We start from the raw sequence: 49,967 nt of genomic DNA, 5'->3' as shown, positions 1-49,967 counted from the left end.
CGTATATGATAGAGGATAAAGTATAAAAAAAGAGGGCATTTCAATAAAAAAATAGTTTAATAGCTGCTTTTTAATTGAAATGCCTGTATATTTTAAAAAAGCAAGTATTTAGTATTGACGAAAAAGAAAATTCTTGGTATATTAGAACACGTTGTTACAGAATGTAGCAATGATAAAAAAGAAATTCGAAAAAATGTTGACAAGTGTAATAAAGAAATGTTATTATACTGAAGTCATCAGAAATACATTGTAGCGGTTACATGAATAATTATACATTACAACAAATAATTATTTAAAAACTGTTGACAACTTATTTTGAAGGTGATATACTTCAGTAGTTGTCAGATGAACAGATTGACCTTTGAAAACTAAACAAAGTAAGACGAACCAAATGTGAGGGTGACTCAGCAGTGCTGAGTCAACAGTAACAAAATAGTGAATAATTATTCGCTAGCAATTCAATAATGAGCTTCAAGCATCATTTTATATGAGAGTTTGATCCTGGCTCAGGACGAACGCTGGCGGCATGCCTAATACATGCAAGTCGAACGCTTTAATTTCACCGGGTGCTTGCACCCATCGAAGTTAAGGAGTGGCGGACGGGTGAGTAACACGTGGGTAACCTGCCCATAAGAGGGGGATAACATTCGGAAACGGATGCTAATACCGCATATTTCTAATCGTCTCCTGACGAATGGAAGAAAGGTGGCTTCGGCTACCGCTTATGGATGGACCCGCGGCGTATTAGCTAGTTGGTGAGGTAATGGCTCACCAAGGCGATGATACGTAGCCGACCTGAGAGGGTGATCGGCCACACTGGGACTGAGACACGGCCCAGACTTCCTACGGGAGGCAGCAGTAGGGAATCTTCCGCAATGGACGAAAGTCTGACGGAGCAATGCCGCGTGAGTGAAGAAGGTTTTCGGATCGTAAAACTCTGTTGTTAGAGAAGAACAAGGATGAGAGTAACTGCTCATCCCCTGACGGTATCTAACCAGAAAGCCACGGCTAACTACGTGCCAGCAGCCGCGGTAATACGTAGGTGGCAAGCGTTGTCCGGATTTATTGGGCGTAAAGCGAGCGCAGGCGGTTCTTTAAGTCTGATGTGAAAGCCCCCGGCTCAACCGGGGAGGGTCATTGGAAACTGGAGAACTTGAGTGCAGAAGAGGAGAGTGGAATTCCACGTGTAGCGGTGAAATGCGTAGATATGTGGAGGAACACCAGTGGCGAAGGCGACTCTCTGGTCTGTAACTGACGCTGAGGCTCGAAAGCGTGGGGAGCAAACAGGATTAGATACCCTGGTAGTCCACGCCGTAAACGATGAGTGCTAAGTGTTGGAGGGTTTCCGCCCTTCAGTGCTGCAGCTAACGCATTAAGCACTCCGCCTGGGGAGTACGACCGCAAGGTTGAAACTCAAAGGAATTGACGGGGACCCGCACAAGCGGTGGAGCATGTGGTTTAATTCGAAGCAACGCGAAGAACCTTACCAGGTCTTGACATCCTTTGACAATCCTAGAGATAGGACTTTCCCTTCGGGGACAAAGTGACAGGTGGTGCATGGTTGTCGTCAGCTCGTGTCGTGAGATGTTGGGTTAAGTCCCGCAACGAGCGCAACCCCTATTATTAGTTGCCAGCATTCAGTTGGGCACTCTAGTGAGACTGCCGGTGATAAACCGGAGGAAGGTGGGGATGACGTCAAATCATCATGCCCCTTATGACCTGGGCTACACACGTGCTACAATGGATGGTACAACGAGTCGCAAGGTCGCGAGGCCAAGCTAATCTCTTAAAGCCATTCTCAGTTCGGATTGCAGGCTGCAACTCGCCTGCATGAAGCCGGAATCGCTAGTAATCGCGGATCAGCACGCCGCGGTGAATACGTTCCCGGGTCTTGTACACACCGCCCGTCACACCACGAGAGTTTGTAACACCCGAAGTCGGTGAGGTAACCCTTTTGGGAGCCAGCCGCCTAAGGTGGGACAGATAATTGGGGTGAAGTCGTAACAAGGTAGCCGTATCGGAAGGTGCGGCTGGATCACCTCCTTTCTAAGGAAACTAACGGAAACCCACACATTCGTACTTACTTTGTTTAGTTTTGAGAGGTCAATGATCTTTCTTCTATAATAATAATAAAATAAATGCTCTTGGGGCCTTAGCTCAGCTGGGAGAGCGCCTGCCTTGCACGCAGGAGGTCAGCGGTTCGATCCCGCTAGGCTCCATTGCAACTTTAGTTGCGAAAATTTAAGTTGTTCTTTGAAAACTGGATAAAGTTAAAAATTGTAATTCAAGTAAGAAACCAGAAACACACCGAAAATTTTTAAAAGTAAGTTTTTAAGGTTCTCATCGAAAGATGAGTATTGAAAATTAACGATTAACCATAGGTTAAGTTAATAAGGGCGCACGGTGAATGCCTTGGCACTAGGAGCCGATGAAGGACGGGACTAACGCCGATATGCTTTGGGGAGCTGTAAGTGAGCTTTGATCCAAAGATTTCCGAATGGGGGAACCCAGCATCTTTTATAGGATGTTACTGCTGACTGAATACATAGGTCAGTAGAGGTAGACGCAGAGAACTGAAACATCTAAGTACCTGCAGGAAGAGAAAGAAAAATCGATTCCCTGAGTAGCGGCGAGCGAAACGGGAATAGCCCAAACCAGAAAGCTTGCTTTCTGGGGTTGTAGGACTGAACACATAGAGTCATAAATGATTTTGGTAGGAGAAGCGACCTGGAAAGGTCTGCCGAAGAAGGTAAAAGCCATGTATCCGAAACCAAATTCACTCTGATCAGTATCCTGAGTACGGCGGAACACGAGAAATTCCGTCGGAATCCGGGAGGACCATCTCCCAAGGCTAAATACTCCCTAGTGACCGATAGTGAACCAGTACCGTGAGGGAAAGGTGAAAAGAACCTCGGAAGAGGAGTGAAATAGCCCCTGAAACCGTGTGCCTACAAATAGTTAAAGCCCGTTAATGGGTGATAGCGTGCCTTTTGTAGAATGAACCGGCGAGTTACGATCCCATGCGAGGTTAAGTTGATGAGACGGAGCCGCAGCGAAAGCGAGTCTGAATAGGGCGAATGAGTATGTGGTCGTAGACCCGAAACCAAGTGATCTACCCATGTCCAGGTTGAAGGTGCGGTAATACGCACTGGAGGACCGAACCCACGTATGTTGAAAAATGCGGGGATGAGGTGTGGGTAGCGGAGAAATTCCAATCGAACTTGGAGATAGCTGGTTCTCTCCGAAATAGCTTTAGGGCTAGCCTCGGAATTAGAATCATGGAGGTAGAGCAACTGTTTGGACTAGGGGCCCTTCTCGGGTTACCGAATTCAGATAAACTCCGAATGCCATTGATTTATATCCGGGAGTCAGACTGCGAGTGATAAGATCCGTAGTCGAAAGGGAAACAGCCCAGACCACCAGCTAAGGTCCCAAAGTTTATGTTAAGTGGAAAAGGATGTGGAGTTGCTTAGACAACTAGGATGTTGGCTCAGAAGCAGCCATCATTTAAAGAGTGCGTAATAGCTCACTAGTCGAGTGACCCTGCGCCGAAAATTTACCGGGGCTAAACATAACACCGAAGCTGTGGATAGAACCATTGGTTCTATGGTAGGAGAGCGTTCTAAGGGCGTTGAAGCTAGATCGTGAGGACTAGTGGAGCGCTTAGAAGTGAGAATGCCGGTATGAGTAGCGAAAGACGGGTGAGAATCCCGTCCACCGAATGACTAAGGTTTCCTGGGGAAGGCTCGTCCTCCCAGGGTTAGTCGGGACCTAAGTCGAGGCCGAATGGCGTAGACGATGGACAACAGGTTGAGATTCCTGTACCAGTTTGTTTTGTTTGAACAATGGAGGGACACAGTAGGCTAAGGAATACGCGCTGTTGGATATGCGCGTCCAAGCAACAAGTTTTGAAGTGAGTCAAATGCTTGCTTCTTTAAGAACAAGTTGTGATGGGGAGGGAAATTAAGTACCGAAGTTCCCGATGTCACACTGTCAAGAAAAGCTTCTAGTTAGAAACAAACTGCCCGTACCGCAAACCGACACAGGTAGTCGAGGAGAGAATCCTAAGGTGTGCGAGAGAACTCTCGTTAAGGAACTCGGCAAAATGACCCCGTAACTTCGGGAGAAGGGGTGCTGACCAATTGGTCAGCCGCAGTGAATAGGCCCAGGCGACTGTTTATCAAAAACACAGGTCTCTGCAAAATCGTAAGATGACGTATAGGGGCTGACGCCTGCCCGGTGCTGGAAGGTTAAGAGGATGGGTTAGCTCTCGGGCGAAGCTCAGAATTGAAGCCCCAGTAAACGGCGGCCGTAACTATAACGGTCCTAAGGTAGCGAAATTCCTTGTCGGGTAAGTTCCGACCCGCACGAAAGGCGTAACGATCTGGGCACTGTCTCAACGAGAGACTCGGTGAAATTATAGTACCTGTGAAGATGCAGGTTACCCGCGACAGGACGGAAAGACCCCATGGAGCTTTACTGCAGTTTGATATTGAGTGTTTGTACAGCTTGTACAGGATAGGTAGGAGCCAATGAAGCCAGGACGCCAGTCTTGGTGGAGGCGTTGGTGGGATACTACCCTTGCTGTATGACCACTCTAACCCACAGCCCTTATCGGGCTGGGAGACAGTGTCTGACGGGCAGTTTGACTGGGGCGGTCGCCTCCTAAAGTGTAACGGAGGCGCCCAAAGGTTCCCTCAGAATGGTTGGAAATCATTCGCAGAGTGTAAAGGCATAAGGGAGCTTGACTGCGAGACCTACAAGTCGAGCAGGGACGAAAGTCGGGCTTAGTGATCCGGTGGTTCCGCATGGAAGGGCCATCGCTCAACGGATAAAAGCTACCCTGGGGATAACAGGCTTATCTCCCCCAAGAGTCCACATCGACGGGGAGGTTTGGCACCTCGATGTCGGCTCATCGCATCCTGGGGCTGTAGTCGGTCCCAAGGGTTGGGCTGTTCGCCCATTAAAGCGGTACGCGAGCTGGGTTCAGAACGTCGTGAGACAGTTCGGTCCCTATCCGTCGCGGGCGTAGGAAATTTGAGAGGAGCTGTCCTTAGTACGAGAGGACCGGGATGGACACACCTCTGGTGTACCAGTTGTTCTGCCAAGGGCATTGCTGGGTAGCTATGTGTGGACGGGATAAACGCTGAAAGCATCTAAGCGTGAAGCCCCCCTCAAGATGAGATTTCCCATCACGTAAGTGAGTAAGACCCCTGAGAGATGATCAGGTAGATAGGTTGGAAGTGGAAGTCTAGCGATAGATGGAGCGGACCAATACTAATCGGTCGAGGACTTAACCAAATTTTTTAAACGGTGTAAGATGGTTTCAGAACGAAAAATGATTTTTAACTTATCCAGTTTTGAGAGAACAACGTTCTCTTGATTGAAATTGTGTGGTGATGATGGCAAGAAGGTCACACCTGTTCCCATGCCGAACACAGAAGTTAAGCTTCTTAGCGCCGATGGTAGTGAAGGGTTTCCCTTTGTGAGAGTAGGACGTTGCCACGCAGATTCAATTATTCCGCAATAGCTCAGTTGGTAGTAGCGCATGACTGTTAATCATGATGTCGTAGGTTCGAGTCCTACTTGCGGAGTCTTTTTTTTTTGCAAATAATTAATAGTATAATTGAGTAATGCCGCTTTAGCTCAGTTGGTAGAGCGCTTCCATGGTAAGGAAGAGGTCGCCGGTTCAAATCCGGCAAGTGGCTTACAGAAATAGAAAGAGACCTTGAAATTCTAAGGTCTTTTTTTTGTTTTCTAAATAAATTTTTCTGGAATATCTCAGGTTAGATTAATAATCATTATTAATTCTTTTATGATCAATTCTTTTTTTGATAATAAAGTGTAGGAAATCGCGCTCTTTGAGTCTAATGGAGAGTACTGATATACTTAACAGAATAGAAAAAAGTCAAAGAGAGGAAGATTGATGTGAAGGCTCTAATCCATGAAAAAACTCCAGGTATAAAAGGACTGAAACTAAAAAAAGTCGAAACTAAAGAAATAGGTAAGAAAGAAGTAAGGATCAAAGTGAAAACGATTGGATTAAATCATCGAGATTTGGCCACTGTTAATGGACGTAATAAGATGAGTAGACCTCTAATCGTTGGATCGGATTGTGCAGGTATTATAAGTGAAGTAGGATCAGAAGTAACCTTGTTTGATGTAGGTGATGAAGTGATTGTAAATCCTGGTATAGGCTGGTTAAATAAGACTGAGGCCCCACCAGAGAATTTCCAGATATTAGGAAATCCACTACAAGGAACATTTTCAGAAGAGTTTATTATTCATGAGAATTTTGTAGCACTGAAGCCTAGTTATTTAACATGGGAAGAATCAGGAGTTCTTTCATTAAGTGCTTTAACAGCGTATAGAGCACTTTTCACAAAAGGTGAGGTATCTAATCAGCAAACCATTTTAATCCCAGGGATAGGCGGAGGAGTAGCCACATACCTGCTTCAGTTTGCTAAGGCAGTTGGTGCGACAGTTTATGTAACGTCACGGTCTGATGAAAAATTGAAAAAGGCGCTAAAATTAGGAGCAGATAAAGGAATAAATAGTACAAAAGATTGGGCACCAGAACTTAATGATGAAAAAATGGATAGTGTAATAGAGTCAGTGGGAGCAGCAACCTTTAACCAATCGTTGAAACAATTAAAAAAAGGTGGGAAAATGGTTTTATTCGGATCTTCAACTGGTGATATTGTTGAATTAAATTTGCGCGAGTTTTTTTATGGCCAATACACTTTGCTAGGAACGACAATGGGGAGTAGAGAAGAATATATGGACATGCTCAAATTTATTGAAGGGTATTCTATTAAGCCTATTATAGATACAGTATTTGATTTTGAGGATTATGAAGCAGCCTTTAACCGATTGGAAGCAGCTGAACAAATGGGTAAGATAGTTCTTCGTGTAAGTAAATAAAAAAGCGAATCATTTTTTGTAAGGCTTTTCTTGGTATCTAATTCAAGAAGTGTTAAACTTAATGAAGTAAATTAAAAAGGAAGTGTTAGTATGGAATTTGAAAAAAATGGAAATCGTTTCTTCAAAAATGATGAGTCCGGAAAATTAATTGCAGAAGTAACGTATATTCCTTCAGGTGAAGATAAAGTAATTTTAGATCATACTTTTGTAGATCCTTCTTTAAGAGGTCAAGGTATTGCTGCGCAACTAGTAGATAGAGTTGTTGAAGAGATGGAAAGTGAAGGCAAAAAAATTGTTCCACTTTGTCCTTATGCAAAAGAACTATTTAATAGAAAACCTGAAAAATATAAAACTATAGAAGCTGAATAGTAATCGTCCTATTGAATAAAGAGTTCTTTTTTGTTAAAGTGATTATGGATAGGAATTATTCGTAATCACTTTTTTTGGTAAATAAAACTATTCAAGATTATAAAATGATTAAAAATGCAAATAAATGTAAGAATAGTCTTTACATTGTACTGGATTATTTATATAATATTCCTTGTGCTTGAATAATATTTACACGTATGGCCCGTTGGTCAAGCGGTTAAGACACCGCCCTTTCACGGCGGTATCACGGGTTCGATTCCCGTACGGGTCATTTTCTTTCTTATTAAATTTTTTGCCGGCTTAGCTCAGTTGGTAGAGCATCTGAATCGTAATCAGAGGGTCGAGGGTTCAACTCCTTTAGCCGGCATTCATTTAGATGATCATTTGATAGCAAAGATAATTTTATTATGGAGGGGTAGCGAAGTGGCTAAACGCGGCGGACTGTAAATCCGCTCCTTCGGGTTCGGCAGTTCGAATCTGCCCCCCTCCACCATTAATGGGCTATAGCCAAGCGGTAAGGCAAGGGACTTTGACTCCCTCACGCGTTGGTTCGAATCCAGCTAGCCCAGTTGCATGAATATGCAAGTATAATCCAAATGAATGTTGTGTGGTGATGATGGCAAGAAGGTCACACCTGTTCCCATGCCGAACACAGAAGTTAAGCTTCTTAGCGCCGATGGTAGTGAAGGGTTTCCCTTTGTGAGAGTAGGACGTTGCCACGCAGATTCATTTATGTTGAGTCATTAGCTCAGTTGGTAGAGCATCTGACTTTTAATCAGAGGGTCGCAGGTTCGAATCCTGCATGACTCATAATAAAAACTTGTAACAGTTACTGTTGCAAGTTTTTTTTGTATTTAAAATGAAACGATTATCATAAAATAACTGTTAGAAACCGAAATAGGTATCCAAGTTAATAATGATAAGAGGGTATCAATTAGGTGGAATAATGTTATTCATATGAGATATTATGGTATAATACACAATGGGTGACAATCAGAAACAGTATAGGAGGTGCGCGTATGTCTATAGATTGGTCACAGTTAATAACGTGGCGAAATTTTCTTAACGTAGTAGATATATTAGTGGTTACGTTTTTTATTTATCAACTTATTAAAATTTTGCGTGGTACAAGAGCTGTTCAATTATTAAAAGGAATTGCAGTCATCATGTTAATAAAAATCGTCAGTTTCTTCTTGGGGTTGCAAACATTGGATTGGATTGTTGATTTAGTAATTCAATGGAGTGTCCTTGCAATTATTATCATTTTCCAGCCAGAACTGCGAAGAGGCTTAGAGCATCTTGGTCGAGGATCCATATTCAACCGAGCAAAAAGAAAAATCAATCCTGGAGAAAATTTGGTTCAACAATTGGCAAAAGCTGTTCAGTATATGGCGAAAAGAAGAATTGGCGCATTGATTTCTATCCAGATGGATACAGAATTAGATGAGTTTATTGGGACAGGAATTGCTTTAGATGCAGATATATCTAGTGAATTATTGATTAATATTTTTATTCCTAATACGCCATTACATGATGGTGCTGTCATTATTAGAGACTATAAAATAGCATCGGCTGCTAGTTATTTGCCACTATCTGAGAGCACGTTGATTTCTAAAGAATTAGGAACACGTCATCGAGCTGCAATTGGTTTGAGTGAAGTAACAGATGCTGTAACAATCATTGTTTCTGAAGAAACTGGTGGAGTGAGCATTTCATATAAAGGCGAATTATTACGAGAATTATCTAAAGATGATTTTGAAAAATTCTTAAGAAAAAACTTAATTGTTGTTGAAAAAGAAGCGAAGAAAAATTCTTTTCAAGAACTAGTGGATAGTTTTAAAAAGGGGGCTTCTAAATAATGGAGAAGATTTACAATAATCCATGGTTTATGAAGGTCGTTGCACTCGTATTTGCTATTCTCCTCTTTGCGTATGTAAATAGCAGTAATAATAGAGGGCAAACTACTAGTAGTGTTGATGGACTAAGTGCGACTACAACGGATACGATACTTGATGTGCCAATAGTTGTTGAAATTGATCAAGATAACTATTATGTAACGGGGTTTCCAGAAACAGTATCTGTTGAAATATCAGGACCTTCCAGTATTGTATTAAATACTAAAACAACTAAAAATTTTGATATTGTAGCGACTGATTTAGATAGTTTAGGGGTTGGTACTCATACAATAGAATTAGTTGCAGAAGGCCTTTCGCCTCAATTGAAATATAAGATTTCGCCACAAGAGGTAACTATAACAATTGAAGAAAAAAAGGTAGAAACTTTTAGTGTAGATGTTGAATTTGATAAGTCATTAATTGCTAGTGGGTATGAGGCAGGTACACCAACTATTAATTACGAAACAGTAGAACTAACCGGTACTGCTTCTACAATTGACCAAGTATCTGCGGTTAAGGTAGTTGTGAATGAAGAAGAGGGTATTACAAAAGATATTGTTCAGACACTTCCTATTCTTGTTAGTGATGCTGATGGTAAACAATTAGACGTTGATCTTAATCCTAGTGAGGTAACGGTTAATATACCTGTTAATCCCACATCTAAGGAAATACCGTTAGTCTTAAATCAAACGGGTACTGCCAATGATGGTTTTACTTATGAACTAGGGCTTAATAATCAAACGGATACAGACGTTTCAGTTCAAGCAAATAATGAAGTGTTAAAGAACTTAAGTAGTTATCCAGTTGATGTTGATGTGACAGATATAACTAAAACAATCACTCAAACGATTGAGCTGCCTTTAATTGAAGGGGTAACACTGGTAGATCCAAAGGAAATTGAGGTAACCATTACCGTTACTAAAAAAAATCCAATAGAAAATGAACAAAGTCCGACTGACACAAGTAAGAAAAACTCAAGTTCAAGTGAATCTAGTTCATCAAGTGAGTCTAGTTCATCAAGTGCGTCTGTAAAAAATGAAAGTGAATCTTCTTCAAGTTCTTCAAAAGAACAATTAAATGATTCAGTAATTGAATCCAGTGAATAAGTAAGTGAATAAGATAGAGCAAATTATTTTTGAATAAGGCTCAAACTTTGAAAAGGGGTAAAGTAAAAATGGGAAAATATTTTGGAACAGATGGAGTAAGAGGGGTTGCTAACTCTGAGTTAACTCCAGAATTGGCTTTTAAGTTAGGAAGATATGGTGGGTTTGTTTTGACTCAACATGCTGAAGGAGAGAAACATCCACGTGTTTTAGTTGGAAGAGATACTCGTATTTCTGGTGAGATGTTAGAATCTGCCTTAATTGCTGGTCTTTTATCAGTCGGAATCGAAGTAATGAAACTAGGGATTATATCAACTCCTGGAGTTGCTTATTTAACACGTGTCCAAGGAGCTGCAGCAGGTGTAATGATATCAGCTTCTCACAATCCTGCTCCTGATAACGGTATTAAATTTTTTGGATCTGATGGATTCAAATTATCTGATGAAACTGAATTAGAAATTGAAGCACTATTGGATGAAGATAATGATAATTTGCCTCGTCCTAGTGCACAAGGTCTAGGTACTGTTGATGAATATCCTGAAGGTGCATTGAAATACACACAATTTTTACAACAAACTATTCCCAATGATTTAGCTGGCTTACAAGTTTGCTTAGATGGTGCTAATGGATCAACAAGTCCTCTTATTAACCGTTTATTTGCAGATTTAGAAACAGAATTTGACGTAATGGCAGCTACACCAAATGGACTGAATATTAATGATGGTGTTGGATCAACACATCCTGAAAATTTGGCTAAATTTGTAGTTGAAAAAGGAGCAGACGCTGGTTTAGCATTTGATGGTGATGGAGACCGAGTTATAGCAGTTGATGAGCTAGGGAACATTATTGACGGAGATAAAATCATGTTCATTTGCGGTAAGTATCTGCAAGAAAAAGGTCGTCTGAAAAAAGATACAATCGTTTCTACTGTTATGAGTAATTTAGGTTTCCATAAAGCCATTGAAGCAAATAATATGATTGCTCTTCAAACTAAAGTGGGAGACCGTTATGTAGTAGAGGAAATGCGTAAAAATGGGTATAACTTTGGTGGAGAACAGTCAGGACATATGGTGTTCTTGGATTACAATACGACTGGTGACGGAATGTTATCAGGAATTCAATTGTTGAATGTTATGAAAGAAACAGGCAAAAAATTGTCAGAACTAGCTGCAGAAGTTCAAACATATCCGCAAAAATTAGTGAATATTCGTGTCAGCGATAAAAATGGAGCAATGGATGTTCCAGCTATAAAAGCGATCATTGATGAAGTTGAAAGTGAAATGAACGGAGATGGACGTATTTTGGTTCGTCCTAGTGGAACAGAACCATTACTACGTGTTATGGCAGAAGCTCCTTCCCAAGAAAAAGTAAATCTTTATGTTGATCGAATTGCTTCTGTTGTAAAAGAAGAAATTGGATTGGCTGAATAAAAATCTTTTCTAGTCGCTTATTTTACGACAAAAAAAAGAGTTCTAAATCATTGATTTAGAACTCTTTTTTTGTTGTCGTTAGATTTAAGATCAAGTAGTAAATACAAAAATGAGTGTTGCTTAAAAGACGTATTGCAACTATACTTATTTTTAGTTAGTTGCAATGTTGAAAGGGGATATAAAGTGATATTATTTGGGGCACTTATTAATGGGGTAGCGGTTGTTCTCGGTGGTAGTATTGGATTGTTATTAAATAAAGGACTATCCAAACGGATAAGTGAAGCGATTATGAATGGTTTAGCTCTTTGCGTTTTGTACATAGGTTTTAGTGGTGCGATGGCTGGAGAAAATATTATCATTACGATAGGTTCAATGGTCATTGGTGTTATCATTGGCGAAGGATTGGATTTAGATAAGAAAGTAAATCAGTTAGGTCTGTTAATGGAAACTAAATTTCGTCCCAAAGAAGATACAGTATCAATTTCTAAAGGATTTATAACAGCTAGTTTATTAGTCTGTGTAGGGGCTATGTCAATCGTAGGAGCATTACAAAGTGGGTTAACGGGGAATCATGAAACGTTACTAGCTAAATCATTGATTGACGCCATAGCAGCTCTTGTATTAGCTTCAAGTTTAGGAGTGGGCGTTTTACTAGCAGGAGGATTAGTTCTCATTTATGAAGGGACTATTGCTTTGTTAGCAAGCATGTTGGCTCCGCTACTAACAGATACAGTCATTAATGAAATGACCTGTGTAGGGTCTCTTTTAATAATCGGTTTAGCTTTGAATATGCTTAAAATAACAGATTTAAAAATAATGAATTATGCACCTGCAGCTTTCATTCCAATTATTTTTGGATTGTTTTATTAGAGTACAAGAATCATCAATTAAAATAGCTTGGGTAGTTTTAGTTGCATAAGTATTGCTATTATAGTATATTTAAAAACGTAATTTAATAGAGAGATAGAGGCGCAATTTTTAAGAGTACAGTTATTATGAAGGCACAAGCTAATAACTGGAAAGGGAAAATTGCCGAAGTGTAAAGTATTGCCAAGTACTTTATGCTGGGGTTAAGCAGAATATGTTTAACACTGTCAAAAATTTTGTCACGAAATTTTTGGAGGACTATCAACAAAAGGGTTAAAGGGACATTACATATGGAACTATTCTAGCACCTTGAGTTGTATAGAACTCAAGGTGTTTTTTTGTGCGCACAAATAGAAAGGGAGTTTAGAATGAAGAAAAAAGTGGTTATTGGTTTATTTATTCTTGCGTTTATGTTGTTTTCAATTAATGGAGAGTTCAGAGATTCTGTTGGATCTACCGTAGACTTCGGCTGGTTTTCTTTAGTGCCACCGGTTGTATCTATAATTTTAGCGTTTATTTCAAAAGATGTTATTATTTCATTGTTCTTTGGTATTTTTGCAGGAGGTTTTGTCTTACATTTAGCAGACGGCTCTGTTTTTTATGCCTTCATGCAATCATTTTTGAGTATAGTTGATTACACGTTAAACTCATTAGCTGATCCGTGGAATGCAGGGATTATTTTGCAAGTTCTAACAATTGGAGGCTTAATTGCATTGATGACAAAAATGGGAGGAGCAAAGGCTGTTGCAAATGCATTATCTAAGAAAGCCAAAGGACCTATTAGCGCTCAAGTTATTACGTGGATTTTAGGTGTACTACTTTTCTTTGATGATTATGCAAATTCATTAATAGTTGGTCCAGTTATGCGACCGGTAACAGATGAAAAGAAAGTTTCGCGCGAAAAACTATCGTTTATCGTTGATGCTACAGCTGCTCCAATTGCTGGAATTGCATTGATTTCTACTTGGGTTGGTTATGAAGTAGGATTAATCAAAGATGGATATGAAGCAATTGGCCAAGAGGTAAATGCCTATAGTATTTTTGTTGAAACAATTCCTTATCGTTTTTATAATATTTTAATGCTTGTATTTGTACTATGTACTGCCGTTTTTTTAAAAGAATTTGGTCCTATGTTGACAGCAGAAAGAAGAGCAAGAAAATACGATCAAGAAAATAAAGATGAAATCAATCCAAGTGTTGTAAATGAAATTGATGAAATGGAACCAGCTGAAGGGGTTCACTTAAGTATTTGGAATGCCATTGTTCCTATTGGGACCTTAATTGTTGTTGCTATTGTCGGTTTTTATGCCAACGGTTATCATGCTATTTTAGCTGGAGAAAATAGCATGTTAATTGATTTGTTAAAAGAGAGTCCGTATTCGTTTACGGCCATTCAGGAAGCATTTGGAGCATCAGATGCAAGTATTGTATTGTTTCAAGCGGCTTTGTTGGCCAGCCTAGTTGCTATGGCTATGGGAGTGGCACAAAAAACTTTTACATGGGGTCAAGCAGTCGAAACTTGGATAAACGGAATGAAATCTCTTATTATTACTGGAGCTATTTTGTTATTGGCATGGTCATTGAGTGAAATTATTACAGATTTAGGAACAGCTCAATTCTTAGTTTCATTATTATCTGATTCCATGCCTGCATTTTTATTGCCTTCTGTTATTTTTATTCTAGGTTCTATTATTTCCTTTGCAACGGGCACATCTTATGGAACGATGGGGATTTTAATGCCATTGACGATACCGTTAGCAGCAGCTTTGTCACCTGATCCAGAGTTTATTGTTATTTCAGCAGGAGCTGTTTTAACTGGAGCTATTTTTGGAGATCATTGTTCACCCATTTCTGATACGACCATTCTTTCTTCTATGGGCGCAGGTGTAAATCATATGGAACATGTTCGAACACAATTGCCTTATGCCATTGTAGTAGGAATGATTACCGTATTATTTGGTTTTCTTCCAGTTGGATTAGGCCTGCCGATAGGACTTGTACTTCCAGTATCAATGATTGTTATTATTTTAGTTGTTTACTTCTTTGGTAAATCGGTTGAAGAAAAGAAATGAGTAAAACAAATTTTATGAAAATATAAGAGTATAAAACGAAGATTTACACCAGAAGGTTTTACTAAAAGAAATGATATAATAAAGTATAAAAGAAAGTAAGAGTTCTATTTTAACGTGTTTCTAAAGGTGAAATTAGAAATGAGGGAGCAATGATGAAAGCAAATCAAAAGAAAACTTTCATAGTAACAGTTAGTGTAGTTTTGTTGATTGCGTGGAATTTTCTTACAATCCCGTTATTTTTATATGGCTCATTTGGTAGTGATGCTATTTTAGATCTCAGTCCTATTGGGAAAATAGTAAACGTATTGCTTACTGCATGGATATTTTTATTGATACCAAACTTTCCTTTGATTGGCATACTCGTTTCTTTAATAAAAGAACAAATGAAAAGAGTCTATTATCATTTAGGTGCATTTATTGGTGTAGTGATAGGCAGCATCTTTTTCTTTCAAGACAACAGTATAGTCGCTTTAATTCTTACTGAAATAAGTGGGCTACTTTCACTTGTATTATTATTAACTCAATTGTTTTCAAAAAGAAATCAAAGACCTCATACTTTTAAATGAAAAATACGTTCAACTTAATAAAGAACCATAAAAAATAGAATCTTCGTCAAATAGTGTGGCTGCTTTTAAAAATTCTTTCGGAATAGACGGATTTGCTTGTAAGAGCCCTGGTACCATCTTAAGTCTAAAATCTTAAGAATTTTCAAGCCTCAAACACAGCTTAATCGCTAAAGCGACGTCATTCGCATTGAATACTTTACAGGGCTACAAGCAATCCAATTCCCCAGAAGTGTTAAGCATGAACTACATTCATCTATCCACACTAAAAAGTATAGAGCCAAAAAAGAGAATCCAAATTTGGATTCTCTTTTTATCTATATAAAATCATAATTTAATTATTTCTTCTGCCGCCAAATAGTAAAACTAATCTGAGGACTTGTAAGAAAGAAGCAATGGCTGCCGCAACATAAGTAAGAGCTGCAGCATCTAAGACTTTTTTAGCTTGCGGAACTTCAGTAGAATTTAAAATTTGTTGGTCTCTTAAAATAGCAATGGCTCGGTTAGAAGCATTAAATTCAACCGGTAACGTAACTACTTGGAAAATCAGTGCCACAGAGAAGAAAATGATTCCCAGATTGATCAAAGTCTGGTTGTATCCAAAAATAACACCTAATAAAATCATTGGAAAAGAAATTTTTTGGCCAAAGTTTGTAGCTGGAACCAAAGCGCTTCTTAGTTTTAATGGAATATAATTTTTTTGATCTTGGATAGCGTGTCCTACTTCATGAGCAGCGACACCAATAGCAGCAACTGAGCGTGAATGACGGGTGGCATCGGATAGACGTAAAATGTCTGCACTAGAATCATAATGGTCTGTTAAATCACCTCTGACAGCCTCAATCTTTACATGCTGCAATCCGGCATTATCTAAAATAAGACGCGAAACTTCAGTGGCAGTGTATCCTTTTGCATTCGTCACGTTACTATATTTTTCATACGTACTTTTGACGAATGAGCTTGCAATTCCAGATAATAGAACACCGATAATAATTAAAATATAAGTTTGATCAAAGAAAAACATCTCGATTTCCACCTTTCTACTTCCTTTTGATTAGTATAACACAAGCGATGAATGTCATATGTGAAGATTTTCGTAATATTAGCAATTCTTTGTTAAATAAAATATGTTGAAAAACTAAATATTGAAACTCATATACTTTGCTTAAAGAAATGTCAAAAGTTATAATCAAATTTATAAGGGAAAGATCATTTGTTTTTCTGTACTAACAACTTTTAAATTGGAGAGGATGTATGGGAAATGGAAAAAAAGCAGCAATTGAAAGAAACTTTTTTTGCACAAGATGAAGAAACATTTTTGAAAAAAATGGAAACGACCCAACAGGGACTTACATCAAGTGAAGCTGAAAAGCGGATCGCCGAATTTGGACCAAACGAACTGAATCAAGGCAAATCTAAGAGTATCGTGGTTAAATTTTTAGAACAATTTAAAGATTTTATGATTTTAGTCTTATTAGCAGCTGCTCTTATTTCAGCTATTTTCGGAGATGTTACAGATGCTATTATTATCTTAGTTGTTGTAGTTTTAAATGCTATATTAGGAGTGTATCAAGAAGCTAAAGCGGAAGAAGCAATTGATGCTTTGAAAAAGATGTCTTCTCCGGAAGCCAGAGTCAAACGAGATGGAAATGTTGTTTCTTTGAAAAGCGACCAATTAGTTCCTGGAGATATATTATTATTAGAAGCTGGAGATGTAGTAGCAGCTGATTTACGGTTAATTGAAATTGCTTCTCTTAAAATAGAAGAATCTGCTTTAACGGGAGAATCTGAAGCTGTATCAAAAGACATTACTGTAATTGAAGATGAAAAAGTAGGTATTGGCGACCGACTCAATATGGCATATATGAACAGCAATGTAACTTATGGTCGTGGAGAAGGGATTGTTGTTGGAACAGGTATGAACACAGAGGTAGGCAAAATTGCAGATATGCTGGCTACTTCTGAAGAAACAATGACACCTTTACAAGAAAACTTGAATCGGTTAGGAAAATACTTAACGATTGTAATTTTAGTCGTTGCTGTCGTGATGTTTGGGGTAGGGATGTTTAATGGCCGTGAATGGTTAGATATGCTGTTAACGTCGATTTCTTTAGCCGTTGCGGCCATACCTGAAGGACTTCCTGCGATTGTAACAATTATATTAGCTCTAGGAACGCAAAAAATGGCAAAACGAAAAGCATTGATCCGAAATTTACCAGCTGTTGAAACATTGGGCAGCACGGATATTATTTGTTCTGATAAAACGGGTACATTAACGATGAATAAAATGACAATTGAAAAGATTTATCTTAATGGTGCTATACAAAGTAGTGAAGACGAGATTGATTTACTAGCTCCCATTGTTCGAGTAATGACATATAGTAATGATACCCAAATCGCAAATGACGGAACATTGATTGGTGATCCAACAGAAACAGCAATGGTGAAATTTGCATTGGATAAAGGAATGAATGTGAAAGAGGAATTAACCAAAGAGCCTCGTGTTGCGGAAGTTCCTTTTGAGTCGGATCGCAAATTGATGTCTACGATTCATCAGTTGCCTGATGGGAAATTTTTCATTGGAACAAAAGGTGCACCTGACGAACTGTTAAAAAGATGTACACAAGTAGATAATAAAGGCGAGATTCAACCGTTAGATGAAAAAATGAAAGAAACTATTTTAGATATGAACCATGATTTAGCAACGCAAGCTTTACGAGTGCTAGCGATGGCTTATAAAATTGTTGATCAACTGCCAACCGATGTAACTACGCAAGGTGTTGAACAAGACTTAGTTTTTGCTGGGCTAACGGGTATGATTGATCCAGAACGTGCCGAAGCTAAAGATGCTGTTAGAGTAGCAAGAGAAGCAGGGATTCGTCCGGTAATGATTACTGGAGACCACAGAGATACAGCAGAAGCGATTGCACGACGTTTAGGTATATTGGAAGAAACACAACAAGGTGGCGTTTTAACGGGAGCAGAATTAGATAAAATCAGTGATCAAGATTTTGCAACACAAGTGAAAGATTATTCTGTATATGCTAGGGTGTCCCCTGAACATAAAGTTCGCATTGTTAAAGCTTGGCAAAAAGCTGGTAAAATCGTTGCCATGACAGGTGATGGAGTAAATGATGCGCCAGCACTTAAAACAGCTGATATCGGAATTGGAATGGGAATTACAGGTACCGAAGTTTCCAAAGGCGCTAGTGATATGGTTTTAGCAGATGATAATTTTTCAACGATTGTCGTTTCAGTCGAAGAAGGACGGAAAGTTTTTTCAAATATTCAAAAAGCGATTCAATTTCTATTATCAGCTAACTTAGGTGAAGTGCTTACTTTGTTTATTGCTACTTTACTAGGGTGGAATATTCTAGCACCGGTCCATATTTTATGGATCAATCTTGTGACAGATACTTTCCCAGCAATTGCCTTAGGGTTGGAACCAGCTGAAGCGGACGCAATGAAAAAGCCACCAAGAGGAAGAAAAGCAACTTTCTTTTCAAATGGAGTTCTTCCTAGTCTGATTTATCAAGGGATTTTTGAAGGAGGAATTACATTATTTGTGTACTGGTGGGCAACTCACTATCCAGCACATCCAAATGATTTACATCTCGTTCATGAAGATGCGTTAACAATGGCATTTGCTACACTAGGGTTATTACAATTATTCCATGCATTTAATGTCAAATCGATCAAAAAATCGCTATTCACGGTTGGATTTTTCAAAAATAAAACATTTAACTTAGCTATTTTATTATCAGCAGCATTATTAAGTGCCGTTATATTAATACCTGGTTTAAATGATGCATTTAGTGTGTCATCATTAAATATGAATCAATGGCTGTTAGTATTAGGATCTGCTATTTCCATTATTCCTTTAGTAGAAATAGTGAAATTCTTTATGCGAAAGTTTTCAAAAGAATAAACTAAATAAAGAAAAGCATTCCTGATTTTAGGAATGCTTTTTTTATAGAAAGAAGGTAGATAAAAAAAATATTGTGCTTGTAAAAAAGGCGTGTTATTATTTTTAAATAGCAAGTACTCGCTTTTTTGAAAAAGACAACTAAAAGACTAATCGGGTGATCAAAGAAAAGAGGTTGATGCGTATGGGAAAAGTAAGATTTCTACCTTTAAAGGTAGAAGATCCAATAATTCTGGAAAAAATAAAATATAGTATAGCTTTTTTATTCTCGTTTACGCTAGTTGGGCTAGCTCTTTACTTCAATACACTTGAAGAAATATGGCGCGGGAGTATTAAGATTCTTATTTCTCCTGCTAACCTTATAACGGACTATTTTAAACTTGCAAATGTTGGTGCGGCATTCATCAATGCAGCATTGATGATTATAAAGAGTTTATTAATTATCCGCTCAACGAAAGTAGCGCTAACAGGACCACTATTTGCTGCTATTTTCACGATAGCAGGCTTTTCTTTATTTGGTAAAAATTTGTTTAATTCTATTCCAATTATTGTTGGGGTATTATTGTATGCGAAATTGACTCGTACACCATTTAAAAATTATTTGTTATCTGCTTTATACGGTACGGCTTTAGGGCCATTAGTGAGTGAAGTAGCGTTCAATAGTGGATTTTCGTTTTTTATGGGAATCTTTTTAGGTTGTACAGCAGGCATTGTTGTTGGACTGATTTTGCCACCTTTATCACGTCACTTTGTTAGTTTTCATAAAGGATTTAGTCTCTATAACATTGGATTTACTGCTGGAATTATTGGGATGGCTTTTATTGCATTTTTCAGAGCCTATGGGATAGAAGTAGATACAGTTTATTTAGTGTCATCTGGTTATAATAAACCTTTATCTATTTATCTTTACAGTTTGTTTGTTTTATTACTTAGTGCAGGAATTTATCTTAATGGAAGGTCATTTTCGGGATATGCTAAATTTTTGAAAGAAGACGGAAGAGGTGGACCAGATTTTATTGAACGCCATGGTTTAGGGTTGACCTTCATAAATATGGCTTTGCTAGGTATGCTAACTACTACTTTTGTATTGGTAGTAAAAGGAGAATTAAATGGACCAGTTATTGGAGGGATCTTTACAGTAGTTGGTTTTGGAGCTTTCGGAAAACATATAAAAAACGTTTTTCCTATTCTTTTAGGAGTGCTGCTCGTAGGATGGTTAACATCAACTGAATTATCGAGCACTAGTTTTTTACTTACTGCACTATTTGGAACAACGTTAGCACCAGTTAGTGGGCACTATGGGGTAATAGCAGGTGTTTTAGCAGGCAGTTTGCATATGGTTATTGTAACTAATATAAGTTATTTACATGCGGGTATGAATCTCTATAACAATGGTTTCTCAGGCGGGTTTACAGCAGCCATAATTGTTCCTTTATTAGAAGTCTTTTTTTTCCATAAAAGTAAACGGAAAAATAAAGAACTTACAGAGCCTATGATCAACACTGAATCTGTTAAAGATCTAGAAGAACCCAAAAAATAGCTTGGAATAATAAAATTAAACGCTTTAAATTAATGTCTTCTCGTTAGTTTGCAGCGTTTAGTTTTATTAATTTTTTTGTGTAGCAGTTTTCAAGATGAAGTGTTTTAGCAAAAATATTCCTCCTAATATGATGAGTTAAGTTTTCAATGTGATAGGCTAGATAGTATTTTTTACTTGATTTCCTTACAAAAGTAAAGTAATATTTATTAGTCACTAAAAATTGAGGAAAATCCTTGAATTTAGGGTAGTCACTTTGGACTGGGCTACTTGAGACCTTTAATCTTATGATGGATCTGCTTTCTTATTTAAGAGAGCAAAAAAAGGGAGGATCATTATGACAAATCTTTATATAGGTATTATATTAGTACTGTTTGTTGCGGTACTGGTTGGGTTCTGGCAATTACAAAAGAAACACATGAAATTTTCAACACGTGTTTTTATTGCTTTAGGATCAGGTGTTTTATTCGGAGCTGTTTTACAATTGATATTCGGCTCAAGCAGTGAGGTAACAACGGGATCTATTGAATGGATCAGTATAGTCGGTACAGGCTATGTTAAATTTTTACAAATGTTAATCATGCCATTGATTTTTGTATCCATTGTAGGAGCTTTTACAAAAATTGAGGGGTCTAAAGACCTTGGAAAAATTAGTTTTAATGTATTAGCAACCTTATTAGCAACAACAGCAATAGCTGCTTTAATTGGGGTTGCAAGTGTGATGGTATTTAACTTAGATGGAGCAGAGTTTAGTCAAGGTGCTGCTGAAACTGCACGTATTGCAGAATTAAGCGAAAGAGAAGCATTAGTAGCGGATTTAAGTATTCCAGAACAAATTTTAGAATTTATTCCAGTTAATTTCTTTGCTGATTTATCGAATGCTCGCTCTACAAGTACAATTGCTGTTGTTATTTTCTCGGCTTTTGTGGGAGTAGCTTACTTAGGTGTTCACCGTAAAGATAAAGAAGCCGGTGAATTCTTTGCTAAGATCATTCACAGTTTATATGCGATTGTAATGCGTATTGTTACATTGGTATTGCGTTTAACACCTTATGGAATCTTCGCATTGATGACCAAAGCGTTAGCAACAAGTGATTTTAATGCACTCGTTAATTTAGGTGTTTTTGTAATTGCTTCATACGCAGCAATTATTGTCATGTTCTTAATTCACATGCTTATTTTACTTGGATTTAAAGTTAGCCCAATCCAATATTTGAAAAAAACTTTTACTGTATTGAGTTTTGCATTTACTGCACGTTCTAGTGCAGGAGCATTACCATTGAATATTGAAACACAAACAAAAGCTTTAGGTGTAGATGAAGCTTCTGCAAACTTCTCTGGAACATTTGGTTTGTCTATCGGACAAAATGGATGTGCTGGAATTTACCCAGCAATGTTGGCTGCTATCGTAGCTCCATCTGCAGGGATAGATATTTTTAGCCCAGCATACATTCTTACAATTATGGCAGTTGTTACCATCAGTTCATTTGGTGTTGCAGGTGTAGGTGGTGGAGCAACCTTTGCTGCATTGATCGTATTAGGATCATTAAACTTACCTGTAGCAATCGTTGGATTAGTTATCTCGGTTGAACCAATCATTGACATGGCTCGTACATTGCTGAATGTAAATGACAGTATGATTGCAGGTATCGTATCATCTAAACGATTAAAAACATTCAATGAAGAAATTTTCAATGATGACTCTGCAGTTGTAAAGTCTGACATCTAAAAAAATAGACTGAGCTAACAGTTTCAGTCACTTAAAAAACGTTCATTGCACTTTAGCAATGAACGTTTTTTTTGTCTATTAATAAACAGGGACCTTAGTGAATTAATGTTATTTTGCTGTTGGGACAAAAAATTATTCGTATCTTAACGCTTCGATTGGATCTAGCTTTGCAGCTTTTCGAGCCGGATAGATACCAAAGAAAACACCAACAGCAGTAGAAAACAAAAGTACTAAAAGGACGGATCCCAAAGTAATAGTTGGAACAATATCTAATGCACTAGCAATGCCGTTTGCAAGCAGTATTCCTAATACAAGGCCAATGATTCCGCCAATCAAAGTCAATATAACAGCTTCCATTAAAAATTGAAAAAGGATGGTGTTTGTTGTTGCTCCCAAAGCTTTTCTTGTCCCGATCTCACGGGTTCGTTCAGTGACTGAAACCAACATAATATTCATAACACCAATTCCACCTACTAATAGAGCAATCCCTGCTACAGCAGCAATGAAGTTGACGAATAAGCCTAAGACTGAATCTACTTGATCAAGTGCTTGCAAGAAATTCGTTGCTGTATACATATCTTCTCCTACGGTATCATGTCTGGTTTCTAATAGGCGAACCATGCGATTCGAGACAGATTCAATTGCATCCTTATCTGTCACTTGGACGGTCAAACTATTCATAACGGCTACTGTGGGATTCAATTTTTTCATTGTTGTAAGAGGGAGAGCCAAATATAACGGCATTTGGCTTAAATCAAATGAGCCTTGTAATTCTTGAAAAGTTCCTTCCATGATACCAATAATTTTTAAATTTAATGTGTTTCCGGTGTTGCCAATCAGCTGTATGGTCTCTCCAATAACATTTTGGCGCCCGTTGAATAACGCCGCAGCTGTATCTTCAGTAATCACGACAACTTCTTTTGCATCATCGTAATCACTTTGATTGAAGTAACGTCCATAGGTGATAGTACTTTCCATTGACCGATTGGTGTATTGCAAATCGGATGTGCCGCTAAAGGCCAATGCTGAGCGGCTATCAAAAACTGAACGTACGGTCGTATTAGCCGTATTATCTGGCGAGATACGAGTGATTTCTGGAATAGAGTTCTTTAGTGCTTCAATGTCAGCGTCTGTAATAGTTGCATCAACTGAAGCTTTGTCGCTGACAGACACCGAAATGGTAGAAGCTCCAAAATCATTGAACGTTTTTGTGATCTCTGAAGTTGCGCCATTCCCTACGGATAGAATGGCGATAACAGCCGCGATTCCTATAATAATGCCCAGCATAGTTAAGAGGGAGCGCAATTTATTTGAAAAGATACTATCTACAGCCATTTTGAAATTCTCGCGAATATTCATGCGAAAGCTCCTTTCTATACTAATTTTTGCTGCTGCGGCTGGTCGCTTACTAATACACCATCTCTAAACGTGACAATTCGTTTAGTATATAAGGCTACTTCAGGTTCATGGGTGACCATTAAAATTGTTGTTCCTTCGGCGTTCAGTTCTTGGAAAATACGCATAATGTCGACTGTTGTTTTAGAATCAAGATTTCCTGTAGGTTCATCTGCCATTAATACAGAAGGATTATTTACAATCGCTCGAGCAATGGCAACCCGTTGTTTTTGACCACCAGAAATTTCATTTGGTTTGTGTTTAACGCGATTGCTTAGGTCGACACGCTCTAAGGCTTGTAAAGCACGTTCTCGTCTTTCTTTAGCTTTCACACCTGTATAAACTAATGGCAATTCAACATTTTCTAAAACGGACATACGCGGCATCAAATTAAAGGATTGAAAAACAAATCCGATTTCCTTATTGCGCACTTTTGCACTTTCGTTATCCGTTAAATCACTTACATTTTGATCATTCAGCATATACGTACCAGAATCAAAGCGATCTAATAAACCTAAAATATTCATCAATGTCGATTTTCCGGATCCGCTGGGTCCCATTATTGCAGTAAACTCACCCGCAGTTATTTCCAGGGAAATGGTATCTAAAGCGACTAATGTTTCGGCACCAGTTGTATACGTTTTAATAATATTTTTCACACTAATCATGTTCGTACTCCTTTCTATTTACTCGTCACTAGGGTGCCGTCATTGATAGTATCATCAGGAGATAATATGATTGAGTCGTCTAATTCTAGGCCATCTTTTACTTCTACGTGGGTAGATGATTGAATACCCGTTTCTATCTGTCTAACTATTGCTTTTCCATTTTCTACAACATAAACGTACGGTTTATTATCTTCATTGTATAATAGGGCTTCAATTGGAATAGCCAAAACATTTTCAGCAGTGTTTGTGTTAATAGCTACATCAATATCGAAGCCAACAAATAGATTTTCAGGTGGCGTATCAAATGAAATAATGGATTTTACAGCCGTCAATGTACCAGTTTGGCTCGTTGTAGTTGAGGCTACCGGATCAATGTGTGAGACTGTTCCATTAAATGATTCTTCTCCAGTTGTTAGAACGACAGTTTGTCCTTTTTCAACAAGAGGTGCATCTGATTTGCTTAAATTTATAGTCACTTGTAAATCCGTCAAGTCGGCAATAACAATAGCAGGTTCTCCAGTTTGACTGCTCAAATCTACTTGGTCATTTTTTGCGTTAACAGTTGTGACTGTTCCGCTAAAGTCAGCCGTCTGGGTTGTACCATCACTATAAGAAATAAGGCGGTCTCCTTCTTCAATAGAATCACCTACATTTACTGGCACATCTTGAACAAACCCTTGTCCAAATATAGCTTGTGTTTGGGTAGACTCAATTATTCCAGTTGTGCTTAACGTTTCCTTGATTGTCTCTTGCGTTACTTTAGCGGTTTGGACGTTAATTGTTTCTTCCTCTGAGTTAGAATTTACGACGCTGTAAACAATAAAAATGATGACCGCAATAGCTATAATAATTCCGATTCCTTTTTTCCAATTCATAGTACGATACTTCCTTTCTATGGGGACATTAGAAGTGGTAAGCGTTTTATTAATTATAATGATTTTAGTTTTTATAGTCTAGACTAAGCTCTTATATTTTAAATGATAAAATCATTATTTTATAAAATCTATCGGGCAACTGGTATACTAATGAAAAGCGCTAAAGAGGTGTTAGATGATGAAAAGAGAATTATTTGCAATTGGGGATGTTCATGGCCAAATCTCACTGTTTAAAGAACTGTTGAGCCATTGGGATGAAGAGTCCCAACAGTTGCTTCTAATTGGGGATTTAGGCGATCGTGGCGAGAATCCAAAAGACTGTTTCTTACTAGCAAAGACTTTAGTGGAGCAAAAAGGAGCGATCTATTTAAAAGGCAATCATGAAGATATGTTGTTGGCTTTTATGGATCATCCTGAAAAAAATTATGAGCTCTACTGTTTAAATGGTGGAATGAAAACTCTTGAAACGTTCTTACATCCAGGTTTAGATGCAGAATATTCACCTACAGAAATGGCATTATTTTTAACTAGTCGTTATCCTGAGCTGCGCCCTTTTCTTGAAACACTGCCTCTCTATTATGAATGGGGAAATTTTATATTTGTCCACGCAGGTGTTGATTTAGCTAAGCGTGATTGGCATCAAACGTCTGATGAAGATTATGTCTGGATTCGTGATCCTTTTCATAAAGCAAAAAATACTACCGGAAAAACGATTGTGTTTGGTCATACCATTACGCCAGCTTTATTCGGAGACAATCAAACAACGGATTTATGGATCAATGATAATAAAATTGGCATAGATGGAGGAGCTGTATACGGAGGAGCGCTTCATGGTGTATTATTTAATAAAGAAAAGCTAGTCAAAGATATCAAACTAGATAATACAGGATTTGTTTGGGATGGAGAAATATAAAATAGAGAAAAAATGAAGGAGTGATAAAATGATTCTTTTTGAAAATGTGTCTAAAGAATATGAAAAAGGTAAACCGGTAGTATCAAATATCGATTTGGAAATAAAAGATGGAGAATTTTTTGTGTTTATTGGACCAAGTGGAAGTGGGAAAACAACGACACTGAAGATGATCAATCGATTGATTCCATTAACATCAGGCTTTATTCGGATAGATGGAAAACCCATCAGTGATTACAATTTACAAGAATTGCGTTGGAATATTGGGTATGTATTGCAACAGATTGCTTTATTTCCCAATATGACAGTTGAAGAAAATATTACAATCGTACCGGAAATGAAAAAGTGGTCTAAAGAAGATATGCAAAATAGAGTGACCGAGCTTCTTGATAGTGTTGGTCTAGAACCAGAAGCATACCGGAAGCGTAAAACAGCTGAACTTTCAGGTGGAGAACAGCAAAGAATTGGTGTTATCAGGGCTTTAGCTGCTAATCCGGATATTATTTTAATGGATGAGCCATTTAGTGCGTTAGATCCAATCAGCAAGCACAATTTACAACAGGATGTAGCTAAACTGCAGAAAAAGTTGAACAAGACAGTTGTATTTGTAACGCATGATATGCAAGAGGCGCTAGCTTTGGGAGACCGTATCTGTTTAATGAACAATGGGAAAATAGAACAAATAGGAACACCCGATGACATTCGAAGACACCCTAAAAATGATTTTGTGCGTAACTTTTTACAAACGGGTATTAATGATTTTAAAGAGTCTCCAACGATTCAACAAATCATAGCTACTGGAAAGTTAGAAGTCAGAGAAGCAGTTGAAGGAATGGGGCCTTATTTAGCTCTTGAAGATACGGTTGATACATTGGTCGTTGCCTTAGCTAGAGAAGAATTTGTGAATATTAAAGAGAATGAAGGCAATTTAATTGGCAAGATTACAAAACAACAGCTGCTCGATTACCTGGCTCAAGAAATTCAAGTTGAAAAAGAAAGTATGGTGAGATAGTATGAATGAATTTATCACTACCTTTCAGGAACGTAAAGGTGAATTATTAACCGCACTGATTGAACACATGCAATTGTCATTTATCTCATTATTCATAGCAGTTATTATAGCTGTTCCGTTGGCAATCTACTTAACGAGACATAAAAGAATGGCGACGGTTATGATTCAAATTACATCTATTTTTCAAACTATCCCGTCACTTGCTCTGTTAGGTTTAATGATTCCATTAGTAGGGATTGGAACTGTACCAGCTGTTATAGCACTCGTTATTTATGCTTTGCTGCCAATCTTAAGAAATGCGTACACTGGAATAATGGAAGTTGACCCATCATTAAATGAAGCGGCAGATGCAATGGGAATGAATCGATGGAGGAAACTTACTAAAGTACAGATTCCGATTGCTATGCCTATTATTATGGCAGGAATACGGAATGCAATGGTATTGATTATTGGAACTGGAACCATTGCAGCCTTAATTGGAGCCGGTGGATTAGGAAGTCTTATTTTATTAGGAATCGATCGCGGAAATAATCATTTGATTTTATTGGGAGCTATTCCAGCTGCATTATTAGCCATTTTATTTGATTACCTTTTAAGCTTATTTGAAAAGATTTCATTTAAGAAAACAATGATTACATTAAGCATTCTTAGTGTCATTATATTAGGCTTGTTAATAGCACCATTATTAATGAAAGATAAAGAAGAATTGGTCATTGCTGGAAAATTAGGTGCCGAACCTGAAATCATTATGAATATGTATAAATACTTAATTGAAGAAGAAACAGATGTGGCAGTTACGTTGGAGCCCAATATGGGGAAAACAACTTTTGTGTTCAATGCATTAGAATCTGGAGATATTGATGTGTATACTGAATATACGGGTACAATTTTGGCTACTTTCTTAAATGAAGAATTAAATTCAACAGATGAACAAGACGTTTACAAACAAGCTAAAAAAGGTCTAGCAAGCCAATATGATATGACGTTGCTAAAACCCATGGCCTTTAACAATACCTATACGTTGGCGGTTACATCAGAATTAGCGGAACAATATGATCTGAAAACCATTTCTGATTTAATCCCAATCGCAGATGAAATTAAAGCAGGCTTTACTTTAGAATTTTCTGATCGTCAAGATGGTTATCTAGGAATTCAAGATTTATATAGTCTTAAATTTGGTGAAGTTCAAACAATGGAACCAAAACTGCGTTACGCAGCTATTGAGACAGGCGATATTAATCTAGTAGATGCGTATTCAACCGATAGCGAACTTGCTCAATATGACTTAGTTGTATTAGAAGATGATCGCGGATTATTTCCGCCATATCAAGGGGCTCCATTGATGCTAGACGAAACAATCGAGAATTTCCCAGAAGTTGAAGATATTTTAAACCAATTAGCTGGAAAAATTACGGATGCGGAAATGCGAGAAATGAATTATGCTGTAAATGTTGACGGAAAGAGTGCAAGTGAAGTTGCACAACAATTTTTAATGGATCAAGGTTTATTAGAAAAATAAAGAATGATATGTGTAAGCTATAAAGGAGAAGTTTATGAAAATCGGTGTACTATCAGATTTGCATATTGATACCAATAAGAAAAAATTAGCTGAGAACGAAACATTTGCAGAAATCGTTACTAGGCAAATCAACCGGCAAAAGATTGATTTGCTGTTGATTGCAGGGGACATCAGCAGTGATTATTTAGTATCTCAACAGTTTTTAGATGAAGTTACAACTAGAAGTGGAATTCCTGTATTGTTTGTCCCAGGAAATCATGATTTCTGGTCAATAAAAAATGGAGAAACGGATACCCAAAAAATCTATCAGTTTTTCAAAAATAAAACAAATAGTTTGTTAAATAAACCTTATATCTTGAATGATGAATGGGCAATTGTCGGAAATGCTGGTTGGTATGATTATGGTTATGGAGATCATACTAAATATACAGAAGCAGACTTTAATGAAATGAAATTAAGATTCGGTGCATGGCAAGACAAGCGCTACGTTCATTGGGGAAAAGAGAATAAACAAATTGCTCAATTGATGCTAAATAAGTTAGAATCAGATTTCCAATCCATTGGAGAACGAAAGGTTATCTTAATGACACATGTGGTCACTCATCCAAAGTTTGTCGTTCCCTTGCCACATAAAATCTATGATTATTTTAATGCTTTTCTAGGAAGTTCTTCGTATGAAAAGTTGTATCAAACGTATCCGATTGCGTATAGTATTATGGGGCATGTTCATTTCCGGAAAACCTTAGTGGACAATCAAACCACCTATATTTGTGCGTGCTTAGGCGGATCTAAACATTGGCTAACGAAAGATCCAGAAGCAGAAATTGTTAATGCGATAGTAACATTCCATTTACCAGAGAAATTGATGAAAAACTAGAAATAAAAAATGCGCAAAAGGGACTAATCCTTTTTGCGCATTTTTTACTGGCACAATCATATTCGGTATAAAAGAGTGATTTGGAGAGAGTACTATGTTTATGGTAAAATAGTTGAGTAAAGTGGAACGAGAGAGGAAGAGCTACATGACTGAAACAAATGAATCAATAGTATTAGATCTATTAAAAAATGAATTAAAAAGTTATTCTAAAAAGCAATTAACTACGGTTTTGGACTTATTAGCTGAAGGGAATACAGTCCCTTTTATAGCCCGTTATCGGAAAGAAATGACGGGAACATTGGATGAAGTCCAAATACGTGAAATAGAAGAACGTCATAGCTACTTAACGAATTTAGAAAAACGTAAAAATGATGTCCTAAGAACGATTGATGAACAAGGAAAATTAACACCAGAACTAGAAGGAAAAATTAAAAAAGCAGCGAAAATGCAACTAGTGGAAGATTTGTATCGTCCATTTAAACAAAAACGCCGGACGAAAGCAACGATTGCAAAAGAAAGTGGCTTAGAACCCTTAGCAGAATGGTTGCTGTCTTTCCCGAATGACAGTGTACAAGTAGAAGCAGAAAAATACGTTAATGAAGACAATGATATTGCTACAAGTGAAGAGGCATTAGCTGGAGCACATGAAATTCTTGCCGAACAAATTGGGGATGAACCTAGATATCGGACATGGATTCGTGACTATAGTTTTAAAAATGGAGCTATCACAGCTAAAGTCAAAAAAATTGAAAAAGATGAAAAGGGAACTTTTGAGATGTATTATGACTATAGCGAACCATTGTCAAAAGTCGCTTCTCATCGTATTTTAGCAATGAATCGTGGCGAAAAAGAGGATATTTTAAAGGTTTCTTTTGAGTTGAATGAACAAAAAATTCATGAATACTTAGAAAAACAATTAATTGAACAGCCTCAATCGACAACGGTACCGTTTATAAAAGCTGCTTACGAAGATAGTTACAAAAGATTCATCGGACCATCAATTGAACGTGAGATTCGTGCAGAATTAACGGAAACAGCGGGTGAACAAGCCATTCATATTTTTGGGGAAAACTTGCGTAATTTGTTATTGCAAGCTCCGTTAAAAGGGAAAATTGTCTTAGGTTTGGATCCAGCTTACCGTACAGGATGTAAACTAGCTGTTATCGATCCTACAGGTAAAGTATTAGCGATTGATGTGATTTATCCGCATAAACCAGCAGGTGCAAATGCACGTGCAGAAGCAGCGGTTAAGTTTAAAGAATTAGTCGAATCTTACCAAGTTGAAATGATTGCAATCGGCAATGGAACGGCTAGTCGTGAGTCTGAAACCTTTGTTGCTGAGAATTTGAAAGAATTAGAAAGACAAGTCTTTTATGTCATTGTAAATGAAGCGGGCGCTTCCGTTTATTCAGCAAGTAAAACGGCTCGAGAAGAGTTTCCAGATTTGCAAGTGGAACAAAGAAGTGCGGTTAGTATCGCACGTCGCTTACAAGATCCATTAGCTGAACTGGTTAAAATAGATCCTAAATCGGTTGGTGTGGGTCAATACCAGCACGATGTTTCTCAAAAGCAATTGGAAGAACGACTTGATTTTGTAGTGGAAACGGCCGTTAACCAAGTTGGTGTCAATGTGAATACTGCAAGTGCACCTTTATTGCAACATATTGCAGGCTTGAATAAAACAACCGCAACGAATGTGGTAGCTTATCGTGAAGAAAATGGGCGTTTTGAAAGCCGTGCTCAATTGAAGAAAGTTGCTCGTTTGGGACCTAAAGCTTACGAACAAGCAGTAGGATTCTTACGTATTATTGGCGGGAAAAATGTATTAGATAATACAGGTATCCACCCTGAAACCTATAAAGAGGCAAAACAAATACTTGAATCAGCAGGACTAGCTTTAGCAGATATAGGTAGTATGGAAGCCAAAAAAGTTCTAGAAAAAATGGATTTATCAGCTTTGGCTGAACAAGTTGAGCTAGGTAAAGAAACGGTAAAAGATATGGTACAAGCTTTATCAAAACCGGGTCGCGATTTGCGAGATGAATTAGCAGCACCATTGTTGCGCACGGATGTTTTGAGTATGGAAGACCTTATACCAGGTATGGAACTAGAAGGCACTGTCAGAAATGTCGTTGATTTCGGTGCATTTGTAGACGTTGGAGTTAAACAAGACGGAATGGTTCACATTTCTAAACTAAGTAAAGGGTATGTGCAACACCCAACAAATGTTGTTTCAGTCGGAGATGTCGTAACCGTTTGGGTCGATAATGTTGATTTGAAAAAAGGGCGAATTGCTTTGACCATGTTGAAACCAAAAGAATAAGAGTTTTATAAAAAAAGGAATTGGGAGTACGTGTCCCAACTCCTTTTTTTGTGCAACGGTTTTTAGTTGTAGGAAAGCGGGTAAACTTGTAAAATAAAGCCTAAGTAATTAATTGATGAAATAAAATTAGGATTTAAAAGGAAGAGTCGGAATGAATCAAATTGAGTTACAGGTACTAGTGGAAAAGACATCACTCGATTGTTTTGGATTGCCTTTTCAGCACCAAGCAACTTTTAACAATCGGTTGCGTACAACTGGAGGGCGTTACCATTTAAAGTCGCATCATTTAGACTTCAATCTAAAAGTGTTAGAAACATTTGGAGCAGACGAGTTTTTAGGCGTGATTAAACATGAACTGTGCCATTATCATTTGCATTTATCGGGTAAAGGATTTCAGCACAAAGACAAAGAATTTAAACAACTATTAACTGAAGTCGGTGGATCAAGATTTGTAAAGTCGTTAGGTAACCCTAAGCCAGTAAAAAAAAGAGTAGTGTATCAATGTCAAAGTTGTGCACAGTTCATTTATCGTCAGCGTAAAGTGAATACTCAAAAGTACGTTTGTGGTCAATGTAGCGGTAAGTTGTTGTACATTAAGATTCAGGAATGAAATAACAAAACTTAGGGGTGAAAAAAATGAATCAAACACAAATAATTCAGCAAAAATTAATGACCGTTTTCCCCTCATACGGCAGTCCGTTAAAAAAGCAACTAGCGATTGATGAAACAGAAAAAATATTTCGAACGCTAGCAGGTAGTTTGGCACAACAAAAATCAAGTTGGTCAACAATCAGTGGACTCTGTTCTGTAAAAAATGATTTTACGACTGAACCACCTGTCTTAGTAAATAAAAAGGGCACGGTTTTCCCACTTTGGAAAATAGTATTGGATTTTGAAATGACTTGGTTGAAAAAGAGAACAAAAACGGTATCTGTTCTTGATTATGGTGCAGTGGGTGATGGAGAGAAAGATTGTACAACCGCCTTTAAAAAAGCTTTGGATTCAGGATTTAGACGGGTAATCATCCCACCTGGAAATTATGTCATTAGAGAAATTGAAGTTCCTTCTCATACAGAATTGGTTGGAAGTGGAATCAATCGAACTAGGCTTGTTTTGCATAAGGATGCCCCCAAAAAAGCACGCTTGATTACGAATAAACATCATTTAAATGGCAATCATCATATCTATATTGAAGGAATGAGTTTAGATTGGAATGTTACAAGGTTAAGCAGCACCGAAAAGACAGCGACCGGTGGAACATACTCAAGTGGGATTACGCTAGCCAAAGTGAAATATGCTGTAATTCGTAATGTGAAAATAATTAATCCGGGATTGCATGGCATCGATGTTACATCAACACTATATAATTACTCAGGAGACGGTCTTAGAGCAACTGGAGGCAGTCAATACGTTTGGATTGATCAAATTGAAACAAGCGGATTTGGCGATGATGGAATTACCACTCACCATAGCGATTATCTGTTTATCTCTAATTCTTATGCGCATCATCCTAGTGGACGTTCTCACAAAAAAGGCTACTCTAATTCAAATGGAATCGAAGTAGATGATGGTTCGCAACATGTGACTTTAGTAAATAACCATACAGCTTTTTGTTTTGGAGGGGTTGAGATAAAAGCTCATGAAACAAGTTCGGCCGCTTCGGATGTTCAAATTGTTGGGCACTTTTCGGAGCATGACAACCGATCTTATAATTTTAGGCACATCGGTCACCACCAAGGAGATGATGCTTACTCGAAATCAGCTTTTGGTATACGAGCAACTTTTCTTGCCGCTTGTTATCCGCAAACGACTAATCTTTATACAGCTTCAACGCCAAGATCACTAGTTGTATCTGCGTACCAAAAAGTAGCCATTCACCAGTTTTTTGCTGTAACCAAACAAGAGAATCGGTCAGACAAAATTGCTATAGCTATCCAATATCGGGCAGCAGAAGTTGCTATTAAAGGAATTCAGTTGAGAAATTATGGACATGCAAAAAAACCTGTCCGCATAGGTAAAGAAACAGGTAGAGTATACCTAGATGGATACGTGGTTTAAGCTAGTCAGATAAAATCTTTAAATCGCCATATTTCTAGTAGTTTTATGTTATGATTAACGGGAATAAATTAGAGATAGGGGAAGAGTAATGAATACGATATATCCAGATGACAGTTGGGCATTACACACTGATCTATACCAAATCAATATGATGAAAACCTATTGGGAATTAGGAAAAGCAGATGCACATGCGGTTTTTGAATCGTATTTTAGAAGTAACCCTTTTAATAGTGGATATGCTGTTTTTGCCGGATTAGAGCGCATTGTGCAGTACATTCAAAAATTAAAATTTACGCAAAGTGATATTGATTACTTAAGAAGTTTAAACACATACCCAGAAGGATTTTTAGCTTATTTAAAAGACTTTAAATTCAAAGGAACGATTCGTTCAATGGTTGAAGGAGAAGTTGTTTTTGCAGGAGAACCGCTTATTCAAGTAGAAGGTCCGTTAGCAGATTGCCAACTAGTTGAAACAGCTATTTTAAATGTTTTAAATTACCAAACGTTGATTGCAACCAAAGCATCTAACATCAAATCAATTGTAAAAAATGAGCCCGTTTTAGAATTCGGTACGCGAAGAGCACAAGAAATGGATGCAGCTATCTGGGGAACAAGAGCTGCTTATATTGGAGGATGTGATGCAACAAGTAATACACGTGCAGGGAAGATTTTTGGTATTCCTGTTAGTGGAACGCATGCGCACTCATTAGTACAAGTTTACCGCAATGATTATGATGCATTTATAGCGTATGCGACAACACATAAAGAGTGTGTTTTTCTAGTAGATACTTATGATACTTTGAAATCTGGCGTTCCAAATGCTATTCGAGTTGCAAGAGAACTTGGCGATAAAATCAATTTTTTGGGTGTCCGGATTGATAGTGGAGACATGGCATACATTTCAAAAAAAGTACGTCAACAACTTGATGATGCTGGATTTACTGAAGCAAAAATATATGCATCAAATGATTTAGATGAAAAGACCATTTTAAACTTGAAAATGCAAGGTGCTCGCATTGATGTATGGGGCGTAGGGACAAAATTAATCACAGCATACGACCAACCGGCTCTGGGAGCTGTTTATAAATTAGTTTCTATTGAAGATGAACAAGGAAATATGGTAGACACATTGAAACTTTCTAGCAATGCTGAAAAAGTTTCAACACCGGGTAAAAAACAGGTGTGGCGTATTACTAAAAATGAAGATGGCAAGTCAGAAGGCGATTATATTACTCTTTGGGAAGAAAGACCCGACCAAAAAGAAGAATTGTTTATGTTCCATCCGGTACACACATATATTAATAAAACAGTAACGGATTTTAGTGCTAGACCTCTACTAAAAGAAATTTTTGTAGATGGAGAATTAGTGTATGATCTGCCAAAATTAATGGAAATTAAAACGTATGCTGAAGTCAGTTTAGGGATGCTTTGGGAAGAGTATAAACGTAGCTTAAATCCAGAGGCATATCCAGTAGATCTATCACAATCAGCGTATCACCATAAAATTAAGTCCATTGAAAAAGCACGCGATGACGTGAAAAAACTGTCAAATAAACCACTTATCTAATAGTAAAATAGTTTCAAAAAAAGGATCAGTTACTGATTCTTTTTTTGAAGTTAGAAATGATAAAGTCAAAAAAAACTATGCTATACTACGTTTAACGATTAATCAAAGAAAAGGGGACACAGATATGGCAGAATTAAAAAAACAAATCATTGAAGAAATGCGCGTTCAACCATCTATTGATCCAAAAATTGAAATACGAAAAAGTGTGGATTTTTTAAAAGATTATATAAAAAAATATTCTTTTTTAAAAACGTTAGTATTGGGTATCAGCGGAGGGCAAGACTCGACGTTAGTTGGGAAATTAAGCCAGTTGGCCATGACTGAATTGCGAGAAGAGACTGGAGATAACGAATATCAATTTATTGCTGTACGCCTCCCTTATGGGGAACAAGCCGATGAAAAAGACGCTATGGATGCCATTGAGTTTATTGGAGCAGATAAAGTTGTTAAAGTTAATGTGAAACCTGGAGTAGATGCAACTGTACAAACTTTAGAAGATAGCAGTACAACTGTTAGTGATTTTGTTAAAGGAAACATCAAAGCTCGTCAACGAATGATTATTCAATATGCTATAGCTGGAAGTCATAAGGGTGCTGTAGTGGGAACCGATCATTCTGCGGAATCCGTTACCGGATTTTACACTAAATTTGGTGATGGCGGAACGGACATTAATCCAATCTTTAGATTAAATAAACGCCAAGGAAAAGCTCTATTAAAAGAACTTGAAGCCCCAAAACATCTATACGAAAAAATACCAACTGCAGATTTAGAAGAAGATAAACCATCATTACCAGATGAAAAAGCATTAGGCGTAACTTATGATCAAATTGATGATTACTTAGAAGGCAAAGAAGTGCCAGCAGAAGCAGCTCAAAAAATTGAAAGTTGGTTTGTAAAAACAGAACACAAACGACACTTGCCAATTACGATATTTGATGATTTTTGGAAATGAAAAATTGAACAATAAAGGAAATAAGCATTTATAAAAGGCTGGAAGACAAATTCCAGCTTTTTTGTTCTTATAAATTGGCTAGATTTTTAAAGTCTTTTCAAAAAAAAAAAACAAGGAGGTGGAACGAATGGAAATGGAGAAGTTGTCACTCGTCGTTCCTTGTTATAATGAGGAACAAACGATTCCTCTCTTTTTTGCTGCAGTGGAGAAAATCCGTACAGCGTTGACGAATACGACTATAGAATATATCTTTGTTAATGATGGTTCGAAAGACCATACATTAACGGTATTAAGAGAAATGGCACAAGATTACCCCGATTCGATTCGATATTTGTCCTTTTCACGAAATTTTGGAAAGGAAGCTGCTTTGTATGCAGGGTTAGAGCATACTACTGGTGACTATGTAGCTGTAATGGATGTGGATTTGCAAGACCCACCTGAATTATTGCCACAAATGCTCCATTTAATACGGGATGAATCTTATGATTGTGTAGGGACAAGAAGAGTCAATCGAAAAGGCGAGCCCCCTATTCGGTCATTTTTAGCAAAAGAGTTTTATCGAGTGATGAATCGTATTTCAGATGTGAAATTTGTAGATGGAGCGCGAGATTATAGATTGATGACCCGCCAAATGGTGGATGCTATTCTCAGTATGACTGAAGTAAATCGTTTTTCAAAAGGGATTTTTAGTTGGGTAGGATTTGACACAAAATATTTAGAGTTTGAAAATAAGGAACGTGTGGCTGGCAAGTCGTCTTGGTCGGTATGGTCTTTATTTAAATACTCATTAGATGCAATAGTCGATTTTTCAGATATTCCTTTGGCACTAGCATCGTTTGTAGGATTAGCCTCTTTTATTATTGCTGTATTCTTCATGATCGTGATTATTATTCGAACGGTCTTATTTGACGATCCAACAGCTGGGTGGCCTTCTTTAGTGACGATTATACTAGCTATCGGAGGATTGCAATTATTCTGTTTAGGTATAGTAGGGAAATATCTTGGAAAAACCTATTTAGAAACAAAAAAAAGACCCATTTATATTTTAAAAGAAACAGATAAAAAGCCAAAAAAATAAAACAGGTTAAGAACGTTTTTAGTAAAGGTGACTGTGATGAAAAAAATAAATAAAAAACGAATGAATCAATTTACAGATAGCGATTCTGGTAGGCTGATAAATGGTTTGAAAACGATTCTTTTAGGATTGATTACAGCATTCATTGGAAACTTTTCCTTGCAACTGTTTCAAAATCAATATAATTTTTCCTTAGCTATTCATTTTACTTTTCAGTGGCATACAGAGATGTTTTTATTAGGAATGTTTTTGTTATTTACGCTGTATTTATGGCTTACAGCACTCAGCGGCTCTCGTTGGTTGAGTGCATTAATTTTGTTGATTATCACAGTAGCAATGGGAGTGACCACGCAACAGAAGATGGCCTTACGCGGTGAGCCGTTATATCCCTCTGATTTCACGATGATCAATGAATTGCCTTTTTTGCTTAAAATGGTTGATAGAAAATTAGTAATAGCGGTTATTATCTTACTAATAAGTCTAGTGAGCCTAGGTATTATCTTGTTCATTAAGAAAAAAAGAAGTTCAAAGCAATGGACTAATCCGGTACAAAAGAAATTAAACTGGATAGTAAGAGGAGTAACGTTTATTATCACTAGCGGTGTTCTTCATTACAGCATTGGATTTAATCAGCCGGGAAATGTATTGAAGTCTGCCTACGATCGTTATGCCTATTGGATACCTTACAGCCAACAAATGAATTATTATAATAATGGCTTTATAGGAGGCTTTTTGTATAACTTGGGTGTCGATGCAATGACAGAACCAGCTAACTATTCAAAAAAACAAATAGCGGATATCGTTCAAAAATACAAAGAAAGAGCAGCTGAAATAAACGAAACGAGACCAGCAGCAATAAATGATGTGAATATCGTTTATGTAATGAATGAAAGTTTTTCAGATCCTTTAGCTCTGGAAGGAGTAACCGTTTCAGAAGATCCTATTCCAAAAATACGACTATTGAAGGAAACTACTTTGAGTGGAACAATTTTATCTCAAGGATATGGAGGTGGAACGGCCAATATTGAATTTGAAGCATTGACGGGACTGTCCATGGAACCAATGTCGGCAAGTTTAACAACTCCTTATACGCAATTGGTTTCTAGAATGAATGAACTGCCATCTGCCATCTCCTATTTAAAACAGCAGGGTTATGCAACAACGGCTATTCATCCCTATAATACAACGATGTATAAACGGAATGAAGTATATCAAAAGTTAGGGTTTACAACATTTTTAAATGAAACAAATATGGAGTTTTCAGCTAAAAAAGGTCAAAATCCTTATATTTCAGATGAATCAGCTTATCAAGAAGTCTTACAACAAATGGAAACCACAGATGAATCGGATTTTATTCATTTGGTTACCATGCAGAATCATATGGTTTATAGTGGTAAATACCCTGGAACAGCTTTCTCAGCTCAAGGAACGGGAAATGCCAAAGAAGCAGCTAACTATTTGCAGGACTTGTCTTATAGTGATGACGCACTAGCTGATTTTTTAACAACTATAGATGAATTACCTGAAAAAACAATTGTCATATTCTGGGGCGACCACTTACCTAGTTTTTATAGTGAAACTATTGCTGAAACCAATGGAAGTTTAAAAATGCATCAGACTCCGCTGTTAGTTTATCCTAACTTTGCAGAAAAATCGGGTGCATTAGGAACCATCAGCCCAATTTATTTCATGAATCATATTTTAAATACTACAAATGCGCAAGTTACCCCTTATTATGCTTTGTTGATGGAGTTAGAAGAAGCTTTGCCAGCTTTTGAAAAAGGGTTATATATTGAACGAAATTCAACAGAAGTATTTGAAAAAAGAGCAGATCTTTCAGAAGAAACACAAGAGTTATTAAAGGTTTATGATACAATTCAATACGATGTGACCGTGGGTGAAAATTATAGTAAAGCGTTTAACTTCTTTGAAGATTAAATGCTTTATTTTTTCGCTTGCTTTTTTGGTCTATACCATTTATAATGATAAAAAAGAGTAAAGGAGAAAACTTAAATGGCTAATGTATTTACAAATGTAACAGTGTATACAGGAGAAGAAAAGATTGAAAATGCTTTTATTCGTTTCTCTGAAGAAATTTTAGCTGTAGGAAGAATGAGTGAATATAAAAAAGAAACGGCTGATCAAGAACAAGATGCTTCAGGGAAAATTGTTTTGCCTGGGTTTATTGATGTCCACAGTCATGGTGGATACAGCTACGACAATATGGATGCGAATTCAGAAGAAATCAATCAAATGATCCAAAAAATGCATCAAGAAGGAATCACTTCTTACTTTGCGACAACGATGACGCAATCTTACGATGCTATCGATAAAGCACTGGTAGCGATCAATGAAGCGGCCATTAAAAATCCAGCGATACAAGGAATTCATTTAGAAGGTCCTTTTGTTTCGAAAGTTTTTAAAGGAGCACAACCAGAAGAATTTATTCGTGTGCCAGATGCAAAACAAATGGAAAAATGGAACAAGTTAAGTGGGAACCGGATTCGATTAGTAACGTATGCTTCTGAAACAAGCGATGCTTCAGAATTTGAAGATTATTGTGTGAATCATAATATTGTCCTTTCAATCGGACACAGCAATGCTACTAGAGCTCAGTTGATGGATTCTAAAGCTTCTCATATTACACATTTGTATAATGCACAAAGAGGGTTACATCATCGCGAACCTGGAGTGACTGGTCATGCATTCTTAGAAGACTCTATTTATACTGAAATGATTGTCGATGGGTACCACATCCATCCTGATATGGTTAACCTTGCATATAAAGTTAAAGGTCCAGACAGAATTGAAGTAATCACAGATTCAATGCGTGCTAAAGGCTTGCCAGATGGAGAAAGTGAATTAGGTGGACAAAAAGTTTTAGTGAAAAATAGCCAAGCAAGATTAGAAGATGGAACGCTAGCAGGAAGTGTATTAACGTTCAATGATGCATTTAAAAACATTATGGCTTTTACAGGTTGTTCTATTGAAGATGCTGTAAAAATGACTTCTGTCAATCAAGCAAGAGAATTTGGGTTAAATAAAAAAGGTAGTTTAAAAACTGGAATGGATGCTGATTTAATTTTAATGAGCAATGATTTTGATGTAGAGCATACATTTAGTTACGGGAAAATGGTTTATTAAACTAAAATTGAAAAGAAAAGGTGGAAATTAAAAAATGGAACTAATTATTGTGAAAGATAACATCGAAGGCGGAAAGAAAGCATTTGAATTGATTAAAGAAGGCATGAATCAAGGAGCAAAAGTATTAGGTTTAGCTACAGGGAGTACACCTATTACTTTGTATCACGAAATGATTCAAAGTGACGTAGATTTTTCAGAAATGACAGCTCTTAATTTAGATGAATATGTGGGACTTGCACCTACAGATTCTCAAAGTTACCATTATTTTATGGACCAAGAACTTTTTTCTAAAAAACCATTTAAAGAAACATTTGTACCAAATGGTATGGCTAAAGACGCACAAGAAGAATGTGAACGTTATGATCAAATTATTGAAAAACACCCAATTGATATTCAAATTTTAGGTATTGGCAGCAACGCACATATTGGATTTAATGAACCTGGGACTTCTTTTGATTTAACAACACATAAAGTTGAATTGCTTCCATCTACAATTGAAGCGAATAAACGCTTTTTTGATACTATTGAAGATGTTCCACGTTTAGCTTACTCAATGGGAATCAAATCAATTATGAAATCTAAAAAAATAATTTTGATGGCGTATGGTGAAACAAAAGCTGAAGCTATCAAAAATACAATTGAAGGACCTGTAACTGAAAATGTCCCTGGAAGTATCTTGCAAAATCATGACAATGTAATTATGATTGTAGATGAGGCAGCAGCGAAATTAATTCAACGTTAGGAGCGAAATAATGGCTAAGGCGACACCCATTTACATTCAAATTCATAATCAGATAAGAAAAATGATAGAACAAGAAGTTTGGAAAATTGGAGAGCGTATTCCTTCTGAAAGAGATTTAGCTATCCAATTTAGTGTCAGCCGAATGACCTTGAGACAAGCCGTACAAACTCTTGTAGATGAAGGAATACTAGAGCGAAAAGTAGGGTCTGGTACCTATGTATCCAATAAAAAAGTGCAAGAAAAAATGGCAGGTATTCAAAGTTTTACAGATATTATGATTTCACAAGGACGAAAACCAACAAGTAAAACAATTTCTTATCACGTGAAGCCTGCCAGTGTGAGTGAAGCTGGAAATTTGAAGTTAAAGACTGAAGATATGGTTTTAAGAATGGAACGGATTCGTTATGCTGATGAAATTCCCATTTGTTTTGAAGTAGCAACGATTCCATATTATCTGGTGGAATCGTTAGGAAAACAGGAAATCACAAAATCTCTCTATAAAGTATTGGAATCTGAACAAGGCATTACCGTCATGCGAGCTGAACAAACCGTTTCAGCCATGAGAGCTTCTGAAAAAATTGCGGAATATTTATCAATAAAACGTGGGGAATCTATTCTTCAGTTAAAACAAATTAGTTATTCAAAAGAAAATCTGCCTTTTGAGTATGTTCGTACTCAATATGTAGGCGAAAGATTTGAATTTTATTTAGAAAAAGATTTACGCTAAGCAATTGCTAGCGTAATTTTTTTTGTTTTCACGGTACTCGTAAAATTCAAAACTAAATTGCAATTGTGTTTTAGTAATTATGTTTGTATAATGAAATGAAGAATGGCTTTGAAAGTAGGTTTCTTTTTTATGTATGATATGTTTCAAGTTTTAGTGTTCTGTTTGTTAACAGTCATTATCAGTTTTATACTAACACCGCTAATAAAAAAATTAGCATTAAAAGTAAATGCTATAGACAAACCTGGTGAAAGACGAGTAAACGTAAAGCCTATGCCAACATTAGGTGGATTAGCCATCTACTTGTCTTTTTATATTTCATTGTTTTTTTTGCAACCTATCCCTTTTAAACAAGTGATACCCTTGTTTATTGCGTCTACTGTTATCATTATCACAGGTATAATCGATGACTTAGTCGAGATATCGCCAAGAATGAAACTGTTAGGTATTGTTATAGGCGCGCTTATCATTTATTATGTTGCTGATATTCGAATGGATCTTGTTACATTGCCTTTAATTGGAGAAATACAATTAGGTGTTTTCAGTTTACCAATAACGTTACTGTGGATATTAGCTATTACAAATGCTGTTAATCTAATTGATGGCCTAGACGGGCTAGCAACTGGAGTTTCAATTATTGCCTTAACGACCATGGGTATCATTGGATTTTTCTTTTTAACGATTGATGATGTTGTGGTACCTATCATGATTTTTACGCTAGTTGCTGCAGCTGTTGGTTTTCTACCGTATAATTTTTTTCCAGCTCGCATTTTTTTAGGAGATACTGGCGCTTTATTTCTAGGCTTTATGATTTCTATTATGTCGTTACAAGGATTGAAAAATGCTACATTGATTACAGTTATCATACCGGTTGTCATATTAGGCATACCGATTACTGATACGGTAGCCGCTATATTGCGAAGACGGTTAAATCGAAAACCAATTTCTAGTGCGGATAAAATGCATTTGCATCATCGCCTAATGACATTAGGTTTGACTCATAGACAAACGGTACTGGCTATTTACTGTATTGCCGCAATGTTTTCATTGATTGCATTAATGTATCCATTATCTGATTTCATAGGTTCCATAATGTTAACCATAGGGTTATTGCTTGGTTTAGAGTTGTTTATGGAATTAATTGGTTTAGTGAGTGAAGAAAGAAGACCTTTATTATCAAGACTAGGACGTTTTGCAAAGAAATTAAATCGAAAACGATAAAAAATGGGCACCAAGATTAAACAGTCTTGGTGCCCATTTTTTTATTTATTAAATTATGCAAAAGATAAAGAACGAAGTCCTCTAGTAAGCGTAATTCGTTAAGCCATTTGTTTCAAATTCATAATCTTCAGCATCACGTTCATCTAAAGAATCTAGACCTAATGCTACTCGGAAACGATGACTAATAAAATCAACACTATCTGGATAAAGTTCAACCATACTTGCACCATTTAACATGAAATCAGTCCATTCAAATGTATAAGAGTTGAATTTATATGAACCTTCTAGTCCTGTTTGAGCGATTCCTAGCATTTCATTAAACGTTAAATCTGTACGCATATTTGATCCAACAGCTTCAATAACATCAGTGTATTTAGTAATTGAACCAACACTTAAGGCTTTTTCTACAATGGCTTGTATCAGCAATTGTTGTCTTTCTCCACGCATCACGTCATTATCAATTTTTCTTGTACGAGCCAAGGCTAACGCTTCTTCACCATTCAACGTTTGATACCCTTTTTCTAAAGTGATTTGATTCATCTTACCATCAGAATTTTGTTCTGAGAAAGTTATCGGAACATCCATTTCGACTCCACCTAAAGCATCAATGATTTTTAAAAAGGCATCAAAATTAAATGTTACGTAATAATGAATAGGAACATCTAGCAATTCTTCAACTGTTTCAATTGTTGCTTGCTCCTCACCTTCGCTATAAGCGGAGTTGATTTTGTCCTCACCTTCATTTTCCCCTTGGTACATGATTGGAGTATATGTATCTCTAGGGATACTGACCATATTTACTTCATGGTTATTAGGGTCGATAGTAAGGTAGATAAGTGAATCCGTTCTTGAACTGCCAAGCTTTCTATCTTCAGTATCATCAATTCCCATGATCAAGATAGAAGTCGTTTCTTTAATCGGATCGACTTCTATTTCTTTCGTACGATCTAGCTCATGATACGAATCATCAATCGTTTTTTGAGCAGTTGCGTATAGCTTAGCTGCATAAACTGCTCCTCCTAAAAGGATGATCATAATTGGAATTAGTATACTGAGAATAATAATATTTTTTCGTTTTTTTCTTTTATTAACGTACGATACACTTCTGCTAGTATTAGAATGTTTCTTCACTCTCATTCTCCTTCAAAAAATCATTTTGCTTTTCAGTTGATCAAATAGAGGCCACTACACAAAATCTTTAGCCTAAAATTTCTTGTTTATTCTATCACGAATAAAAACAAGTAGAAAGTTTATTTAAAAAAAGTAACGATTTCTTAATATTAACGTTACATTTTTTTGTCACAATAAACGTTTTCACCTATTTTAAAACTTACCTGCCCATTAAGCCATTCAATAACTTCTTCTTGGAACGCATTCAGGTGTTCTTGATCTACTAGGCAGACAAAAGAGACCACTTCGGAATAAAGAACATCCTTAATTGTATAGTTTGCTTCACGAAGAGAATTTTCTAATTTTCCAGAGGCTGGATAAGCAACGACAACAGTTATTTGAGTGTGTAGTCTTCTTTCAACTACACCGATTTCAACCAACCCCTGGCTGACAGCTTTTCCATACGCACGTATTAAGCCACCTGCTCCAAGCTTGATACCACCAAAATAACGAGTAACAACAACAACAACATTTTTTAATTGTTTTTTTTTCAGAACTTCTAACATAGGAACACCAGCTGTGCCAGAGGGTTCTCCATCATCGTATGCACGTTGAATTTCATCTTGTTCACCAATCAAATAAGCAACACAGTTATGATTGGCTTTGCTGTGTTCCTTTTTAACTGCTTGAATAAAGGTTTGAGCATCTGTTTCAGTTGTTACCTGCTTTAAATGGCAAATAAAACGAGATTTTTTAATTTCTAATTCAAATTGCCCATCTTGTTCAATTGTATAATAATGATTTAACATAGATAATCCTTTCGTTAACCTAAGTAATTACTTTGTTTAGTTAGTGTACCGTTAGTACGAGTATTCAACAAGGTCTAATCATAGAAAAAATAAGCAAAACCAGTCTGAGCAATTGAGGAGGTTGAACCCTAAAATATATATGCTATACTTTTATCTTAAGTATAAAATTTTAGATACAAAAATACGCTAGTGAGGTGATGATTTGAGGATCGCAGTGGTAACAGACAGTACTGCTTATCTAACAGAAGAGCAATGTGAACAATATTCTATTTACAGGTTACCTTTATCGGTAATTATGGGAAATGATGTTATAGAAGAAACGAGCATAACGAATAATGATTTTTTTAAAAGAGTCGAAGAAATGGATGCTTTGCCGACAAGTTCTCAACCAACCATTGGTCAAACGATAGATTTATTTAATAAACTTTCAAAAAATTATGATGCTGTTATAAGTGTTCATTTATCGAGTGAGCTTAGCGGGACATACAACACTATAGCAAGTTTAGCGAATATATACGAAGGTTTAAAGATTTATCCTTATGATTCAGGAATCAGTTGCTCAGCACAAGGGTATTTTGTACTAGAAGCAGCTAGAAGGGCAAATGAAGGGGCTACCGTTGAAGAAATTTTTCATGCATTTGAAAAAATGCAACCAACACTACAGGCTTACTTTGTCGTAAATGATTTACATCATTTGGTTCGTGGAGGGCGACTTTCCAATGGATCAGCAATGATTGGTTCGTTACTAAAAATAAAACCTATTTTACATTTTGAAGATAAAAAAATTACTGTTTTTGAAAAAATTAGAACGAAGAAAAAAGCACTTAAAAGAATCGAAGAGCTATTAGGAGAAGATGTCGAAAAAGGTTATCCAATTGTTTCGACAATTATTCATGCTAATGCTGAACAAGAAGCGGTTGAATGGATGGAAAGTTTAAAACACCGTTATCCAACTATTCGTTATGAACTCAGTTATTTCGGTCCGGTTATTGGGACACATTTAGGTGAAGGCGCATTAGGAATAACTTGGATAGAAGATTCAACAAAAAATTAAGCTATTATACTATTTTTATTAAAAAATTCATTTAGAACAACTATTTAATAGTCAAAAAGAGGTGAGATATTTTTCTTAACCTCTTTTTTTTGCGTACATTACTAAAAAGAGGTGAGTTGAGATGGATCTTTTTTTGATGGGAAGAGAATTAGTGCAAAGTGAACTGAATGAAGGGTTACCTGAAGAGTGGGAAGGGACTAGTTCACTAGGTTTTATAGAAATAGGAAAACAAATAACCTGCCGTCGTTGTGGAGCTAACCAGCCGCAAGACCGACAATCTGCTCCATGCAATTGTGGAGACCACTGTTTTTATTGCATTCGTTGTCTTCAAATGGGAAAAATAAAAAGATGCAGTCTGCTTTATGCCCTTACAGAAAAAAATCGATTTTCTCCTGTAAAAGAACCAGTATTAACTTGGCAAGGGAAATTATCAGTCCAACAAGAAAGGGCGTCTAAAGAGATTGAGTCGACGATAAAGGCAGCACAAACAAGATTGATTTGGGCAGTAGCGGGTGCTGGGAAAACAGAAATGTTATTCAAAGGAATTGAGTGGGCGCTAAGAGAAGGCAAAAGGATTTGCATTGCTTCACCACGGACAGATGTGTGTTTAGAATTAGCACCTCGTCTAAAAAGTGCATTTCAAGATGTTGAACAGCTCACTCTTTATGGAGATATGGAAGAGTCCTATAGGTACACACAATTAGTTATTGCCACGACGCATCAGTTGATGCGGTTTAAAGAGGCTTTTGATGTTTTAATTATTGATGAAATTGATGCTTTTCCGTTTGATACAGATAAAGGCTTACAGTTTGCAGCACAAAAAGCCAAAAAAACAGATGGATCCCTTATTTACTTATCGGCTACTCCAAATAAAAAAATGAGGCAGGATATCGCGCAAAAAAAGCTAACCGCTTCGATTTTACCGGCACGTTATCATGGATATGCTTTGCCAGAACCTAAAGCCATGTGGGCAGGAGATTGGCGCAATGCGATTATTAAGCGGCAAAAGAAAGCCGTTATCTATAAAGAAATTAATCATCTGATACAAGCGCATCGTCGCTTTCTTGTTTTTGTACCCAATATTGAATTGATGGTGAACTTTTCAGCATATCTTAAGGAAATTTTTCCACAATGTTCATTTACAAGTGTTTCTTCTGAAGATGAACAACGTAAAAAGAAAGTGGAGAGTATGCGTGATGAAACCTATCAGTTTATGCTAACGACAACTATTTTGGAACGAGGTGTCACTTTCCGAGATATAGATGTTTTAGTTATCGGCGCTGAAGATCGAACATTTACAGAAGCCGCCTTGATTCAAATTGCCGGTCGTGCTGGAAGACACCGAGATTTTCCAACTGGTGAAGTGCTTTTTCTCCATCATGGTCAAACAAAAGCCTTAAAAAGTGCTATTCGTCAAATAAAAAAAATGAATCGTTTAGCTCGCGAAAGGGGATTGCTGATAAACCAATGAATTGTTTATGGTGCAAGAAACCACAAAAAGAAGTCATTCAGTTAAGAACATTGCTTACTTTTACTAAAATTGAACCCACAGTTAGGTGTGATTCATGTTCTGCTAAATTAGTTTCATTACAGATTTGCCCTGTCTGTCTGGGCTGTAGTCGTTACTGGAGCGAGGATGGGCTCTGTCCAGATTGTCAAAAATGGAAAGCAGACTATCCGAACTATCCATTCAAACATACAGCTCTTTACCAATACAATGATTTCATAAAAGAGTGGATAGAAGCCTATAAATATGCTGGAGATTATCGGCTTGGAGAATTATATAAAAAGGAGATTCAAACTTTTTTTTATAAGCAGAAGAAATTAATCATTCCTATCCCGATAAGTTATAAAAGCAAACAATTAAGAGGCTTCAATCAAGTTGAAGGCTTGTTGGAATTTGCAAAGGTAAAGTACATGCCAGCGTTAATTCACTGTGGAACAGGAGAAAAACAATCAAGCAAAGATCGTAAAATGCGGATGCTGTCTCCACAACCGTTTAAAGTAGCTGAAATCTTTCAAGAGAATATAAAAGGCAAATCAATCATTTTAGTTGATGATATCTATACAACAGGCCGGACTTTTTTTCATGCTGCAGACTGTTTATTTGAAAATGGAGCAAAAAGCATTGAAACGTTTTCAATTTCTCGTTAAAATCCCCTAAATGTAATCGATTTTATTTGCAATATTTTGGGGTTAATATATAATTAATTTAAGCATATCATCATTTGAGTGGTCCAACTGATGAAGCTGATTCTGAGAAACAATCAGATGAAAGGGGAGAGTGTCTATGTTTAAATATAATGTCCGTGGCGAAAATATTGAGGTAACTGCAGCTATTCGCAGCTATGTTGAAAAAAAAGTGGGGAAAGTTGAGAAATATTTTAATGATGTACCTGAAGCAACAGCCCACGTTAATTTGAAAACGTATTCCGATAAAACTGCTAAAGTGGAGGTAACTATTCCTTTACCTTACTTGGTTTTACGTGCGGAAGAAACCTCGCCTGACTTATATGGAAGTGTGGATTTAGTTTCAGATAAACTTGAACGACAAATGCGCAAATATAAAACTAAAATTAATCGTAGAACTCGCGGATCCAATGTGGTTGTTCCTCCTGTTTTACCAGGTGAAGAACAAGAATCACATGAAGATGAAGTGAATATCGTTAGAACAAAACGACTATCATTGAAACCTATGGATAGTGAAGAAGCTGTTCTACAAATGGATATGTTAGGTCATAATTTCTTTATCTTTGAAGATGCAGATACAAATGGAACAAGTATTGTGTACCGTCGTAAAGATGGAAAATACGGCTTAATTGAAACAGAATAATTAAATGTACTGAAAAATTAAAAAACTTCAAAGCGAGAGAATATTCTTTCTTGCTTTGAAGTTTTTTTGTTTTCTGATTCTTTGTAAAAAAGCATCTTGCAAAGCGATGATTAATATAGATAAAAAGGTTTCAATTGTGAATCAGTAATGATAGAATTAACAAGAATAGAGACTTTTGTCAGAAAAATGCAGTACAAATGTCAAGCTGAAGTCAACTTGTCTAACAGTAAATGAAATGTAACTAACATAAACAGAAATATAGATAAAGATATAGGGGAGAAAGACTGATGGCGAATTTTTTACGTAACTTAATTGAAAATGATAAAAAAGAATTAAAAAGCCTAAGCAAAATAGCTAAGCAAGTTGAAGAGTTTGCGGATGAAATGGCAAATCTACCGGATGATGGATTAAAAGCAAAAACACCGGAATTTAAAAAAAGATACCAAGATGGAGAGAGCTTAGACGCTTTGCTGCCTGAAGCTTTTGCAGTTGTACGAGAAGCAGCTAAACGCGTATTAGGGTTGTACCCTTATCATGTGCAATTGATGGGTGGAGTTACTCTACATCGTGGAAATATTCCAGAGATGAAAACGGGTGAAGGTAAAACTTTAACGGCAACAATGCCTGTATATCTAAATGCATTAACAGGTGAAGGCGTTCATGTTGTAACGGTAAATGAATATTT

Annotated in this window: 36 protein-coding genes, 8 tRNA genes, 4 rRNA genes, 1 pseudogene and 1 riboswitch (1 of these 50 running past the window's edge); of the genes and pseudogenes, 43 read left to right on the top strand and 6 right to left on the bottom strand. The window is 36.9% G+C overall.

Annotation, left to right across the window (positions count from 1 at the left end):
- The first annotated feature begins 483 nt into the window (after positions 1–483).
- The 20 genes from BP18_RS07420 to BP18_RS07325 all read left to right on the top strand — a co-directional run bounded on the left by BP18_RS07420 (position 484) and on the right by BP18_RS07325 (position 15,226).
- Positions 484–2,046 (top strand): 16S ribosomal RNA (locus BP18_RS07420).
- Between the two features lie 100 nt (positions 2,047–2,146).
- A tRNA-Ala gene (locus tag BP18_RS07415) sits at positions 2,147–2,219 on the top strand.
- Positions 2,220–2,380: 161 nt separating this feature from the next.
- A 23S ribosomal RNA gene (locus BP18_RS07410) occupies positions 2,381–5,301 on the top strand.
- Between the two features lie 91 nt (positions 5,302–5,392).
- Positions 5,393–5,508: ribosomal RNA gene (gene rrf / locus BP18_RS07405) — 5S ribosomal RNA — on the top strand.
- Together the 16S, 23S and 5S rRNA genes with 3 tRNA genes alongside form the textbook arrangement of a ribosomal RNA operon.
- 12 nt (positions 5,509–5,520) lie before the next feature.
- Positions 5,521–5,594, top strand: a tRNA-Asn gene (locus tag BP18_RS07400).
- A gap of 41 nt (positions 5,595–5,635) precedes the next feature.
- Positions 5,636–5,708 (top strand) — tRNA-Thr (locus BP18_RS07395).
- 220 nt (positions 5,709–5,928) lie between these two features.
- On the top strand, positions 5,929–6,924 hold the full coding sequence (locus BP18_RS07390) for a zinc-dependent alcohol dehydrogenase family protein (RefSeq protein WP_007721647.1): 996 nt from the start codon (positions 5,929–5,931) through the stop codon (positions 6,922–6,924).
- A gap of 90 nt (positions 6,925–7,014) precedes the next feature.
- Positions 7,015–7,293, top strand: a complete 279-nt coding sequence (locus tag BP18_RS07385; protein WP_007721645.1) for a GNAT family N-acetyltransferase — start codon at positions 7,015–7,017, stop codon at positions 7,291–7,293.
- Positions 7,294–7,492: 199 nt separating this feature from the next.
- Positions 7,493–7,564, top strand: a tRNA-Glu gene (locus BP18_RS07380).
- Positions 7,565–7,587: 23 nt separating this feature from the next.
- A tRNA-Thr gene (locus tag BP18_RS07375) sits at positions 7,588–7,660 on the top strand.
- A 42-nt stretch (positions 7,661–7,702) separates the two neighbouring features.
- A tRNA-Tyr gene (locus BP18_RS07370) sits at positions 7,703–7,786 on the top strand.
- Positions 7,787–7,790: 4 nt separating this feature from the next.
- Positions 7,791–7,862, top strand: a tRNA-Gln gene (locus BP18_RS07365).
- 37 nt (positions 7,863–7,899) lie between these two features.
- Positions 7,900–8,015: ribosomal RNA gene (gene rrf / locus BP18_RS07360) — 5S ribosomal RNA — on the top strand.
- A gap of 15 nt (positions 8,016–8,030) precedes the next feature.
- Positions 8,031–8,103, top strand: a tRNA-Lys gene (locus tag BP18_RS07355).
- Between the two features lie 209 nt (positions 8,104–8,312).
- Complete coding sequence (gene cdaA, locus BP18_RS07350) at positions 8,313–9,152, top strand: diadenylate cyclase CdaA (protein ID WP_007721643.1); 840 nt, start codon at positions 8,313–8,315, stop codon at positions 9,150–9,152.
- The gene (locus BP18_RS07345) at positions 9,152–10,294 is read left to right on the top strand and encodes a CdaR family protein (protein WP_051669257.1); all 1,143 of its coding nucleotides are present in this window, start codon (positions 9,152–9,154) and stop codon (positions 10,292–10,294) included. The genes cdaA and BP18_RS07345 overlap by 1 nt, the downstream gene beginning before the upstream one ends.
- Positions 10,295–10,362: 68 nt before the next feature.
- Positions 10,363–11,721 carry a phosphoglucosamine mutase gene (glmM, locus tag BP18_RS07340; RefSeq protein ID WP_029277920.1) on the top strand — a complete coding sequence of 453 codons (1,359 nt, stop codon included), beginning with the start codon at positions 10,363–10,365 and terminating at the stop codon, positions 11,719–11,721.
- Positions 11,722–11,904: 183 nt separating this feature from the next.
- On the top strand, positions 11,905–12,591 hold the full coding sequence (locus BP18_RS07335; protein ID WP_007721638.1) for a DUF554 domain-containing protein: 687 nt from the start codon (positions 11,905–11,907) through the stop codon (positions 12,589–12,591).
- Between the two features lie 86 nt (positions 12,592–12,677).
- A riboswitch (Lysine riboswitch) is annotated at positions 12,678–12,857 on the top strand.
- Between the two features lie 99 nt (positions 12,858–12,956).
- The gene (locus tag BP18_RS07330; RefSeq protein WP_007721637.1) at positions 12,957–14,660 is read left to right on the top strand and encodes a Na+/H+ antiporter NhaC family protein; all 1,704 of its coding nucleotides are present in this window, start codon (positions 12,957–12,959) and stop codon (positions 14,658–14,660) included.
- Between the two features lie 149 nt (positions 14,661–14,809).
- Positions 14,810–15,226 (top strand): hypothetical protein, encoded by a 417-nt coding sequence (locus tag BP18_RS07325; RefSeq protein WP_231549448.1) that lies wholly within the window; start codon positions 14,810–14,812, stop codon positions 15,224–15,226.
- A gap of 331 nt (positions 15,227–15,557) precedes the next feature.
- Here the strand turns inward: BP18_RS07325 and BP18_RS07320 are convergent, their stop codons facing one another.
- Positions 15,558–16,247, bottom strand: coding sequence for a zinc metallopeptidase (locus BP18_RS07320; protein ID WP_007721635.1), 690 nt, complete (start codon positions 16,245–16,247; stop codon positions 15,558–15,560).
- 237 nt (positions 16,248–16,484) lie between these two features.
- Between BP18_RS07320 and BP18_RS07315 the strand changes: the two genes are divergently transcribed.
- The 3 genes from BP18_RS07315 (at position 16,485) to BP18_RS07305 (ending at position 22,414) form a co-directional block, all read left to right on the top strand.
- Entirely contained in the window at positions 16,485–19,151 is a 2,667-nt protein-coding gene (locus tag BP18_RS07315) for a cation-translocating P-type ATPase (protein ID WP_029276769.1), read from the top strand.
- Between the two features lie 181 nt (positions 19,152–19,332).
- Positions 19,333–20,688, top strand: a complete 1,356-nt coding sequence (locus BP18_RS07310; protein ID WP_007721633.1) for a DUF1576 domain-containing protein — start codon at positions 19,333–19,335, stop codon at positions 20,686–20,688.
- A gap of 334 nt (positions 20,689–21,022) precedes the next feature.
- Positions 21,023–22,414, top strand: coding sequence for an L-cystine transporter (locus BP18_RS07305; protein WP_007721632.1), 1,392 nt, complete (start codon positions 21,023–21,025; stop codon positions 22,412–22,414).
- A 132-nt stretch (positions 22,415–22,546) separates the two neighbouring features.
- Here BP18_RS07305 and BP18_RS07300 read toward each other — a convergent pair whose 3' ends face one another.
- The 3 genes from BP18_RS07300 to BP18_RS07290 are packed head-to-tail and all read right to left on the bottom strand — an operon-like array spanning position 22,547 to position 25,352.
- Positions 22,547–23,773 (bottom strand): ABC transporter permease, encoded by a 1,227-nt coding sequence (locus tag BP18_RS07300; RefSeq protein ID WP_007721631.1) that lies wholly within the window; start codon positions 23,771–23,773, stop codon positions 22,547–22,549.
- A 14-nt stretch (positions 23,774–23,787) separates the two neighbouring features.
- Complete coding sequence (locus BP18_RS07295; protein ID WP_029276767.1) at positions 23,788–24,477, bottom strand: ABC transporter ATP-binding protein; 690 nt, start codon at positions 24,475–24,477, stop codon at positions 23,788–23,790.
- A 14-nt stretch (positions 24,478–24,491) separates the two neighbouring features.
- Entirely contained in the window at positions 24,492–25,352 is an 861-nt protein-coding gene (locus tag BP18_RS07290; RefSeq protein WP_007721629.1) for an efflux RND transporter periplasmic adaptor subunit, read from the bottom strand.
- Positions 25,353–25,530: 178 nt separating this feature from the next.
- Here BP18_RS07290 and BP18_RS07285 point away from each other — a divergent pair, with 178 nt between their 5' ends.
- The 15 genes from BP18_RS07285 to BP18_RS07215 all read left to right on the top strand — a co-directional run bounded on the left by BP18_RS07285 (position 25,531) and on the right by BP18_RS07215 (position 43,476).
- Positions 25,531–26,265 (top strand): metallophosphoesterase, encoded by a 735-nt coding sequence (locus tag BP18_RS07285; protein ID WP_007721624.1) that lies wholly within the window; start codon positions 25,531–25,533, stop codon positions 26,263–26,265.
- A gap of 28 nt (positions 26,266–26,293) precedes the next feature.
- A complete protein-coding gene (locus tag BP18_RS07280) occupies positions 26,294–27,274 on the top strand; it encodes an ABC transporter ATP-binding protein (protein WP_007721621.1) in 981 nt (326 codons plus the stop codon).
- Between the two features lies 1 nt (position 27,275).
- Positions 27,276–28,793, top strand: a complete 1,518-nt coding sequence (locus BP18_RS07275; protein WP_029276765.1) for an ABC transporter permease/substrate-binding protein — start codon at positions 27,276–27,278, stop codon at positions 28,791–28,793.
- A 34-nt stretch (positions 28,794–28,827) separates the two neighbouring features.
- Positions 28,828–29,670: a metallophosphoesterase gene (locus BP18_RS07270; RefSeq protein ID WP_029276763.1), complete on the top strand. Its 843-nt coding sequence runs from the start codon at positions 28,828–28,830 to the stop codon at positions 29,668–29,670.
- A gap of 145 nt (positions 29,671–29,815) precedes the next feature.
- Positions 29,816–31,993 carry a Tex family protein gene (locus BP18_RS07265; RefSeq protein WP_029276761.1) on the top strand — a complete coding sequence of 726 codons (2,178 nt, stop codon included), beginning with the start codon at positions 29,816–29,818 and terminating at the stop codon, positions 31,991–31,993.
- A 151-nt stretch (positions 31,994–32,144) separates the two neighbouring features.
- Positions 32,145–32,603: a SprT family protein gene (locus BP18_RS07260; protein WP_007721614.1), complete on the top strand. Its 459-nt coding sequence runs from the start codon at positions 32,145–32,147 to the stop codon at positions 32,601–32,603.
- A gap of 26 nt (positions 32,604–32,629) precedes the next feature.
- Positions 32,630–34,051: a glycosyl hydrolase family 28-related protein gene (locus BP18_RS07255; protein WP_007721612.1), complete on the top strand. Its 1,422-nt coding sequence runs from the start codon at positions 32,630–32,632 to the stop codon at positions 34,049–34,051.
- Positions 34,052–34,139: 88 nt separating this feature from the next.
- The gene (locus tag BP18_RS07250) at positions 34,140–35,618 is read left to right on the top strand and encodes a nicotinate phosphoribosyltransferase (RefSeq protein WP_007721610.1); all 1,479 of its coding nucleotides are present in this window, start codon (positions 34,140–34,142) and stop codon (positions 35,616–35,618) included.
- Between the two features lie 124 nt (positions 35,619–35,742).
- Entirely contained in the window at positions 35,743–36,570 is an 828-nt protein-coding gene (gene nadE, locus BP18_RS07245; RefSeq protein WP_007721608.1) for an ammonia-dependent NAD(+) synthetase, read from the top strand.
- Between the two features lie 127 nt (positions 36,571–36,697).
- A complete protein-coding gene (locus BP18_RS07240) occupies positions 36,698–37,648 on the top strand; it encodes a glycosyltransferase family 2 protein (RefSeq protein ID WP_007721606.1) in 951 nt (316 codons plus the stop codon).
- A 36-nt stretch (positions 37,649–37,684) separates the two neighbouring features.
- Positions 37,685–39,583, top strand: a complete 1,899-nt coding sequence (locus BP18_RS07235) for an LTA synthase family protein (RefSeq protein ID WP_029276758.1) — start codon at positions 37,685–37,687, stop codon at positions 39,581–39,583.
- 75 nt (positions 39,584–39,658) lie between these two features.
- Complete coding sequence (gene nagA / locus BP18_RS07230; protein ID WP_007721602.1) at positions 39,659–40,789, top strand: N-acetylglucosamine-6-phosphate deacetylase; 1,131 nt, start codon at positions 39,659–39,661, stop codon at positions 40,787–40,789.
- Between the two features lie 34 nt (positions 40,790–40,823).
- On the top strand, positions 40,824–41,531 hold the full coding sequence (locus tag BP18_RS07225; protein WP_007721601.1) for a glucosamine-6-phosphate deaminase: 708 nt from the start codon (positions 40,824–40,826) through the stop codon (positions 41,529–41,531).
- Positions 41,532–41,541: 10 nt separating this feature from the next.
- Entirely contained in the window at positions 41,542–42,258 is a 717-nt protein-coding gene (locus tag BP18_RS07220) for a GntR family transcriptional regulator (RefSeq protein ID WP_007721599.1), read from the top strand.
- A gap of 138 nt (positions 42,259–42,396) precedes the next feature.
- Positions 42,397–43,476, top strand: coding sequence for a glycosyltransferase family 4 protein (locus tag BP18_RS07215; protein WP_035019350.1), 1,080 nt, complete (start codon positions 42,397–42,399; stop codon positions 43,474–43,476).
- 81 nt (positions 43,477–43,557) lie between these two features.
- Here the strand turns inward: BP18_RS07215 and BP18_RS07210 are convergent, their stop codons facing one another.
- Both BP18_RS07210 and BP18_RS07205 read right to left on the bottom strand, forming a co-directional pair.
- Positions 43,558–44,613, bottom strand: a complete 1,056-nt coding sequence (locus BP18_RS07210) for an LCP family protein (protein ID WP_231549447.1) — start codon at positions 44,611–44,613, stop codon at positions 43,558–43,560.
- A 149-nt stretch (positions 44,614–44,762) separates the two neighbouring features.
- Positions 44,763–45,395, bottom strand: a complete 633-nt coding sequence (locus tag BP18_RS07205) for a YigZ family protein (RefSeq protein ID WP_007721593.1) — start codon at positions 45,393–45,395, stop codon at positions 44,763–44,765.
- A gap of 202 nt (positions 45,396–45,597) precedes the next feature.
- Between BP18_RS07205 and BP18_RS07200 the strand changes: the two genes are divergently transcribed.
- From BP18_RS07200 to secA, 5 genes and pseudogenes are all read left to right on the top strand, one after another.
- A complete protein-coding gene (locus BP18_RS07200; RefSeq protein ID WP_035050533.1) occupies positions 45,598–46,449 on the top strand; it encodes a DegV family protein in 852 nt (283 codons plus the stop codon).
- 121 nt (positions 46,450–46,570) lie between these two features.
- On the top strand, positions 46,571–47,920 hold the full coding sequence (locus BP18_RS07195) for a DEAD/DEAH box helicase (RefSeq protein WP_035050532.1): 1,350 nt from the start codon (positions 46,571–46,573) through the stop codon (positions 47,918–47,920).
- Entirely contained in the window at positions 47,917–48,603 is a 687-nt protein-coding gene (locus BP18_RS07190) for a ComF family protein (RefSeq protein ID WP_035050529.1), read from the top strand. The genes BP18_RS07195 and BP18_RS07190 overlap by 4 nt, the downstream gene beginning before the upstream one ends.
- A gap of 136 nt (positions 48,604–48,739) precedes the next feature.
- The gene (hpf, locus tag BP18_RS07185; RefSeq protein ID WP_007721586.1) at positions 48,740–49,282 is read left to right on the top strand and encodes a ribosome hibernation-promoting factor, HPF/YfiA family; all 543 of its coding nucleotides are present in this window, start codon (positions 48,740–48,742) and stop codon (positions 49,280–49,282) included.
- Between the two features lie 287 nt (positions 49,283–49,569).
- Positions 49,570–49,967, top strand: a pseudogene (gene secA / locus BP18_RS07180) (preprotein translocase subunit SecA); its annotated part runs 1,985 nt beyond the window's last position; the annotation flags it as partial.

This window comes from Carnobacterium jeotgali MS3 (assembly GCF_000745125.1).
GTDB classification, from domain to species: Bacteria; Bacillota; Bacilli; order Lactobacillales; family Carnobacteriaceae; genus Carnobacterium_B; species Carnobacterium_B jeotgali.
The sequence above is the reverse complement of the archived record's forward strand: the minus strand, read 5'-3'. Positions and strand labels throughout refer to the sequence as shown.

What these genes read in the sequence shown, in the direction of transcription:
- BP18_RS07385 (WP_007721645.1), top strand. Translation starts at nt 7,015, where the DNA reads ATGGAATTTGAAAAAAATGGAAATCGTTTCTTCAAAAATGATGAGTCC.
- cdaA (WP_007721643.1), top strand. Translation starts at nt 8,313, where the DNA reads ATGTCTATAGATTGGTCACAGTTAATAACGTGGCGAAATTTTCTTAAC.
- BP18_RS07345 (WP_051669257.1), top strand. Translation starts at nt 9,152, where the DNA reads ATGGAGAAGATTTACAATAATCCATGGTTTATGAAGGTCGTTGCACTC.
- glmM (WP_029277920.1), top strand. Translation starts at nt 10,363, where the DNA reads ATGGGAAAATATTTTGGAACAGATGGAGTAAGAGGGGTTGCTAACTCT.
- BP18_RS07330 (WP_007721637.1), top strand. Translation starts at nt 12,957, where the DNA reads ATGAAGAAAAAAGTGGTTATTGGTTTATTTATTCTTGCGTTTATGTTG.
- BP18_RS07325 (WP_231549448.1), top strand. Translation starts at nt 14,810, where the DNA reads ATGATGAAAGCAAATCAAAAGAAAACTTTCATAGTAACAGTTAGTGTA.
- BP18_RS07320 (WP_007721635.1), bottom strand. Translation starts at nt 16,247, where the DNA reads ATGTTTTTCTTTGATCAAACTTATATTTTAATTATTATCGGTGTTCTA.
- BP18_RS07315 (WP_029276769.1), top strand. Translation starts at nt 16,485, where the DNA reads ATGGAAAAAAAGCAGCAATTGAAAGAAACTTTTTTTGCACAAGATGAA.
- BP18_RS07310 (WP_007721633.1), top strand. Translation starts at nt 19,333, where the DNA reads ATGGGAAAAGTAAGATTTCTACCTTTAAAGGTAGAAGATCCAATAATT.
- BP18_RS07305 (WP_007721632.1), top strand. Translation starts at nt 21,023, where the DNA reads ATGACAAATCTTTATATAGGTATTATATTAGTACTGTTTGTTGCGGTA.
- BP18_RS07300 (WP_007721631.1), bottom strand. Translation starts at nt 23,773, where the DNA reads ATGAATATTCGCGAGAATTTCAAAATGGCTGTAGATAGTATCTTTTCA.
- BP18_RS07295 (WP_029276767.1), bottom strand. Translation starts at nt 24,477, where the DNA reads ATGATTAGTGTGAAAAATATTATTAAAACGTATACAACTGGTGCCGAA.
- BP18_RS07290 (WP_007721629.1), bottom strand. Translation starts at nt 25,352, where the DNA reads ATGAATTGGAAAAAAGGAATCGGAATTATTATAGCTATTGCGGTCATC.
- BP18_RS07285 (WP_007721624.1), top strand. Translation starts at nt 25,531, where the DNA reads ATGAAAAGAGAATTATTTGCAATTGGGGATGTTCATGGCCAAATCTCA.
- BP18_RS07280 (WP_007721621.1), top strand. Translation starts at nt 26,294, where the DNA reads ATGATTCTTTTTGAAAATGTGTCTAAAGAATATGAAAAAGGTAAACCG.
- BP18_RS07275 (WP_029276765.1), top strand. Translation starts at nt 27,276, where the DNA reads ATGAATGAATTTATCACTACCTTTCAGGAACGTAAAGGTGAATTATTA.
- BP18_RS07270 (WP_029276763.1), top strand. Translation starts at nt 28,828, where the DNA reads ATGAAAATCGGTGTACTATCAGATTTGCATATTGATACCAATAAGAAA.
- BP18_RS07265 (WP_029276761.1), top strand. Translation starts at nt 29,816, where the DNA reads ATGACTGAAACAAATGAATCAATAGTATTAGATCTATTAAAAAATGAA.
- BP18_RS07260 (WP_007721614.1), top strand. Translation starts at nt 32,145, where the DNA reads ATGAATCAAATTGAGTTACAGGTACTAGTGGAAAAGACATCACTCGAT.
- BP18_RS07255 (WP_007721612.1), top strand. Translation starts at nt 32,630, where the DNA reads ATGAATCAAACACAAATAATTCAGCAAAAATTAATGACCGTTTTCCCC.
- BP18_RS07250 (WP_007721610.1), top strand. Translation starts at nt 34,140, where the DNA reads ATGAATACGATATATCCAGATGACAGTTGGGCATTACACACTGATCTA.
- nadE (WP_007721608.1), top strand. Translation starts at nt 35,743, where the DNA reads ATGGCAGAATTAAAAAAACAAATCATTGAAGAAATGCGCGTTCAACCA.
- BP18_RS07240 (WP_007721606.1), top strand. Translation starts at nt 36,698, where the DNA reads ATGGAAATGGAGAAGTTGTCACTCGTCGTTCCTTGTTATAATGAGGAA.
- BP18_RS07235 (WP_029276758.1), top strand. Translation starts at nt 37,685, where the DNA reads ATGAAAAAAATAAATAAAAAACGAATGAATCAATTTACAGATAGCGAT.
- nagA (WP_007721602.1), top strand. Translation starts at nt 39,659, where the DNA reads ATGGCTAATGTATTTACAAATGTAACAGTGTATACAGGAGAAGAAAAG.
- BP18_RS07225 (WP_007721601.1), top strand. Translation starts at nt 40,824, where the DNA reads ATGGAACTAATTATTGTGAAAGATAACATCGAAGGCGGAAAGAAAGCA.
- BP18_RS07220 (WP_007721599.1), top strand. Translation starts at nt 41,542, where the DNA reads ATGGCTAAGGCGACACCCATTTACATTCAAATTCATAATCAGATAAGA.
- BP18_RS07215 (WP_035019350.1), top strand. Translation starts at nt 42,397, where the DNA reads ATGTTTCAAGTTTTAGTGTTCTGTTTGTTAACAGTCATTATCAGTTTT.
- BP18_RS07210 (WP_231549447.1), bottom strand. Translation starts at nt 44,613, where the DNA reads ATGAGAGTGAAGAAACATTCTAATACTAGCAGAAGTGTATCGTACGTT.
- BP18_RS07205 (WP_007721593.1), bottom strand. Translation starts at nt 45,395, where the DNA reads ATGTTAAATCATTATTATACAATTGAACAAGATGGGCAATTTGAATTA.
- BP18_RS07195 (WP_035050532.1), top strand. Translation starts at nt 46,571, where the DNA reads ATGGATCTTTTTTTGATGGGAAGAGAATTAGTGCAAAGTGAACTGAAT.
- BP18_RS07190 (WP_035050529.1), top strand. Translation starts at nt 47,917, where the DNA reads ATGAATTGTTTATGGTGCAAGAAACCACAAAAAGAAGTCATTCAGTTA.
- hpf (WP_007721586.1), top strand. Translation starts at nt 48,740, where the DNA reads ATGTTTAAATATAATGTCCGTGGCGAAAATATTGAGGTAACTGCAGCT.